This is a genomic window from Listeria fleischmannii subsp. fleischmannii LU2006-1, assembly GCF_000344175.1.
Lineage (GTDB): Bacteria > Bacillota > Bacilli > Lactobacillales > Listeriaceae > Listeria > Listeria fleischmannii.
On the sequence record NZ_ALWW01000007.1, the window covers coordinates 1 to 57,671 of the forward strand.

51 protein-coding genes are annotated in these 57,671 nt (G+C 37.0%); 8 read left to right on the top strand and 43 right to left on the bottom strand.

Annotated features, from left to right (window positions below):
* The first annotated feature begins 196 nt into the window (after positions 1–196).
* A complete protein-coding gene (locus LFLEISCH_RS14555) occupies positions 197–550 on the top strand; it encodes an STAS domain-containing protein (RefSeq protein ID WP_007473016.1) in 354 nt (117 codons plus the stop codon).
* A 190-nt stretch (positions 551–740) separates the two neighbouring features.
* Complete coding sequence (locus tag LFLEISCH_RS03445) at positions 741–2,051, top strand: right-handed parallel beta-helix repeat-containing protein (RefSeq protein WP_007473018.1); 1,311 nt, start codon at positions 741–743, stop codon at positions 2,049–2,051.
* Here the strand turns inward: LFLEISCH_RS03445 and yidA are convergent.
* The 5 genes from yidA to LFLEISCH_RS03470 form a co-directional block, all read right to left on the bottom strand.
* Positions 2,044–2,847 carry a sugar-phosphatase gene (gene yidA, locus LFLEISCH_RS03450; protein WP_007473020.1) on the bottom strand — a complete coding sequence of 268 codons (804 nt, stop codon included), beginning with the start codon at positions 2,845–2,847 and terminating at the stop codon, positions 2,044–2,046. The two genes, LFLEISCH_RS03445 and yidA, sit on opposite strands and share 8 nt — an antisense overlap.
* The gene (locus tag LFLEISCH_RS03455) at positions 2,840–5,179 is read right to left on the bottom strand and encodes a helicase C-terminal domain-containing protein (RefSeq protein WP_007473021.1); all 2,340 of its coding nucleotides are present in this window, start codon (positions 5,177–5,179) and stop codon (positions 2,840–2,842) included. The genes yidA and LFLEISCH_RS03455 overlap by 8 nt, the downstream gene beginning before the upstream one ends.
* Positions 5,180–5,262: 83 nt before the next feature.
* A complete protein-coding gene (locus LFLEISCH_RS03460) occupies positions 5,263–5,724 on the bottom strand; it encodes an MSCRAMM family protein (RefSeq protein ID WP_007473023.1) in 462 nt (153 codons plus the stop codon).
* A complete protein-coding gene (locus LFLEISCH_RS03465; protein ID WP_007473025.1) occupies positions 5,705–7,687 on the bottom strand; it encodes an MSCRAMM family protein in 1,983 nt (660 codons plus the stop codon). The genes LFLEISCH_RS03460 and LFLEISCH_RS03465 overlap by 20 nt, the downstream gene beginning before the upstream one ends.
* A 446-nt stretch (positions 7,688–8,133) precedes the next feature.
* A complete protein-coding gene (locus LFLEISCH_RS03470) occupies positions 8,134–8,781 on the bottom strand; it encodes a uracil-DNA glycosylase (protein WP_007473026.1) in 648 nt (215 codons plus the stop codon).
* Between the two features lie 128 nt (positions 8,782–8,909).
* Between LFLEISCH_RS03470 and LFLEISCH_RS03475 the strand changes: the two genes are divergently transcribed.
* Both LFLEISCH_RS03475 and LFLEISCH_RS03480 read left to right on the top strand, forming a co-directional pair.
* Positions 8,910–10,556: a peptide ABC transporter substrate-binding protein gene (locus LFLEISCH_RS03475; protein ID WP_007473028.1), complete on the top strand. Its 1,647-nt coding sequence runs from the start codon at positions 8,910–8,912 to the stop codon at positions 10,554–10,556.
* A gap of 119 nt (positions 10,557–10,675) precedes the next feature.
* A complete protein-coding gene (locus LFLEISCH_RS03480; RefSeq protein ID WP_007473030.1) occupies positions 10,676–12,184 on the top strand; it encodes an IMP dehydrogenase in 1,509 nt (502 codons plus the stop codon).
* A 239-nt stretch (positions 12,185–12,423) separates the two neighbouring features.
* Here LFLEISCH_RS03480 and LFLEISCH_RS03485 read toward each other — a convergent pair whose 3' ends face one another.
* Entirely contained in the window at positions 12,424–13,134 is a 711-nt protein-coding gene (locus LFLEISCH_RS03485) for an EAL domain-containing protein (RefSeq protein ID WP_007473032.1), read from the bottom strand.
* Positions 13,135–13,289: 155 nt separating this feature from the next.
* On the opposite strand from LFLEISCH_RS03485, the gene LFLEISCH_RS03490 reads away from it, so the two are divergent.
* The gene (locus tag LFLEISCH_RS03490) at positions 13,290–14,426 is read left to right on the top strand and encodes a helix-turn-helix domain-containing protein (protein WP_077907948.1); all 1,137 of its coding nucleotides are present in this window, start codon (positions 13,290–13,292) and stop codon (positions 14,424–14,426) included.
* Complete coding sequence (locus LFLEISCH_RS03495; protein WP_040504750.1) at positions 14,407–14,823, top strand: hypothetical protein; 417 nt, start codon at positions 14,407–14,409, stop codon at positions 14,821–14,823. The genes LFLEISCH_RS03490 and LFLEISCH_RS03495 overlap by 20 nt, the downstream gene beginning before the upstream one ends.
* Here LFLEISCH_RS03495 and LFLEISCH_RS03500 read toward each other — a convergent pair.
* On the bottom strand, positions 14,820–15,554 hold the full coding sequence (locus LFLEISCH_RS03500; RefSeq protein ID WP_007473034.1) for an EAL domain-containing protein: 735 nt from the start codon (positions 15,552–15,554) through the stop codon (positions 14,820–14,822). The genes LFLEISCH_RS03495 and LFLEISCH_RS03500 overlap by 4 nt on opposite strands.
* Positions 15,555–15,731: 177 nt before the next feature.
* On the opposite strand from LFLEISCH_RS03500, the gene LFLEISCH_RS03505 reads away from it, so the two are divergent.
* A complete protein-coding gene (locus tag LFLEISCH_RS03505; protein ID WP_040504753.1) occupies positions 15,732–18,044 on the top strand; it encodes a bifunctional metallophosphatase/5'-nucleotidase in 2,313 nt (770 codons plus the stop codon).
* 37 nt (positions 18,045–18,081) lie between these two features.
* Here the strand turns inward: LFLEISCH_RS03505 and LFLEISCH_RS14560 are convergent, their stop codons facing one another.
* The 9 genes from LFLEISCH_RS14560 to murQ form a co-directional block, all read right to left on the bottom strand.
* On the bottom strand, positions 18,082–18,300 hold the full coding sequence (locus tag LFLEISCH_RS14560; RefSeq protein ID WP_007473038.1) for a hypothetical protein: 219 nt from the start codon (positions 18,298–18,300) through the stop codon (positions 18,082–18,084).
* A gap of 258 nt (positions 18,301–18,558) precedes the next feature.
* Entirely contained in the window at positions 18,559–18,861 is a 303-nt protein-coding gene (locus tag LFLEISCH_RS14570) for a PAS domain S-box protein (RefSeq protein ID WP_007473043.1), read from the bottom strand.
* A gap of 334 nt (positions 18,862–19,195) precedes the next feature.
* Entirely contained in the window at positions 19,196–20,071 is an 876-nt protein-coding gene (locus LFLEISCH_RS03515; RefSeq protein WP_007473044.1) for an acyltransferase family protein, read from the bottom strand.
* A 225-nt stretch (positions 20,072–20,296) separates the two neighbouring features.
* A complete protein-coding gene (locus LFLEISCH_RS03520; protein WP_007473047.1) occupies positions 20,297–20,782 on the bottom strand; it encodes a tetratricopeptide repeat protein in 486 nt (161 codons plus the stop codon).
* A gap of 19 nt (positions 20,783–20,801) precedes the next feature.
* A complete protein-coding gene (locus LFLEISCH_RS03525) occupies positions 20,802–21,233 on the bottom strand; it encodes a universal stress protein (protein ID WP_007473049.1) in 432 nt (143 codons plus the stop codon).
* 119 nt (positions 21,234–21,352) lie between these two features.
* Positions 21,353–22,090: an SDR family oxidoreductase gene (locus LFLEISCH_RS03530; RefSeq protein WP_007473052.1), complete on the bottom strand. Its 738-nt coding sequence runs from the start codon at positions 22,088–22,090 to the stop codon at positions 21,353–21,355.
* A gap of 26 nt (positions 22,091–22,116) precedes the next feature.
* Entirely contained in the window at positions 22,117–22,902 is a 786-nt protein-coding gene (locus LFLEISCH_RS03535; RefSeq protein WP_007473054.1) for a glucose-1-dehydrogenase, read from the bottom strand.
* Positions 22,903–23,148: 246 nt separating this feature from the next.
* Positions 23,149–24,597 carry a PTS transporter subunit EIIC gene (locus LFLEISCH_RS03540; protein ID WP_007473056.1) on the bottom strand — a complete coding sequence of 483 codons (1,449 nt, stop codon included), beginning with the start codon at positions 24,595–24,597 and terminating at the stop codon, positions 23,149–23,151.
* A gap of 12 nt (positions 24,598–24,609) precedes the next feature.
* Positions 24,610–25,494 carry an N-acetylmuramic acid 6-phosphate etherase gene (gene murQ, locus LFLEISCH_RS03545; RefSeq protein WP_007473057.1) on the bottom strand — a complete coding sequence of 295 codons (885 nt, stop codon included), beginning with the start codon at positions 25,492–25,494 and terminating at the stop codon, positions 24,610–24,612.
* 135 nt (positions 25,495–25,629) lie between these two features.
* Between murQ and LFLEISCH_RS03550 the strand changes: the two genes are divergently transcribed.
* The gene (locus tag LFLEISCH_RS03550) at positions 25,630–26,688 is read left to right on the top strand and encodes a MupG family TIM beta-alpha barrel fold protein (protein WP_007473059.1); all 1,059 of its coding nucleotides are present in this window, start codon (positions 25,630–25,632) and stop codon (positions 26,686–26,688) included.
* A gap of 72 nt (positions 26,689–26,760) precedes the next feature.
* Here the strand turns inward: LFLEISCH_RS03550 and LFLEISCH_RS03555 are convergent, their stop codons facing one another.
* From LFLEISCH_RS03555 to LFLEISCH_RS03680, 27 genes are all read right to left on the bottom strand, one after another.
* Entirely contained in the window at positions 26,761–27,219 is a 459-nt protein-coding gene (locus LFLEISCH_RS03555) for a hypothetical protein (RefSeq protein ID WP_007473062.1), read from the bottom strand.
* A gap of 129 nt (positions 27,220–27,348) precedes the next feature.
* Positions 27,349–28,011 (bottom strand): Crp/Fnr family transcriptional regulator, encoded by a 663-nt coding sequence (locus LFLEISCH_RS03560; RefSeq protein WP_007473064.1) that lies wholly within the window; start codon positions 28,009–28,011, stop codon positions 27,349–27,351.
* 45 nt (positions 28,012–28,056) lie between these two features.
* Positions 28,057–29,244 (bottom strand): ABC transporter permease, encoded by a 1,188-nt coding sequence (locus LFLEISCH_RS03565; protein WP_007473066.1) that lies wholly within the window; start codon positions 29,242–29,244, stop codon positions 28,057–28,059.
* On the bottom strand, positions 29,238–29,879 hold the full coding sequence (locus tag LFLEISCH_RS03570) for an ABC transporter ATP-binding protein (RefSeq protein ID WP_174269988.1): 642 nt from the start codon (positions 29,877–29,879) through the stop codon (positions 29,238–29,240). The genes LFLEISCH_RS03565 and LFLEISCH_RS03570 overlap by 7 nt, the downstream gene beginning before the upstream one ends.
* Before the next feature lie 169 nt (positions 29,880–30,048).
* Positions 30,049–30,606 carry an efflux RND transporter periplasmic adaptor subunit gene (locus LFLEISCH_RS03575; RefSeq protein ID WP_007473073.1) on the bottom strand — a complete coding sequence of 186 codons (558 nt, stop codon included), beginning with the start codon at positions 30,604–30,606 and terminating at the stop codon, positions 30,049–30,051.
* Positions 30,603–32,363, bottom strand: coding sequence for an ABC transporter ATP-binding protein (locus LFLEISCH_RS03580; protein ID WP_007473075.1), 1,761 nt, complete (start codon positions 32,361–32,363; stop codon positions 30,603–30,605). The genes LFLEISCH_RS03575 and LFLEISCH_RS03580 overlap by 4 nt, the downstream gene beginning before the upstream one ends.
* Before the next feature lie 574 nt (positions 32,364–32,937).
* Entirely contained in the window at positions 32,938–33,168 is a 231-nt protein-coding gene (locus LFLEISCH_RS03585) for a hypothetical protein (protein ID WP_007473077.1), read from the bottom strand.
* A 186-nt stretch (positions 33,169–33,354) separates the two neighbouring features.
* Positions 33,355–34,311 carry an ABC transporter ATP-binding protein gene (locus tag LFLEISCH_RS03590; protein ID WP_007473079.1) on the bottom strand — a complete coding sequence of 319 codons (957 nt, stop codon included), beginning with the start codon at positions 34,309–34,311 and terminating at the stop codon, positions 33,355–33,357.
* 13 nt (positions 34,312–34,324) lie between these two features.
* Positions 34,325–35,134: an ABC transporter permease gene (locus LFLEISCH_RS03595; RefSeq protein WP_007473081.1), complete on the bottom strand. Its 810-nt coding sequence runs from the start codon at positions 35,132–35,134 to the stop codon at positions 34,325–34,327.
* Entirely contained in the window at positions 35,131–35,439 is a 309-nt protein-coding gene (locus LFLEISCH_RS03600; protein ID WP_007473082.1) for a hypothetical protein, read from the bottom strand. The genes LFLEISCH_RS03595 and LFLEISCH_RS03600 overlap by 4 nt, the downstream gene beginning before the upstream one ends.
* A gap of 81 nt (positions 35,440–35,520) precedes the next feature.
* On the bottom strand, positions 35,521–36,165 hold the full coding sequence (locus LFLEISCH_RS03605) for a hypothetical protein (protein WP_040504751.1): 645 nt from the start codon (positions 36,163–36,165) through the stop codon (positions 35,521–35,523).
* A gap of 29 nt (positions 36,166–36,194) precedes the next feature.
* Positions 36,195–36,992 carry a hypothetical protein gene (locus LFLEISCH_RS03610; protein ID WP_007473087.1) on the bottom strand — a complete coding sequence of 266 codons (798 nt, stop codon included), beginning with the start codon at positions 36,990–36,992 and terminating at the stop codon, positions 36,195–36,197.
* A gap of 14 nt (positions 36,993–37,006) precedes the next feature.
* A complete protein-coding gene (locus LFLEISCH_RS03615; RefSeq protein WP_007473089.1) occupies positions 37,007–37,336 on the bottom strand; it encodes a hypothetical protein in 330 nt (109 codons plus the stop codon).
* A gap of 10 nt (positions 37,337–37,346) precedes the next feature.
* Positions 37,347–39,428 (bottom strand): glycosyltransferase, encoded by a 2,082-nt coding sequence (locus LFLEISCH_RS03620; RefSeq protein WP_007473091.1) that lies wholly within the window; start codon positions 39,426–39,428, stop codon positions 37,347–37,349.
* Between the two features lie 74 nt (positions 39,429–39,502).
* Positions 39,503–41,674, bottom strand: coding sequence for a CgeB family protein (locus LFLEISCH_RS03625; protein ID WP_007473093.1), 2,172 nt, complete (start codon positions 41,672–41,674; stop codon positions 39,503–39,505).
* Positions 41,635–42,141, bottom strand: a complete 507-nt coding sequence (locus LFLEISCH_RS03630; RefSeq protein ID WP_007473095.1) for a hypothetical protein — start codon at positions 42,139–42,141, stop codon at positions 41,635–41,637. The genes LFLEISCH_RS03625 and LFLEISCH_RS03630 overlap by 40 nt, the downstream gene beginning before the upstream one ends.
* Positions 42,138–43,370, bottom strand: coding sequence for a glycosyltransferase (locus LFLEISCH_RS03635; RefSeq protein WP_007473097.1), 1,233 nt, complete (start codon positions 43,368–43,370; stop codon positions 42,138–42,140). Before LFLEISCH_RS03635 ends, LFLEISCH_RS03630 begins: the two co-directional genes overlap by 4 nt.
* Complete coding sequence (locus LFLEISCH_RS03640; protein ID WP_241432864.1) at positions 43,370–44,500, bottom strand: glycosyltransferase family 4 protein; 1,131 nt, start codon at positions 44,498–44,500, stop codon at positions 43,370–43,372. The genes LFLEISCH_RS03635 and LFLEISCH_RS03640 overlap by 1 nt, the downstream gene beginning before the upstream one ends.
* A gap of 92 nt (positions 44,501–44,592) precedes the next feature.
* Positions 44,593–45,867, bottom strand: coding sequence for a nucleotide sugar dehydrogenase (locus LFLEISCH_RS03645; protein ID WP_007473101.1), 1,275 nt, complete (start codon positions 45,865–45,867; stop codon positions 44,593–44,595).
* 15 nt (positions 45,868–45,882) lie between these two features.
* Positions 45,883–46,350 carry a DUF4352 domain-containing protein gene (locus LFLEISCH_RS03650; protein WP_007473103.1) on the bottom strand — a complete coding sequence of 156 codons (468 nt, stop codon included), beginning with the start codon at positions 46,348–46,350 and terminating at the stop codon, positions 45,883–45,885.
* 172 nt (positions 46,351–46,522) lie between these two features.
* Complete coding sequence (locus LFLEISCH_RS14575) at positions 46,523–50,926, bottom strand: immunoglobulin-like domain-containing protein (RefSeq protein WP_007473106.1); 4,404 nt, start codon at positions 50,924–50,926, stop codon at positions 46,523–46,525.
* A 419-nt stretch (positions 50,927–51,345) separates the two neighbouring features.
* The gene (locus LFLEISCH_RS03660) at positions 51,346–51,855 is read right to left on the bottom strand and encodes a dihydrofolate reductase family protein (RefSeq protein ID WP_007473108.1); all 510 of its coding nucleotides are present in this window, start codon (positions 51,853–51,855) and stop codon (positions 51,346–51,348) included.
* Positions 51,856–51,930: 75 nt separating this feature from the next.
* A complete protein-coding gene (locus LFLEISCH_RS03665; RefSeq protein ID WP_007473110.1) occupies positions 51,931–52,782 on the bottom strand; it encodes a MurR/RpiR family transcriptional regulator in 852 nt (283 codons plus the stop codon).
* A 308-nt stretch (positions 52,783–53,090) separates the two neighbouring features.
* Positions 53,091–54,329: an LPXTG cell wall anchor domain-containing protein gene (locus tag LFLEISCH_RS03670; RefSeq protein WP_007473112.1), complete on the bottom strand. Its 1,239-nt coding sequence runs from the start codon at positions 54,327–54,329 to the stop codon at positions 53,091–53,093.
* Between the two features lie 363 nt (positions 54,330–54,692).
* Entirely contained in the window at positions 54,693–56,306 is a 1,614-nt protein-coding gene (locus LFLEISCH_RS15785) for an HAD-IC family P-type ATPase (protein WP_007473113.1), read from the bottom strand.
* A 60-nt stretch (positions 56,307–56,366) separates the two neighbouring features.
* Positions 56,367–57,308 carry an HAD-IC family P-type ATPase gene (locus tag LFLEISCH_RS15790; protein WP_007473115.1) on the bottom strand — a complete coding sequence of 314 codons (942 nt, stop codon included), beginning with the start codon at positions 57,306–57,308 and terminating at the stop codon, positions 56,367–56,369.
* A 31-nt stretch (positions 57,309–57,339) separates the two neighbouring features.
* On the bottom strand, positions 57,340–57,669 hold the full coding sequence (locus LFLEISCH_RS03680; RefSeq protein ID WP_007473117.1) for a DUF3139 domain-containing protein: 330 nt from the start codon (positions 57,667–57,669) through the stop codon (positions 57,340–57,342).
* Positions 57,670–57,671: the final 2 nt, after the last annotated feature.

Consider the following 57,671-nt stretch of genomic DNA (forward strand, 5'->3'; position numbering starts at 1 on the left):
ATGACTTTAGATAAACTACGTTACCAATTTTTAAAATGGGCCGGTTAAATTTGCATATCAAAACAGAATTCTTTTAACTAAAAAAGATTATTATGAGATTGTACATTCCATTAATTTTGCATTTGATATTATCAATGAAAAATTTGCCGACCTTTACTTCACTCAAATTATGCGTCATTTAAGTGCGCAACAAAGTATGATTGAAGAAATTAGTACGCCGATTATTTCTATTACTGATCAAATTGCCATTTTACCACTTGTCGGCCATGTGGATGATGACCGGGCAAAGCATTTGATGGAAACTGCTACAGCTAGGTGTAGCCAGCTTAATATTGACTATTTATGTATCGATTTATCTGCCATTACTACTTTTGAAACGACACTCGTAGAGATGCTTTTTAGTTTAGCCGACGTTTTAAAATTGCTAGGTATTGAACTTGTATTGTCTGGAATTACACCGCAAATGGCTCAACAAATGGTTTTACTTGATACAGATATTGAAATTCCAGCCTATCATTCTTTGAAAGAAGTCTTGCATGAGAAAGTTTAATGAGACACGGAGCATTGGCTCTGTGTTTTTCCTTTTCTACAGGGGTGAATAAGCAGAATTATCTTTCTTTTTTATATAAATTTTCTAAAAATATGAGTAATAAAACAAAAATCGGGGTATAGTGCACAACACACAAAAAATGTTGTTTTTATCATAATTAAATAGCATTTCTCAAAAGGAGGGATTTTTAGTGAAAAAAAATGTCATTCACTACTTTACTTTCTGCCTTGTCAGTCTCCTTGTTGTGTTTATTTTATCCGTGTTTCCAAAGCCTGCCGCTGCTGCTCAAAAGGTCATTTCACTCGAGTCTGTTGTTACGGGGAAAACAGGAAATGTATTCTTAAAAAGTAAAAAAGAAGCTGTTTATACGGTTAGTCAACCCATCAAAAATGTGAAGGTTAATTTAATTGGTCACTCTTCCGGTTCCACTATTAAAGCAAGTTATAATGGTACAGGGAAAAACAATACACCTTACTTGGTTTCCTATACACCAGGCGTTAAGAATATTACAATTAGAAATATTACTTTTGACTTAGCAAAAAAAGGAAGAGGTAGCTTATATTTTTCAAAAGTTCAGAATTTAAAATTATATAATAATTCATTTACAGGTTATTCCAAAAAATATGGTTATTATAAAACAGATAGTTCTGTCTTACTCGAAAACTCAAAAAATATCACTATTGAAAAAAATTCATTTTTAAATAATGGATTTGAATATTCTAATCGTGATGGTGACCTAAACCGGTCCATCACAATACAAGGAAACGCAAGTAACCAAGTGAAACTTTTAAATAATCGTTTCTACAAAGTAAATCAAGCTGTTGTTGCCATGAGTACAGGTATGAATTCTTTCCAAATTAAAGGAAATCGGTTTGAACAAGTAGTCGATAACGCTTTATATCTGCTTAAAATCGGGCGTGCGGACATTACAAATAACACCTTCCTTAACTCCGCTGATGAAGGGATTGTGATTTCAGGCGGAACGTTTAATATTTATAGCAATAAAGCAACCAATATTCGAAATAAATTTTTAGCGATTGACGGCACTGCAAAATCAGTAGACTTTGCCTATAATAATGTTGTCACAAACCTTTCATCTAAACAAAGTCGCCCAAGCGCCATTACTTGGAGACCGGGACGAGAAAAATCACTTGTCACTAAAATGACGATTCGAAATAACACGTTTAACTTAGATACAGCCCCCAGCAATTACGATGTTTTCCCTCTTGGCAATGTCAAAACATTTACATTCACAAACAATAAAGTCATCTTACAGAAGCTAGCTACGTACCAAAAATTATTCGCCTTTAAGGGACGGGCCACCATTCAATCCGCAAACTTCACTAAAAACACCATCACCGCTAGGCAGAAAAATGGTATTTCCACAAAATCCATTTTTATTCGAGAAGATGCAGCCAATTTTACACCTATTAAAAAATTAACAATTAAATCTACTCCATTTAAAGGACAACTACCAAAAAAATATAAATATACTAAATAAATTGCTGTAGAGCAAAAGCAACACCATCTTCATTATTTGTTTTTGTAACAAATGTCGCCAATTTTTTCACCTTATCGGTCGCATTTCCCATCGCAACGGCAGTGCCTGCAAACTCCATCATCGAAAGATCATTTTCAGCATCGCCTAAACATAAAACCTCATCTGCTGTTAATTGAAGTTTTTCCGAAAGCATTGCTAGCGCTGTACCTTTACTCACATTTTTATGTAAAAATTCAAGATTATAAGGGACGCTACGCACAATATAGTATGCTTCTTTCAATTGATTTGGTAATTTCTCCATGACTTCCACGATTTTTTCCGGATAATCTAGTAACATTATTTTAGGAATACGCATCGAATTCGCTACTTCTTCGACAGGCTTGTAATAAAGCGGCGTTTGTAGAAGTAGCGAATCTTGACATGTTAAAATTGAAATTTCCTTATGTGGTACATACATATTACCCGCATCAAAATAAGTTACATGGGCACCGAGTGAGTCACTAAATGTAAAAACTTTTTGCAAATCATCCTTTGTAAGCGTCGTCTCCACAATCGTTTCTCGCGTTTTCGTACTTAACGTAATGGCCCCGTTCATCGTGATAGCCATATCCTCATCATGAAATAAATCTAGTTCCGTCAAACTTTTTTCAATGCCCGAAAGCGGCCGCCCAGTACATAAAACAACTTTTACATTTTTTTTGCGAAGACGAACTATAGCATCTCGCACGCCAGGCGTAATTTCATGGTCATCATTTAACAATGTTCCGTCAATATCAATTGCAACTAATTTAATCATTTATTTCCTCCTGTTTTTGCCAAAAAGTGAATAATTCTTCAGCTAATTGTTTTGAGTTTCGAACAAACATCAGATTGCGCCAATGCGCCGGGAGTTCATTTCGGTATCTCGTCTCCTGAAAGCGGCTATCCATTAAAAGTATGACGCCCTTGTCGGTGCTACTCCTTATGAGACGCCCTGCAGCTTGCAATACTTTATTCAAACCTGGAATTTGATACGCATAATAAAAACCATGCTTTGATTTTTGATCATAATAATCTCGCATTAAATTTTGCATCGTAGAAGGCTCTGCTAAACCAACGCCTACAATCCCAGCGCCAATTAAACGCGTCCCTTTTAAATCCACCCCTTCTGAAAAAATTCCACCTAGTATAGCAAACCCAATCATCTTTCGGTCAACTTGAAACTCCTTTAAAAAAGCTTCACGTGCCTCCTCATCCATGTCCCTAGATTGCTTTATAACGCTGATGTTAGGATATTGTTCTATAAACCGGTTATAAACTTCCTCCATATAACTATACGACGGAAAAAACAATAAATAGTTTCCCGATTTCGCCTCCATCATCATGTGGATACACTCGATTATTTTTTCATAGCTAGACGGCCTGACTTGATAACGGGTGTGGATGTAAGTAGGTGAAATGATTTTGACGTTTTTTTCAGGAAAAGGAGACCGAAATGACAATTTACTCGTATCTTTTTCCCCTCCAAGCAACTCGCTATAATAATTTAACGGACTTAAGGTTGCCGAAAACAAAACGCTCGCTCGCCCAAAATCCAATTTTTCTCGTAAAAGGCTAGATGGATCAATACAAACTTGCGTTATTTTAGTATCCTTCCCAGTTTCAATTAGCGTGCTATAATTTTCGCCATAAAATTCGGCTATTTTCGTATAATGAGAAGCTTCGAAAAACAATTCAAGAACTAATGATTGATTTTCTTTTTCCACATTTCGAGGTAACCATTCTTTTGCAATTTCAACCAATTCCACAACAATTGCATTCAAGCTTTCAGCTGCCTCTTTTTGAACAAAAACTTTTGTATCTTTATCGCAGAGCTTGCGAAGCTTAATAAGCTCTCGATTTAAACGGCTTACGACTTGATAGAGATTTGTATCATTTTTATTGATACTTTTTTTCACTTGTAAAACAAGCGCTTTTGAGAGCGTTGCTGAATACATCATTTTAGAACGATCTACTAAATTATGTGCTTCATCAATTAAAAAAGCAAAGTTTTCCTTGTTTTCAATAAAAAAACGTCTTAAATATACTTTAGGATCGAACAAATAGTTATAATCACATATAATCATATCACAAAAAAGTGCCACATCGAGTGATAATTCGAATGGACAAACCGTATATTTTTTCCCGTAAGCTTCCAGTATTTCCCGGGAAATAGTTTGCTCATGTCGCATTAAATCGAACAAACAATCATTAATTCGGTTATAGTAGCCTTTAGCATACTGGCAAAAATCAGGTTCACAGCGCCTTTCATCTAAAAAACATATTTTGTCCTTAGCCGTTATCGTAACCGCACGCAAATTTATTTTCTGCCGCCTTAGTTCTATAACTGCATCCTCTGCTACTTGGCGCGTAATGGTTTTTGCCGTTAGATAGAAAATTTTATCTATTTTATTTTCACTCATTGCTTTTAAAGTTGGGAATAACGTTGAGATTGTTTTACCTATTCCGGTTGGAGCCTCACAAAATAGCGTGTCATTATTATAAATAGTTCGATAAACCGCTATCGCTAATTCTCTCTGGCCTTTCCGATACGTTTCAAAAGGAAATTGTAGTTTTTTCAATGAATCTGTTCTTTTTTTTGAAAAAGCAAGTTGTAATGTTACCCAATTAGCGTATTCTTCAATTAGGCTATGAAAAAATGTTTCCATTTCCAAAAAGGTCATCATTCGAGTAAAGCGACTAGTTTCTTTTTCCGAAAGATGATAGTAGGTTAGTTGTAAAGTGACAGTCGCCAATTCCTCTTTTTTCGCATAAAAATAGCCGTAACAGATAACTTGAGCCCAGTGAATGGGATAACCATCATTTGGAATTTCCCCAAGTGGTGTATAAGTTGATTTTATTTCATCAATTACTCTCTGATTAATAATCCCATCAGCTCGCCCGTCAATTTTAAACAAAATATCTTCATATACGTATTCGATTTGAAGTGGAACTTCCTTTTCATAATTTTCACCCGCAGCGTTTTGCAGTTCTTGATGTACTTTTGTACCTATTTGCGCGCGGTCCGCTCCAGCTAATCGCGTGTCGATATCTCCTGTCTTCATCAAAAATTCGACGAGTTTTCGCACTGATAATTTCACTGTATCCATCTTTACACCTCCCTTTATATAGCATAGCACAGAATGTACGTTCGCACAAAAAAGCACTTCCCAAATTGGAAAGTGCTTTTTCATTATTTAGCTTGTTTTTTCTTTAATTCTTTACTTCCCAGATAGATAAGGAATCCACCTACTAAGATAGTTAGCAAAATGGTAACATCCCCAGTTGATGGGAGTTTAGAGTTTGAATTATTATCCCCATTGTTGTTTGTGTTATTCCCATTACCATTCCCGTAATCTTTATCATTATCCGTTTCGTTTGAGGAGTCTTTTTTATTCACTTTCATTACTTTTATCATTTCTACTTGTTCTTTTTCAATTGTAAACTCGACTGGCGTTTCGTCTAATTTGTAACCTTTTGGCGCTTTTGTTTCCACAAAAGCGTATTTTCCTGGCGCTAAATCTTTCACCATAATCTCGCCGTCCTCATTGGTTACAAGATTCGTTTCAATTTCTTTACCATTTGCATCAAGTAATTTGAATTCTGCACCGCTTAGTACTGTTTTTTGGTCATCTTTATCCACTTTTGTAAGCAAAACGGAACCAGTGTTCTTTTTTATTGGTTACAGATAAATTTAGGACTTCACCCTGGGCTTTGTCGATTGTGAAATGAATCGGCGTTTCGTCTAGTAAATAGCCTGCCGGTGCTTTTGTTTCTACAAAAGAGTATTCTCCGGGTTTTAGATTATTTATAAGGATTTTACCGTTAGCATCCGTTACGATATTTTCTTGAATCACGTTGCCGTCACTATCTAGTAGTTTAAATTCCGCACCTGCAAGTAAGATAGCTTCATCTTTTTCATCCGTTTTTGTTAATTCAACGCTACCTGTAATGAGAGTGTTGTCGACCTGAACAATAACTGGTTCTTTCTCATCGCCCGTAATGGTAATGGATTTTGTTTCGCCACTTATTTCATAGCCTTCTGGTGCTTTTGTTTCCACAATAGTATATTGACCTATTTCTAGCGGAATACTCATTAACTCTCCATTTTCATCTGTTGTACCTTCGAAAACTTTATTGCCATCGCTATCTAAAATTTCGAATGTTGCGCCTGGTAAACGTTCTTTTGTTTCTTTATCCACTTTAATGATTTGAACACGTCCATCATATACGACTGTTGTTGCGCTATTTGTATAGAGTTCTTCACCACTAATGTGTAAAATACCGACGTTTGTATATTCATCACCTACAGCTAATGAATCAATATCAACCGCAAATGTAACAGTTTGAGGTGTATCTGCTGTAATTTCTTTTTTGGTTGTTAATTCTAGAATTTTCCCATCCTCTGACACGGTGTAATCAAAGTACTCTGAATTAATACTTGTTACTTCCGTAATGGTCATTTTATCTGGCACAGGGTCAGTAATTTTCACACCTGCCGGAATGCTCACACCAGATTTTACGCCAAATTCCAATTTATACTCTAAATGATTTTCACCGATATTGATTTTAGATTTATTAACACTTTTCTTCAAAGAAAAACTAGTTGCTGATGCTAAAAGTGGTTTAACAGGAAATTCTCTTGTTAAATCATAGCCATCCGCTTTTAGATTGGCAGTATTAATTTGAGTACCCATATCTAAGTTAGTAGATTTAATCGCATATTCTACTAAATATGCTTCACTACTTGAAATATCACCAAAATTGACTACGATTTGTTTTTGCGCTTCATTATAGCTGATTTTATCCGCAAATTGATTCGTCACATAAGAGAATCCAGTTGGCTCATGATTTTCATTAAAACCATTTACCTTCAAAATACGTATATCGGAAACTGTGGTCCCGTCTCCCGTCGCACCCGGAAGACGCTCTGGCGTCGTTAATTCTGTATATTCAGGCAGTGTATCTGTCACAACTACATTGCTCACATTTTTTTGAGAATAGTTGACTGCAAGTAAAAAGCGATTTTTGCTAGGTTGATTGATATCTAACAAACCTACTTCTTTTGATTCATCAAGACTATACTGATACCATTTATAAAATAATTGGTCTGGTTTGTTTTGTTCACCAATAATGGTTACGTCTTTCGAGTCTTGTGTATTCGCATATTCAATTTTAAACGTGCCGCTACCATCTTCTTTAAATAAAGGGGCTACATAGTTAATGGTAACGCCTGCGTGGATGGCTTCGTTTTCGTCCACTTGATCCATATCAATTTTAAGGATGATTTGGTAGTCACCATTCTCATCTTGAATAGTATCAACATATTCAAAAGGAGCTGTTGGGATGACATTATCTGGCTTTAGTTCGTTCGGAGCTGCTACTGTGTTTTTAGGGATTGTTATCACAACATTTCCGTTTGATTCTTGAAAATCCCCCGCGCTACCATTGATTGAAGCCTTGACTTCTACATTTTGTTTCGATTCGATAGGGTCTGGATTTACAGAAATGCTAGTACTAATTGATCGTAAATCTGCATCTGTACCTGCATAGGCTTGAGTTAGTCCAGTTGACACGAGTAAGGTTAACATTAAAAAGATAATTCCAAGTTTTTTCATTTGTGATTCTCCATTCACCTATTATTTTGGTCTGTAAATTTCAATCTTATATATAAAATTAAAACCCTTTAAGCGATGTCCGCTCTTACGTCTCAATATAACATGTGTGGATTTAAGAAAGACGCCATTTTGAAGGATTCTTTATGTACTTTTTCGATTAATTAGCAAATGAAAAAATGTTATTATGACAGTTTCGGATTTTATACAAAAAGAGCACATCCGAGGATGTGCTCTTTTTTCTTAGCTTGTAGAAAAACTCAAAGTTTACGTAAAACAAAACGATTCTCACCAAAATCAGATTGTTCTCAAATGGTGAGATTCTAGACAGAGCCGAGTACCAGAGCGGAGCGTACTCGAGTACGTGAGCACTGGAACGGAGGCACGAACGACGAAGATTGCCGTTTGAGAGCAGTCTGAGAGCACATCCGAGGATGTGCTCTTTTCCATTACCATTTAATTGTATCTTCACCTAGTTCAACTAACGCCTCATTAATTTGACTAAATGGCTTGCTTCCAAAGAAACCTCCATTTGCCGAAAGCGGACTTGGATGTACACCTGTAATAATTTTATGTTTTGGATTTGTAATTAGGGGGATTTTCTTTTTCGCGTCATTTCCCCAAAGCACGAAAACAATTGGTTTGTCGCGCATATTAAGGGTATTAATCACATGGTCTGTAAATGTCTCCCACCCTTTTTTTCGATGAGAGCCTGCTTTCGCGTCTCCATCAACGGTTAAAACGGTGTTAAGTAAAAGTACACCTTGCTCCGCCCAATCTGTTAGGTCACGGTTTGTTCGTTCAATTCCAAGATCCGTTTTCAGTTCCTTGAATATGTTACGCAGCGACGGGGGAAATTTTGCATCACTTGAAGCGACCGAAAAACTAAGGCCGTGCGCTTGATTCTCGCCATGGTAAGGATCCTGGCCTAAAAGAACCACTTTCACTTTTTCAAATGGCGTCAGTTCAAAAGCTCGGTAAATTTCTTCTTTTTTGGGATAAACTTTTTTTTCCTCATAGGCTTTATTAATAAATGTTTCTAATTCTTGAAAATAACTATTTTGACGCTCTTCTTCTATTAATTCAGTCCAGTTCATCTTGTATGCCTCCCTTTTTTATGATTATATCGAAAAAAAGCGCTTTAATCTAGCGGAAAATTAATGTTGACTTATCTTATCGGAATAATTATAATTAATGAATTACGAGGAAAATAGGAGGGCTAGACATGCGTCATTTTAAAAAAGGGATTATCGTACTTTCTGTCATATCTTTCTTACTGCTTACCGCTTGCGGAAATAATGCCGCTGAAGGGGACACCACTAAAAAAGTGAATTTCCTTGAGACGAGCGAACTCTTGACTTTAAATACTACAAATGAAGAAGATTTTACTAGTTTTACCGCGCAAAACCAAGTTTTTGAAGGTTTATATACACTAGATACAAAAGATAATTTTGTTCCAGGCGTCGCAGCTGGAATGCCTGAAATCAGTGAAGATCAAACGGAATACACCATTAAGTTAAAAAAAGAGGCCAAATGGTCCGATGGTTCCCAAGTGACCGCAAACGATTTTGTTTACGCTTGGCAAAGAGCCGTTGACCCAAAAACAGCGCCTGGTTATGCAGCTCTGTTTAAAGATTCCATATTAAATGCTACGGAAATTAATGACGGCAAGCTTAAACCGACCGAACTTTCTGCGACAGCAACAGACGACCATACTCTCAAAATCAAACTTAAAAAACCCGTTCCATATTTTATTTCACTCCTCTCATTTGAGACCTTTTTCCCTCAAAAACAAGCCTTTGTAGAAAAAGCGGGTGATAAATACGGAACTGATGCGGCGCATACGCTGTATAATGGACCCTTTATCATGAAAAAATGGGATGGAAATACGAGTAAAAACTGGACTTACGCTAAAAATGATCATTATTGGGATAAGAAAAAGGTGGAAGTCGATGAAATTCGCGTAAAAGTCGCCAAAGATATTAATGCAGGCGTCAATTTATATGAAACAAAAGAAGCGGACCGCGCGCCGCTCTCCGGTGAGTATGCCAAACAATTTAAAGACCGTGATGACTTTGTTACAGAAAAAGATGCGCTCATTAGCTACTTAAAACTTAACCAAAAGCGAAATGGGCAATTAACGCCGCTCTCAAATAATAATTTGCGACACGCGCTTAATCTGGCAGTTAATAAGAAGCTACTTACAGCTGATGTTTTAGGTGATGGCTCATTTGCAGCAAACGGTTTGCTTCCAAAAGACTTTGTTCAAAATCCAGAAACAGGCGCCGACTTTAGAAGCGATAGTGGGGACCATTTAGTTTATGATGCAAAACGTGCGAAAAGTTTCTATAATAAAGCTCTCGCTGAACTTGGGACGAATAAAATTTCGTTAGAATTACTTGGCGACGACCAAGACACCACAAAAACCATTTTTGTCTTTTTAAAAGACCAACTTGAAAAAACATTGCCCGGCTTAACGATTCAGATTAAAACTATGCCTGCAAAAGCCGCATCTGAACTAACGCGTACGGGAGATTATGATTTATCACTCGCAGCTTGGATGCCAGATTTTAAAGATCCGTGGACTTATAGCAGCTTATTCTTATCCGATTACTACAATAATTCCATGAGCTACCATAGTGAAAAATACGATAAACTAGTGCGTTCAACAGATGCTGAACTTGCTAGTAAGCCACTCGAGCGTTGGAATGCTTTTATTGCTTCTGAAAAAGTTCTTTTAGATGATGATGCAGCTATTTTACCGCTTTATCAACATCAAACGGCGGTTCTGCAAAATAAAAATATATCTGGTGTTCAAAAACACGCTTTTGGGTCACCCTATAGTTATAAATTTATAAAATTGTCCAACTAAGCGAGACTCCTCTTTTAAAATCATTTTATTTTAAATAAATCTATTTTTGCCGTTGACTTTCGACGCACTTCTTGAAATAATTAAAGTATTTTATAATATGATTTGAAGGAGTGTTCGCATTGGCATTTTATTTTAACGAACCATCTCGTACGTTTAGTGAGTTTTTGCTTGTCCCTGGTTATTCCTCTAAAGAGTGCGTGCCAAAAGACGTGAGTTTAAAAACACCCATCGTAAAATTCAGACGCGGAGAAACTTCTGCAATTACCATGAATATTCCACTTGTCTCGGCCATTATGCAAGCTGTTTCGGACGACAATATGGGAATTGCGCTCGCTAAAGAAGGTGGCGTTTCGTTTATATACGGTTCGCAGTCGATTGAAAGTGAAGCACGCATGGTTAAGCGCGTCAAAAACCACAAGGCTGGCTTTGTCATTAGCGACTCAAATATTCGCCCTGATCAAACTTTACAAGATGTCTTAGACTTAAAAGAAGAAAGTGGCCACTCCACAATGGCGGTCACAGAAGACGGAACTCCTCACGGTAAACTTTTAGGTGTTGTGACAAGCCGCGATTACCGGGTGACTCGTATGGCTAAAACGGAGCTCGTACGTGACTTCATGACTCCGTTCGATAAATTAATTACGGCAAGCGATACTACAAGCTTGAAAGAAGCAAACAACATCATTTGGGAGCACAAACTGAACGCTCTTCCACTTGTAGACAAAAACGAACATCTCGCCTACTTCGTTTTCCGAAAAGACTATGACTCAAATAAAGAGAATACACTAGAACTTTTGGATGAAAACAAGCGATATGTGGTCGGTGCCGGAATTAATACGCGTGACTATGAGGAAAGAGTGCCCGCATTAGTAGAAGCTGGTGCTGACATTTTATGTATCGATTCCTCAGAGGGTTTCTCTGAATGGCAAAAAATAACGCTTGATTTTATCCGAGAAAAATACGGCGATTCCGTAAAAGTGGGCGCCGGAAATGTTGTTGACCGTGACGGCTTCCGATTTCTCGCAGAAGCTGGCGCCGATTTTATCAAAGTAGGTGTTGGCGGTGGCTCAATTTGTATTACGCGCGAACAAAAAGGAATCGGTCGCGGGCAAGCAACTGCAGTAATTGATGTGGCCCGCGCCCGCGATGAATATTTTGAGGAAACCGGCATTTATATCCCAATTTGTTCAGACGGCGGTATCGTTTACGACTATCATATGACGCTCGCGCTCGCGATGGGTGCAGACTTCATCATGCTAGGTCGCTACTTCTCACGCTTTGATGAAAGCCCAACTAACAAAGTCAATTTAAACGGCACCTATATGAAAGAATACTGGGGCGAGGGAGCTAACCGCGCTCGTAACTGGCAACGTTATGACATGGGTGGCGACAAGAAATTGTCCTTTGAAGAAGGCGTTGATTCCTACGTGCCTTATGCCGGCTCGTTAAAAGACAATGTGGCGATTAGCTTGAACAAAGTACGTTCAACCATGTGCAATTGCGGCGCACTAAACATCCCTGAACTTCAGCAAAAAGCTAAAATCACGCTTGTTTCAGCGACTTCCATCGTAGAAGGCGGCGCCCATGACGTCGTTGTAAAAGATGCAAGTAACAATTTAATGCAATAACAAAAAAAGAGTAGATGGCTATCTACTCTTTTTTGTTGAAAAACTCCAAGTTTATGCAAAACAAAACGATTCTCGCCAAAATCAGACTGCTGACAAATGGTGAGATTCTAGGCAAATCCGAGTACCGGAGCAGAGCGTACTCGAGTACGTGAGCACCGGAACGGAGGGTTTAACAACGAAGATTGCCGTTTGTCAGCAGTCTGAGAGTAGATGGCTATCTACTCTTTTTACTATATTGATTATGAAACGTACTGATTAATTAATGCCGGTTCATCTAGTAAGAAACCTTGTTGTAAATGTAAACCCATTTCTCTAAGTTGACGCGAGGAAGCCGCTTGGTCTACATTTTCTAAAATGATATGCATATTATTTTGTCTCGCATAGCTTGCCCATGCTTCAATAAAAAGTGCCATACTACTAAGTTCAAAATTTTTAAGTGAAACTTTAATCCCGTTAATCAGTGGTAAGTAATAATTAGTTCTCTCTAAACAATTAATCCCACAACCCACATCGTCTAAAATAATATTATAGCCCATTTTTTTCAAATGAGATAGCTTCCCGTATAAAAAAGCGTCCAATTCATTTGCTGTTAAATGCGATTTATAAAATGGAATTTTTAGCAGATCTTCTGTTATCTCTATTGTAATTAAATCTTTGTACACCCGTAGACTCTCAAACATTTTTATGGTTTCTAAATAAAACAGTTGATTGGAATTGATATTTAAGGAAACTTTTGCATAATCTAATTTCTTTAGTACTTTTGCAATTTCTAGTTTTAGCCAATCAATAAAAATCGGATATCGTTCCTCCAATTCTTCGCTTTGGAAAAAGTTACTTGGAAACACCCATTTTTCACCATCAAATTTTCTAAGAAGCAATTCATACATGACGATTTCATCTCTATTTGTATCATGGATGGCTTGTGCAAATAAACAATAGTTATTAAACATCGTATGCCCCTTCCTTTGTTTTTAACGATACCTTTATTTTATCTTGTTCTAGCGATTATAATAATCAGCATCCTTCATTTAAAAAGAGGAATTTTGCAAAAACCTATTTTATTTTCACCTAAAATGGGTAAAGTGAATAGACGAAAGGGGTTTAAATGATGAAAATAGGTCTTGATATATTTGATCAAACATTAGCAAAAGAATGGGAAATTTTTCTAATTCTAAGACACGAAGATCGTTTTTTTACAACAGAAGAATTAAGCGCCACAACAAATTTAACCATCTCACAAGTTCTTAAAATTGTGACTAAATTAATAAATGACTTGGAAGATTTCGGGACAGATACAATGGAAGTTGTTTTTTCTAAAGGAAAAGGCGCCCGTTTTGTCGCCAAAGAGCTTCAAACCAATCCACGTAAATTTTTAATTTTTTTAGTGGAAGAAACTTTAGGGTTTAAACTTCTTAAATCTATTCTGAATGAGGATTATGTTTCCACATCTAATTTTGCATATGAAAATTTTGTAAGTGACTCAACCGTTCGAAGACAATTAAATAAATTTCGTGATAACCTACATAAGTTTGATTTAGAAATCACACGAAGCGATGCCCTGCTTTCTGGTAACGAGAAACAAGCCCGCTTATTTTTAAATATGATTTTGTGGCGTATTTATGCAGGCGAAGGATGGCCATTTGAAGCGGTCAATGAACTTCATATCGACTATTTAGCGACCAATATTTTAAAAGAATCCGGCCTTTCCCTAACGCCTATTCAAAAACGACAACTCATGTTTTTCTTAGCCATCGGGATTATACGACGACGCAACCACCACTATGTCGAATTTGAGGCATCGTGGGGCGAGTTAACGGATAACAATGAGGCTTATACGTATTTTAAAGACCACATTCGGCCGTTCACATCTTTTATTGATGATTATCCAGGCGAAGTCGCGCTACTTTTTTTCCTTTTAATCATTCAAAGTGAAAATCTTGAAGTTATCCAAATTCTTTATTCCAATTTTGAGGAGAACAAGAAAAATAATTCTTTTCTTTACCAAGCAACACAAGCCTTCTACGATAATGTTTCACAAGATGTTAAAACGATTCCAGAAGACTTAAAAGATGTAATCTTACTTAGCACTTTTTCCTCCCATTTATTCACACATCTTTTTAAGAATTTTTCTACAGATATTAGCGGCTACGATTATTCCGTTATTTTAGATACTGTTTTATCAAAACCCGTTCTTCCAAATTTAAAAAAAGAACATTTTAAGCATGATTCGAAGCCTTTATAATGAAACGAAATTAGATTTATTTTTAGAAGAAGACTATCTTGTCACAAAATACGCACTCATTTTAACTTTAATAAAGGCGCAAACGTATTTTGAACCCGTTATTAAAATTAAAATCTCAACGGATCTCCCTTTATTAATCAACTTACGCCTTCAAGAGCGCATTAATAATTTATTTGGAAATAGTTATCGTTTAGAATTTTTGAATGCCACTAATCCTGACCATGGGGACGTTTTACTTACGAATATTTCCTTGCCACGAGAGACGAAAGATTATGAGAAAGTAAATATTGTTTATATCAACCGCAATTTAACTGTACGTAATATTATTATTTTAAGTAATGTTTTATTCGATATTTCAAAGCAAAAAACAACAAAAGAAATCTCTAGTTCCGACTAGAGATTTCTTTTGTTGATTGGTTTTGGCCTTCCAAAATAGTAGCCTTGAAAATAATCTACACTCATCGCGCGTAAAATGGCGATTTCTTTTTCATCTTCTACGCCCTCGACCACAACCAGACAACCGAGATCATGGCTTAGATTGATAATGGCACGCAGAATAATGCGCTGTCGCTCGTTCGTTTTAATTAAAGAAATGGAGCTTCGATCGGTTTTGACATAATCAACTGGGAGCGACTGTAAATACGAAAGCGAGCTGTATCCTTGTCCAAAATCGTCTAGGCTTACTTTCACGCCTAGGCTTTTTAGTTTCATTAAGTTGTGACAAGCAGCTTCAAGACGAGTAATTTCGAGCCGTTCGACAATTTCAAGGTTTAAGGCTTCCGGATAACGCATATCCTTTTTCACTTGTTCATATAAGGCATCCATGTAGGCGTCATTTGTCACGTCCCCTGAAGGAATATTGACAGAAATGGGATATTTCCCCTCCAGTTCATCAATTTGCTTCATCACTGTGCTTAAAACGAAGTGCTGCATGTCTCTTGCCGCGTAAAGATGGACTACTTCGCGAAAAAATTCTGCCGGAGCTAAAATCCCCTTTTTAGTTTGAAGTCGTACCAATGCTTCATAGCCTACTATTTCTTCCGTCTTGGCATCTACTTTTGGTTGGTAATAGACTAGATAGGCCACATCCCGTATCGCTTCCATAATTTCACTTGTCGAAATCACCACTTTATCGCTTCCTTTCGTGTCTATTTTACTCTAAAAACTTTGTTTATTGAAATAAATAACAAAAATTGACCAAATCTTTATAATTTTAGGTTGTTGGTTTGTTTTGGCTTTGTTAAAATGAGTGTAAGCGTGATTGCGTTAGCGCTTACAAATCGCCTTGTGCGGAAAAGGGAGAGTATGATTGTGAAAAAAATAAGAAAAAAAGTATCACACGTTTTACTCGCAGCAGGCTTAGTACTCAGTTTTAGTTTACCTGTAACATTAACACACGCGGAGGCAAAAGACCCAAATATTCCTGTTCAACTTTTAGGGATTAATGATTTTCATGGCGCACTAAATACTACGTCAAAAGATGTTAATGGTGCCGCGATTGGGGGAGCTGATTATCTTTCCGCTAACCTTGACCAAGCAGAAGCCGAGTTTATTACGGCTAATCAAAGTGCCACAAGCGCCAATTCACTTCGCGTACAAGCTGGTGATATGGTAGGCGCTAGTCCAGCTGTTTCAGGTCTTCTTCAAGATGAACCCACAATGAAAGTTTTAAATGAAATGAATTTTAAAATTGGAACGCTTGGGAACCACGAATTCGACGAGGGATTACCTGAATATAAGCGTATACTAGACGGCGTTTCAACTGACAAATTTGGTCCCATTGTTGAAAATTATCCTCGCGTAAAAAGCGATATGCAAATTGTTGCCGCGAACGTGGTGGATAAAGGAACATCTACTGTGGCAGAAGGATTTAAACCTTATGTGATTCAAGAAATCGGCGGTGTAAAAGTTGGTTTCATCGGTATCGTCACGACGGAAATCCCAAATCTTGTTTTAGCCAACTACATAAAAAATTATGACTTTTTAAATGAAGCTGATACAGTCGTTAAATATTCTAAGATTCTTCGTGACCAAGGTGTGAATGCTATTGTTGTCTTATCACACGTTCCAGCGATAACATCCGGCAATCCAACCAATCAAACGGACCAAACTGTCTCAGGTGATGCACAAGCGATGATGGAAGCGGTCAATCAAAAAGATAAAGACAATTCCGTCGACATCGTTTTAGCAGGCCATAACCACCAATATACAAACGGTGTAGTTGGAAAAACACGCATCGTCCAAAGTTACAATAACGGTAAGGCTTTTTCAAATATCACAGGCGAACTTGACCCGGAAACAGGCGATTTTGTAAGTACTCCAAGTGCTAAAATCGAATATAATTATCGTACAGGAACGCCTGATGCGAAAATTGCTGCTATCACACAAGATGCCTCAGACCGTATTGCTTCCACGATTACGGAGCCGATTGGAAAAACGGCAAATGGAACGATTTCACGAGAAACGAATTTGGAAGGCGCACCTGTTGATACGAAAGAATCTGCACTTGGCAATTTAATTACCGACGCCCAGCGCTATATGGCGAAAAAAGCTGGTGTAGATGCCGATTTTGCGATGACAAATAACGGCGGAATCCGCGCTGATCTTATCACCTCAACTAATAATGAAATCACATGGGGCGCGGCTCAGGCCGTACAACCATTTGGCAATATTTTACAAGTTGTCAAAATGAACGGTCAAACGATTCTCGAAGCGCTAAACCAACAATATGGCAATGATGAAAAGTACTTCTTACAAATTTCTGGCTTAAAGTATACGTATACGGACACAAATGACTTAGACCAAGCCTATCGTGTAGTAAGTGCCACAACAAACGACGGTACCCCTCTAGACCCAAACAAAGAGTACACCGTCATCATTAACGACTTCTTATACGGCGGGGGCGATGGTTTCCAAGCTTTCACAAAAGGACAGCTCGTCTCAGCCATCGATCCAGATACCGAAACATTTATCAACTACATTAAAGAGCAAACGGCGGCTGGTAAAGTGATTACAGCGGAAAAAGAAGGACGTAAAACATATAAAACAGCCGCACAGCTTGAGGAAGAAGCCATTTCGGCCATTAAAACAAGTACAAAATTCAATCCTTTAGCTGAAAAGGATAAAACTTTTTCTGGCGTGACAGTGCCAAATGCGAGCATCTCCGTCCAAAAAGGCACGGAAGAGCAAACAAAAGGCCTTCGCGTAGCGGCAAATTTAACTACAACCGCTGATGAAAATGGCGCCTTCCAAATTGACGTCTCATCCTTAAACTTAAAGGCTCATGATACGCTTTCCGTAACTGTGACCGACACAAACGGTTACAGCTCACCGTTTAGCGTGGCCGTTCTTGCAACAGAAACAGATCCAGGAAACGGCAACGAAACGCCTACGCCTGAACCCCCAACGACAGGTGGCGACGGCAATCAAACGGTAACGCCAAGCCCTGAAAAGCTTACTAAAACGCCCGTTAAAACTGGCACAAATACAGCAGCTGCAAAAAACAAAGAAACACCATCCGGCAAACTACCCGAAACAGGTGACCTAGTTAGCCTAGCATCCCTCATTGGGATAGTTTTAACAGGAACTTCCATTTACATTCTTCGTCGCAAATCTTAATACAAATAAGCCGCGGCCGATAAGGCCACGGCTTATTTTATTTAATTTCAATTTTCAAATCATGAAGTGCTTGGTGAACAGTTGCATAAAACTTAATATCTTTTTGCCAAAAATCATCCGCAGACCATTCCTGTACTAGTTTGGCGTTAAGACCCGTCACAATAACTTGAATGCCCAAAAGTTGCAATTGCTGGCAGAACGCATGTATAGCTTGAATAAAACCATCATAGCCTTTTTGTTGTGCCTGTAAAATCAAATAGTAATGTTTCTACTTCTTTATCGTATAGCCATTGACTACTTTTTTCACATAATAAATCAAAACTATCTCTTCCTACATACCCACTAACAGGCAAAATAGCAATTTCATGGTTCAAAAGAATAGTCGGGGGCTTTAACAATTCAATAATTTCCTCAGAACGACGAACTTCTTTTTGGAGTCGAACAACATCCGTCACATCTTTTTGAGTACCAAAATAATATAAATGATTATTTTCATCCCAAATCGGTTGAATAGTTAATTCATTATAAAAAGATTCCCCATTTTTTTATAATTTTTTAAAATTTGGGTTGTGCTTTTCTCGTTTCGAATAGCGTCTGAAATTTGTTTCAAACTTTCAACGTTTGTGTCCGGTCCTTGTAAAAAAGACCCATTTTTACCAATTATTTCGTCTTTTGAATACCCCGTTAGCTTTTCAAAAGAATGATTCACAAACACAAATGGCGCGCCTTTAATGGTTGGATCTGCAATGATGACGGACGAAGGCGATAAGCGTAACGCTTTGTACATAATACTGGCCGAAATCGGATAATCTTCCATTTCACAAGCCCCTTCATCCCTTACTTTAAACTATTTTATTCAAAAAGTGAATGTTTTTTTACATTTCAGACTCATTTTCATAAAAAATACCCCTTCGTTTGAAAGGGTATTTGAAATATAATCTAACTTAATCGAGCCACATACGCATTAAGCGTTCCACGTTCTCTTCTAAAAGCAATATATCTTCCAATAACTAAGTAGGTCCCAACAATAACAAGCGATTTAATTAGAATGTATACCCACGAGGCATCATAAAAGTTAAGCATTTTCGCTATTGTGTCAAAGCCTAGTAGTAAGAAATATTGAGAAGCTAATACAAATAAGGTGCTTTGTCCTAAATCAACAAATATATTTTTTGATTAAGATATGGAACCATTTTTATAAAATATAGCATGCTGAAACTACCAAAAAGAGCTATAACTACAAATACAATATAGTTTGGTGTAATCATATTATCATATAAGGTGCTGTACATAGGGTTAAAAATCATGTTCACAATAAGTAGCACGACCCCTATAATAGCTGTAATTAGCGCCGCTTTTGAATCCAAAAATTGACGATTAGCTTTTAATTGAACACCGCCATAATAAAAGATGACGCTGGAAAAGATAACATTTAGGCCCATAGGATAAACTTCTTGAGTTGAGGATAAAAACCCTCCGATTAAAAAGCAAATACTCACTAGAATCAACTGAATTTTAAATGGACAACGTAGAATGAAGTACATTAATAATTCAAGCCAGAATAAAACAACTAAGAACCATAGCGGCGAATTCCAACCTACTGTACCATTTAAATAAAATAGCTGTTGGATTGTTTCAATTAAACTGTAACGAAATTGATGGGTAGTTAAATACGTAAAGCCGTTTATAAAAAGAATAGAGATAATCTGATAAATAAAATACGGTAAAATAAGACGCTTTAGCTTTACTTTACTATAACTCGCAAAATTCTTTTGTAGATTTTTATTCGAAAACAAAAAGCCTGTTATAAGAAAGAAAAGTGGCATATGAAAAGAGTAAATAAATACAACAGCCGAAGATCCAAGTTCCTCAAAGAACGGCTGTAATTCATGACCGAGAATAACTAAAATCATTGCGATTCCTTTAGCACTGTCTAGCCAATTCATTCTCGAACCAAAACTCTGACTTATGTTTTTTTCAGAATTATTATTTCCTAAAAGTGAACGATTTGCAGTAATTGATTTCATGTCTCAACCTCAATCTTTATTTTTAGCATATAATGCAGTTTAGCATTTCAAAATAGCCCATTCAACAGAACAAAGTGACAAACTTTCTAAAATCTAAGCTTTTAAGTGAACGTTTTGTTACAATTTATTTTATTGCTTTTAAAGCGCGATAAATTGATGACCAGACACTTTTTTTGAGCACACAAAAACCCGCTTATATATAGCGGGTTTTTGCTTAAAATATGATTATTTCCACGTTTTATCCAATTTATCTGCATAAAATGTAATGGCTTTTTTATATGCGACAATGGAGTCGTCTTTTGAACTTTCAGCTAGTAAATGAAGAAGAATTTCCATACCTTCTGCGTAGCGCTCTAAGTTGTAGAGTACCATAGCATAAAAAACACTAAGAGCATGGTTATACGGAAATTGTTGCCTTCCTTTTTGAATAGTCCGCTCAGCTGCTTGGTACTTTCCTAAAGCGCGGTACGTACTCCCTAAACCTAGATACGCCTCGGCTAAGTCTGGCCCTTCTAAACCATTTTCGATAGCTTTTTCGTAAAAGCTAGTAGCTTCCCCTTCTTTTTCTAAAACATCAAAGCTCCAGGCAACTTGGTATAAAATATAAGGGTCATAGGGATTTTTTTCAAGTAGCTTAAGCAGTAATTGATTGGATTTTTCCAAGTCATTGTTTTCTCTATAAAACAGTGCTTCCTCTAGCAACTTCTTCATTATTCCACACCCTTTTTGGTTATTTGACTAGGACGTCACACGGCGCATGTTTCGTCACATAAGTTGCGGTTTGACCTAAAACAACGCGTTCAATAAGATTTTTTTCCGTTTTCCCTAAAATAATAAGGTCTATAACGTGTTCTGTGGCGTATTGGACGATGCATTTATTTGCATTTCCTTCCAAAACTACCTTTTCGATGTGATGTTTCGTATGTGCATTTTCGGCTAGTTGATTCAAGTAATTTTCAGCCAAAAGTTCAAATTCATCTACTTCTGGTAAAATTTGGTACTGCGGTGATAAGTAAAATTCCTGATCATTCGGTATCGCCTGATCAATCACAGATAATAGGGTAATTTTTGCGGTTTCCTTATATTTTAAGGCTTCTAAAAAAGCTTCATACGCTGCTTTCGAACCGTCTACTGCTACTAAAATATTATTTTTTTCTGTCATTAAATTTCTCTCCTGCCTCCAAATAGTATTGTTTTTTTGAGTATAACTGAATTTCGGATGAGACTCCACTCATTTGGCGGCATAACAAAAGCGGCCATTTGGTTAAATGGCCGCTTTTGTTATGCTTGTTTTGAAGGTAATATGGTAATTTCATTGACACCGACACTTTCATCTTGCGATAAGGCGTATAAAACGGACTCGGCTATCGTTTCTGGTAGTATCGCCACTTTATAAAATTCTTCCCAGTCATGCTTATTTTTTTCAGAAGTAATCGTGTTTAAAAGCCCTGTACTAATAGCTCCTGGGTATAAAATGGTTGTTTTAATATTGGTACCTTCTGCGATTGATTCTTGGCGTATCCCCTCCACAATCGCTTTTACGGCAAATTTAGTTCCGCAATAAACAGCATCGCCCGGGAAGATTTTTTTGCCTGCTATGGAGCTTGTGACAACAATATGACCGCTTTTTTGATTTGTAAATTCAGGAAAGACTGCGGCCACTCCATTTAGCACGCCTTTAATATTAATATCAATCATATCGTTCCATTCGTCTAATTTTAATTCACTTACATTTGAAGCGGGCATAATTCCCGCATTAGCGAATAATACATCTACGCGATTATATTTATTTAATGTCATACGTATGACATTTTCCATATCGAAAGTAGATCTCACGTCCCCTACTACATAGCCACAGTTATCATGGCCCAGTTCCGAAACAAGTTCCTCTAGTTGTTCTTTTCGCCTTGCAAATAACATCACTTTGGCACCTTTTGATACTAACAGCCTAGCTGTTTCCTTACCTATTCCAGATGATGCACCTGTTATGACAACCACTTTATCTTGAATATTTTTCATGTCCTCACTCCTTTAATATGTTAACTTTAACCTTGACCACCTTGGAATGAAGGATATAAAGTCATCCCACCGTCCACAAAAAGCGTCACACCCGTCACATAGCTTGATTCATCTGATGCAAGCCAAGCTGCCGCTGCGGCCACTTCTTTTGGATCACCAATTCTTTTCATCGGTACCATTTTCACCGTATTCGCTAATTTTTCGGGGTCAGCAAATTTAGCCGCATTAATTGGCGTATTAATAGCACCTGGTCCGATATTATTGATTCGAATATTTTTGTCGGCATACTCCATTGCCACGGTCTCTGTAAATTGTTTAACGCCACCTTTTGAAGCGGCATAATGCGCGAAGGTGGGCCACGGAATTTTTTCATGTACAGAGGAAATATTAATGATACTTCCCGCTTTATTTTTTTCTAAAAAATGGTTTAAGGCGGCTTTTGTTCCTAGAAAAACGCCTGTTAAGTTGACGTTAATCACGCGCTCCCAGTCTTCTAAGGATAATTCATGCGTGGAGTGTTGGTTCTCCATACCGGCATTATTTATCCATAAATCAATTCCGCCGAACTTTGAAATCGCAAAATCAATCATTTTTTGAACGCCTTCTTCGCTGCCAACATCTGCTTGGATAATCGCGCTACGTCCACCTGCTTCTTCTACCTTTTCAGCAGCTTCTAGTGCGCCTTTTTTATCAGAATTATAGTTAACGACAACATTCATACCTTCTTGCCCAAGTCGTTCTGAAATGGCGGTTCCAATTCCTTTCGAGCCGCCCGTTATAACAGCCACTTTTTGTATTAATTCTTTGTACATATGATTGCCTCCTTTAGAAGTTTATGACACTTTATTTTTAGTGTAACGTGTCACTTTTTTCTTTATCACATTTTGATTTCTTTAAAACGCCAATTCCCTAGAAAGTCTGGTTTTAGTCTTAAACAACATAAGTAACCGTTTTCGCAAGTGATTTTGAAGTATTAAATCTAAAATTTTGACGAAAAATACTCTGTAGGTTCATAAAAAAAGCGTCCGAATGAAATTCGAACGCTTTTGCTATTTTATTTAAGCTTCAACAGCTTCCATCGCATCTTTTGGTGTTCCAAAGAAGTATGTTAAGACGAAACCACCAACATAGGCTGAAAGAAGGCCGATACAATACGCTATCCACATATTATTTGCAATAAGCGGGATGAGCGCTACACCAGATGGGCCAATTGCAATTGCGCCGACGTTACCAAACGCACCAATTACGGCTCCGCCGATACCGCCACCTAAACATGCGGTAATAAACGGGCGTCCTAGTGGGACAGTGACACCATAAATCAGTGGTTCACCAATTCCTAAAATTCCTACTGGTAACCCCCCTTTAATCATATTAACAAGAGGTTTATTTTTACGGCAACGAATCCAAAGTGCGATTGAGGCACCAACTTGCCCGCCTCCTGCCATCGCAAGGATTGGAAGCAATAATGTAGCACCTGTTTGTGCAATCATTTCTACATGAATCGGTGTTAAAACTTGGTGAAGACCAAGCATAACCATTGGAAGGAATAATGTTCCAAGTACAAAACCGGCAAAGACTCCGCCCACTTCAATCGTCCAGTTAATTGCGGAAACAAGACCTTCTGAAATGAGCCCAGCAATTGGCATGATAACGAAAATCGTGATAAGTCCAATAACAAGTAACACAATAGTTGGCGTTACGATAATGTCAATCGCATTCGGAATGACTTTACGCAAACTTTTTTCAAGTACACACATTAACCAAACGGCAAACAAGACACCAATAATTCCACCCTGTCCTGCTAAAACGGGGTCGCCTGTGAAGATATTTGTAATAACGTGGCCTTCGGCAAGACCCGTTAGCATCGTCACACCAGCAATCCCCCCACCTAAAACGGGAGTACCACCAAACTCGTTCGCTGTGTTTATCCCAACATAAATGGATAGAAATGCGAAAATACCTTTATTGATAACGGTTAAAATATCAACATACTGTGTCCAAACGCCTGCATCTAGGTTTCCTGCTACAATATTATTTGTTAAAATCGCCGCAATACCAGCGATAAGACCTGCACCAACGAAACCGGGAATTAGCGGAACAAAAATGTTTGAAATCGATTTCAATAAACGTTTAAAACCAGACGTGTTATTTTGTTTCGCTTTCATATTTGCCTTTGTAGCTGCTGCTTTTTCTTCCACGAGTTCTTTACCTGTTTTCTTCACATCATCTAAATTTTCATTAATCGTTTCACCGATTTTAACACCTGCATCTTCTGCCATAGCAGCGGCTACTTTATTCACAACACCTGGGCCAACAATAATTTGTAGCGTTTCGTCTTCTACTACGCCTAAAACACCAGGGATTTTCTTTAATCCTTCAAGATTGACTTCATCTTGATCTCTAATCCCTAAGCGAACGCGCGTCATGCAATGCGCAATTCGCGATACATTTTCCATGCCACCAACATTTTCAAATATCTTTTTCCCAATTTCTGCCTCTTTAGACATTCGACTCACTCCTTAGATTGTTTTTCTTACAAAACCATTCGAAGCTACGAGCTTTTGTTCTGCATCTTCTTTGGTTGTATGTGTGAGAAGCATGACAATTGCTGTTTTCACATGTTTATCCGCTTCTAAATAGACTTTACTTGCCTCTTCATATGTGCATTCTGTTGCTTCCATGATAATACGTTTTGCACGCTCTTCCAACTTTTCGTTTGTCGGTTTTACATCAACCATTAAGTTGCCGTAAACTTTACCAACACCGACCATAGCAGCTGTTGAAATCATATTTAAAATTAACTTTTGCGCAGTCCCAGCTTTAAGACGCGTAGAACCTGTTAACACCTCTGCTCCCGGTACAACTTCCACTTGAATATCGGCATGTTTAGAAATAGCTGCGTCTTGATTACACGAAATCGCAGCAGTAACAGCTCCTACACTACGCGCATAATCGAGTCCCCCAATAACATAAGGTGTTCTTCCGCTTGCAGCAATCCCAACAACAATATCATTTTCCGTAAGCGTAATCGCTTTCAAATCATCCTCGCCAAGTTGAACGGAATCCTCAGCCCCTTCGACTGCTTCTACAAAGGCCTTATCTCCGCCAGCAATTAAGCCGACCACTTGCTCTTTTGGCACGCCAAATGTTGGAACGCACTCCACCGCATCTAGTACCCCTAATCGTCCACTAGTACCAGCACCCATATAAATGAGGCGCCCACCATTATTAAAACTATTTATGGTACCCCTTACAATTTTTGCAATTTCAGGCAAAGCGGGTTTTATACTTTCGGCCACCTTACTATCTTCTTCATTCATAATGGCTAAAACTTCATTTACATCAAGCTCATCTAAATGGAGCGTTTTTTCATTTCGTTTTTCCGTAGATAAATTTTCTAGCATTCCTATCACTCCTTACAAATTGATTATAGTCGTTCTGAAATAAAATTTCAATACTTTATTTCAAAATTTATTTATTTTGTTTGAAATTTTATTTCACAAGTTTTATAATAGCCTTATAAGAACGGAGGGTAACCAATGTTAGGAATTAGTATTTATTTGCAAGATACTGAGAGGGCAAGTGAAATCGTCTCTACGGCGCATGATAACGGCTTTCAAACCATTTTTAGTTCACTTCATATTCCAGAAGAAAGTAATGTGGATTACTTGGCACGCTTAACAGAACTGGGGGAGGCCGCTCGCGAGAAAAACATGCAGCTTATCTTGGACATTTCTGAAAACGCTTTACATCACATCGGGATGCAATTTGAACAAGCCGAACGAATTCGCGAGCTTGGTGTGACTGGGCTTCGAATTGATTATGGTATTGGGGCAGATGCGATTGCTTTGATGTCTAAAAAATGCGCGATTTATTTAAATGCAAGCACCATCAACCAAGATTTTCTTAATCAATTGACGTCCCTTGGCGCAGATATGAGTCAAATTGAGGCCTTCCATAATTATTACCCGAAACCGGGAACTGGTCTTAGCGAAGCTTTTTTTCATAAAAAAAATACATTTTTAAAGTCAAACGGCTTACGAATTTCTGCTTTTGTGCCTGGTGATGCCGAAAAACGCCAACCGCTATTTGCTGGTCTTCCTACGCTTGAAAAGCATCGCAATAAGTCCCCTTATGGTGCAGCGCTCGAACTAATTGATGCTTGTGTAGATGATTTATATCTTGGCGACCCCGCGTTTGACACCACCCATTTAGATTTTTGGCGCGAACTTGCTTTAAATCAAACAATCTCACTTCAAGCTCACCTGCATGCAGATACAGACCCTGAAATTCGTTTGCATCTAATTAACGGTGACCAAAATCGCATGGACGAGGCGCGTGATTTCATTCGCCTGGAGAATAGTCGCCTAAAACTAAGCCATTTGGCAAAAATGCCAAAAAATACAACTAATCGCCCAATTGGTGCCATTACAATCGATAACCAAAACTACGGACGGTATGCAGGGGAAATAAATATTGTCAAAACCCCTTTAGAAGCAAATGAAAATGTGAATGTAGTTGGCTTCATAAATGATGCATATATAGACTGCTTACCGTTTATTTCAGGTGGCCAAAAAGTCAAACTACGCTTTTGTTAAAATAAAAAATAAACTGAGCAAATGAACACTTAAAATTTGTGATTCAATTGCGCAGTTTATTTTTTAGGTAAATTATTGTGTTGCAAAATCATATGTTGTTTTTCCATCCATGATAGTTAGCATGGTTTGCTCTTTATTATCTGGTTCAACAAGTCTTATGGTATATCCTTTTGCTAGATTACTTTCAATTTGTTTCGAAAGATGTTGAAATGCTTTAATCAGCTTGGGCCATTTTTTATCTGACGGATCTTCCTTTATTTTATTCAATGAATCTTTTAATTTATCATTAGTCATGATAACGCTAAATTGCTTTTTGCCTTCATCATATTCAACATCTGCCCCATCTCGTAAACCTTCTTTTAGCATAGTTTCAATTTGTACAATTTTATCTTGTTCAGTTAGTTTCTCTTTTTTCATTGTTTGCTCCTCATCTTTAACCGGCTTTTCAGAAGTATTTTGTTCTCCACACCCACTAAGCAAACCAACACTTAGTAAAAGTATGGTAAAAAAAACAGGTACTATTTTCTTCATTTTATTCTCCTATACATTTTGATTTCTCTTGCTGAATTTAACTCCAGTATACTTTGTGAAAGATAACCATTTTAATGTTCTTGATACGCCTATCTCAAGTCCTCTATTACTTCACATAGCCTAATTCCATTAATGATTTGATGCAATAAGAGGCGTATCCTCAGAATATTTTTCTAATTTTTCTTTGTCCAAAACAAGCCATGGTTTGCTTGAAAAATCGATGGCCCCTTCCGCTGAAAGCTCATTTAAGGCTTTGGATACTACTTTTCGCGAACAACAGCAACAGGAAGCGATGAAATCCATTGAAAAAAATCTTGGTAATTCATCTGTCCCATCAATTTTATCACTAACCATTTTAATAAACCGAGCAACCCGCTCTTTTGGTCTAAATTGGAATTGTACTTCAAACATATCAACCTCTGCCCTAATTTGTTCGAGAAGAAGAAAAGTTAGATGAGATAATAAATTCTCTTTATCTAACATGTCGAATACTTCGTCCACATCAAATACAATTAATTTTGCTTCAGTCAGTGCTTCCACAATAAAGTTATTTTTGCCATTATAAAAATGTCCCACCCACACAGCATTTTTAAATGACAGCTTTTTCATTTCTTTATTTTCAACATAACTCATTTGAAAATAGCCGGATTTTTGAATATACAGTCTGTTATCTTTAAATGTTATACGCTGATTTTTTTTAATATATCTAATCGTATGCGGACACTTAAACAAAATGTAATCAATAATCACATTGTCTTGTTTTAATAAATCTTGTAACTCAAAAAACTTCATCTCGTGTCACTCCTTCTCTTTTTAAGACTGAAGTAATTGTCATTTTCACATAGAGGCTAAAGCTTCCACCGGTTTACATTTGGCAGCTTTATTGGCTGGAGAAATACCAAAAACAATACCTACGGTTAGAGCAAAAATAAATGCAAAACTAATGACACCTACACTAATACCTGATGGCACGTCTGCAATTGTACCAAATAACAGTGCTCCCATGCTTCCAATTAAGATTCCTATAATACCACCAGTCACACTAATGACAGCAGATTCAATCAAAAATTGCATTAAAATCGTACTGCGCTTCGCACCCAATGCTTTTCGAATACCGATTTCTTTTGTCCGCTCTTGAACCGAAACAAGCATAATATTCATAATCCCTATACCGCCAACAATTAGAGAAATAGCAGCAATAGCACCTAAGGTATTCGTAAGGAGCGTATTAATAGTATTAAATGTATCGAGAATTTCTTTTTGATTTACAATTTGAAAAACTGGATTATCACTATTTTGAGTTTCATCTTTAAATTTTAGTGAAAGACGGCTATTTAAAATACTAATGACGAGTTTTACGTCATCCGCAGAATCCGCTTGTATATAGATTGTATTAATTGTTTGTTTTTTTAGTAGACGTTCTGCAGAAGAAATGGGTAAAATGATTTTTTTATCGGTTGAACCTAGTAACGATTCACCGCTCTTTTCTAGAACACCTACTACACGGTAATTATAGCCATTTAGCTTTATTGTCTGATTAATTGGATCCCCAAAACCAAATATCTTTGTTGCAACTTCTTGACCAATAACAGCTACTTTTTGATTGGTATCTAAATCAATTGGCGAAAGAAATCTTCCGTTAGCCAGCTTAACATTATGGACTTGTTTAAATTGTTCATTTGTTCCAACGACACTATAGGCTCTCCCGCCCTGATCAGTAAGAACATTCGCAGTCCCATCAAGTTCTGGCGCAATATGAGAAACACCATCAATATTTTTATAAGATGCTACGTCTTTTAAATCAAGTTGATTCGTCTTACTCGTTGAATTATTATAAACGGTAATTAAATTCGAGCCTAAATCCCCTAATTGCTCATTAACGCCATAACTGACGCCTTTTCCAAGTGAAACTAGTAAAATAATCGATGCTACTCCGATGATAATGCCTAGCATTGTCAAAAAAGAACGCATTTTTCTTGCAAAAATTTGTTTTAAAGCCATTTGCAAGCTTTGAAAAATCAGCATGCGCTCCCCTCCTGTATCAGCTTACCATCTTGCATTTTTAATGTACGTGAACCTTCATCCGCAATTTCTTTATCATGCGTAATCATAATAATAGTACGGCCTTCTTGATTTATATTTTGAAGCATTTTTAATACTTCCCAACCATTTTTTGAATCGAGAGAACCTGTTGGCTCATCGGCAAGTAGTATCGAGGGTGAACCGACTAATGCTCTCGCAATCGCTACACGTTGCTGCTGACCACCTGATAACTGATTTGGCAAATGTTTCACTTTATCCCCTAATCCTACTCGTTCAATAAAGTGACGGGCTTTTTCGATTCGTTCTGATTTCTTTATGCCACGATAAATAAGTGGTAACTCCACATTCTCGAGCACAGTCAAATTCGTTAATAAGTTAAATTGTTGAAAAATAAAGCCGAGTTGTTGATTACGCACGGCCGCGAGCTTATTGTCACTTATTCCTAATAGCTTTTCCCCAGATAAATAATAATCTCCTTCATCAGGCAAATCTAAGCAGCCAATAATATTAAGAAGTGTGGACTTACCCGAACCTGACTGCCCAGTAATCGTTAAAAATTCTCCGCTTGCTACATTAAAGGTAATATCATCTAACACTTTCAACGTTTCACTGCCCATTTGATAAGACTTCGAAATATGTTTTAAATCGATTAACAAAACAGTACCTCCTCACCGCTTACTTAGAACTTGTAGACGTTGAAGGTAATAATATTTCTTTCGCCTTTTTTCAAGCCTTTTTTAACTTCAATAATATTATCGTTACGAATTCCTGTTTCAATAACTTGTTTCACTTTTTTCGTTTGCTTGTTTTTTTTCTTTTTTTAGGAATCAAAACGTAATATTCATCTTTGTCATTTTTTTGCACAGCTTCAATTGGAATATTGAGTACATGCGCTTTTTTACTAACAAGAATTGATCCTGAGACCGTCATTCCTGCTTTTAAATTTTTGGAATCATTTAAACTAACCATTACAGTGAAAACGGCCACGTTATTTTCAACATTTCCTTTTTCAGAAATAGATTCCACTTTTCCTTTATACGTTTGATCTGGAAATGCAGTGACATCAATTGATACTTCTTGTCCTTTTTTTACCTGTGGAATATCAATTTCGTCAATTTGTAGATTGAGTTCCAATTCATCATAATTAGGATACTGCATATTTTGCGGCACTATAGTTCCAGTTCCACTTGCTTTTACTTCAACCGTACTTTCCTTTACTTTCGTTGTAACATCTTTGTCCTGATTTAAATCTGATGCGCTATCTGTATTAAGCGCAGCGACAACGATAATACCAATTACAACGATTAAAATAATTCCTACAATCCAAAATATTCTTTTTTTCATGCTCTCTCCTCATTTACGTCATCATCAATAAATTGTGTTTGAATAAAAGAAGCATATAATTCATGCGTGCGAATTAATTCATCATGTGTACCTTGCCCTGTTATACGTCCCTTATCAACAAAAATAATTTTATTTGAATGTTTAATCGTATCAATTCGGTGCGCAATCACAAAAATCGTTTTATGTTTCATTAATTGTAATAATGATTTTTGTACATATTGCTCTGTCCTTACATCTAAACTGGCAGTGGCTTCATCTAAAAGTAAAATTTGTGCTTTACTTAAAAATGCCCTTGCAATTGTAATTCGCTGTTTTTGTCCACCGGAAAGTTTTACTCCGTGTTCCCCGACCTCAGCATCCAGCTGTTCTGGTAAATCAGCAACAAATGAATCCGCATAAGCCAGTTTCAAAGCTTGCCATAAGTCCTCATCTGTTACCTCATGTTTTAACCCGTAAATTAAGTTTTCTCGAATAGTTCCAGATAAGAGTAAATTATCTTGTAAAACATAACTAAACTGCGAGCGCCATGATTCTAACGAGATGTGCTTCATCGAGTGTTCCCCAACGAAAATGTTTCCATCCGTAGGGTGATAAAATCGCTCAAGAAGAGAAAAAATGGTCGATTTACCTGCACCACTTGGTCCGACAAAAGCAATCATTTCTCCCGGTTTTCCTTCAAAAGATATATCATCAATAACCGTATTTTCATCATCATATGAAAATGTTAGGTTTTTAGCATAAATATGTTTATCTGAGAAGGATACGCTATCCCCATGTGATAAGTTTTCAGATGATTCATTTAGTATTTCATAAATACGTTGTGTTGCCCCTTTTACTTTTTGAAGTTGTGAGAAAAACGTTACAAAAGATGTAATAGGAGGCAAGAGTTGAAAAACATATATTAAAAAGGCGATTAATGTTCCGATGGTTAGCGTTCCGGCATTGACACGAACACCGCCGTAGATGATAATCCCGATTAAAATCCCCATAACCACAAAAACAGTTAGCGGACTGATAATCGCATTAATTTTAGCTTCTCGATTACCAAATTGGAATAGTTTCATAAGATCATTACGGCCATTTTCTACCTCTACATTTTCTGAAGTAGTTGCCTTTACTAACCGAACATTACCTACAACCTGCGAAATTTTCGAACTGAATGCTGCCGTCTCTGCTTGTAAACCTTTTGAGATGACAAATAATTTTTTTCCTAGTGGAGCAACAATGAGAATTAAAACTGGAATGGCAATAAATAAAATAACGGTTAATTTTGCATCCATGAACAGTAAAATTGTTATGGTCCCCACTAATGAAATAATCCCATTAATAACTTGTGGAAATTGATCCGAAACAAGCGTTTTAATTAATCCCGTATCATTTATCATACGACTGACAAATTCTCCAGAGTTCGTATTATCGAAATAACGAATAGGTAAGTAAAGAATTTTTTTCCATAATCTATTTCGTATCGCAAATACTAATTTTAAGCCTATTAAATTTAGTAAATAAAGAGCAAAGCCACTTAAAACAACTTGAGCGGCAAATAAAAGAAGTAAATAGAAGACGAGATTAGTGTTAAAATTTTTACCCATAAAACCATCAATAAAGTTTTTGGCAAATAGGGGTACTACTAATGAAACAATGGTTGATATGACAGAAAGAAGAATTGCCACACTAAACAACGGTTTTGAGACCGTTTTTTGAGAAATTAAACTTCCGAATTTTTTCCAACTATAGCTATTTTCTTGACTCTTCATTTTTCCACCTTTTTTAAAAACCTATATGCAAAGATACCTTTGCATATAAGTTTTTGAGTTTTATATTTTAAAAATGCAAATTCTGATAAAAATTATAGTAAAATATTAATTAATGCGATTAAAAATTGTTTGAATCCTGCTACGCCAAGGCCTAGCCAACTAATAAAAAATGATAACATACTCGTCTCCCTTTGATTAATGAAAGAGATAAGCACACATTCTGTACTTATCTCTTCGCTAAAATTATACTAAAATATTCCAGATGCCTTCGATAGCATATTTAATACCCATTACGGCTAAGCCAACCCAAGCAACAAATCCTTGAATGAATCCCATTTTCTTTTCACCTCCTTAAAATATATAGTTGTTTTAATTAAGCATTCATATCAGCAAATTTTTTCAAATAAGCTAAAACTTCTTGCAACATTTGTAACCAAAGCATTCCTGCTCACCTCCTGTACAATCATAATTTTATACTGTAACAGAACATAAATCTGTAGAAGGAAATTGAACAATGATAGCTTTTTTAGTTATAAAAGCCAAAAAAAATGCTTGACTTTACTGCAGTTTTATATTACTTGAAAAGTTCAGTAATATAGTTTAAGAAATCCGCTTTGAATTGTTGAATAGCTTTAATAAGATCTAATAAGAAAGTCATCTTTATACACCTCCTTTTTTTATTTTTTATTTTTGATTTCCTTTTTTTTAAAAAAAGAAAATCAATCAGTTGCTTAAGAACACTTAAATTAATTTGACCATCGTCAAAAAGCTTCGTGCTGTTAAGCCAGTTCCATATTCCTGCCATTTTCACTCCCCCTTTCCCATTACTATCTATAATTTTAGAAAAAATCTTATTAAAATACTGTAAAGAATTTATGACTATTCTGACCTTTTTTGTTCTAATATCCCCATTTTTTTACTTGTTTTAGAAAAATATGTAAAAAAAACTATAGAATGCTTGCCGTAGCACCCTATAGTCGTCTTTTTCTATTTAGTTTTGAAACATTTGCCAGGCGCTTATGATTAAAATAAGCAATATGGTGCTAAAGCTAATTAATTGCTGCCATAAATTAGTTTTCCTATACATCTTTTGCCTGGAAGTTAGGTTCCTTTTTTGACTGTTCATCATTTCTTGCTGCTCTCGCAAGCGCTCAGGTTTTGATTTTTTATTAAAGTGATGAATAAATTTGCTGTATTCTAAACATACTTCCTCAGTATTTCCAAGCATTTTCATTTGCCCGTAGTGAATCCATGCCACCCGATCTGAAATTTCACGAATTTGGCTAATCGCATGACTAACAAAAAAAATGGTTTTTCCTTCTTGTTTGAAACGCTCAATTTCTTGCAAACACTTTTGATAAAACGTTTGGTCCCCAACTGAGAGCGCCTCATCAATAATTAATATATCAGGATCTGTCTGCACAGCAATAGCAAAACCTAGTTTCGCACGCATCCCACTCGAATAATGCTTAAGTGGTTGATAAATAAAGTCATGAAGTTCAGTGAATTCAACAATACTTCGGACCCTTCGTTTTATCTCCGCTGGTTTAAAATCCATAAGTAACAGTTTTAATCGAATATTTTCAATTCCCGTTAAATTAGGCTTCATTCCTGAATTAATAGCTAATAATGATGCTACCCCATTTCGTCTAATGTTCCCACTCGTCGGGGCAAGATGACCTGCGAGTAAGCTTGCCAGTGTCGATTTGCCTGAACCATTTAAACCTATTAAGCCAATGACTTCTCCGCGCCCCACTTCAAATGTAACTCCTTCTAGCGCCTGAAAGTACTTCGTAGGTTCATTCTTAAAAAGCGAGAAAATATAGCGATACCACTTTTTTCGCTCTAATATAAATCGTTTATCTACTTTTTCAACATGTAAGGCAACATCATTTGGCAGCTCGAATCGATTCTTATTCAGCGCTCTGCCACTCCTTCTATTCCTCATTCTAATCCGCCTCCTAGATATATTCTACAAAATCAGATTCATATTTTTCCGTTATATAAATCCCCGTGAGAAGCACAATCAGTAAAAAAGAAAAGAAATAAACCATTCGCCACGGATCATCAAAAAACCAACCTCGTGAAAGAAGCGCATCCCTAAAACCTTCGATAATATAAACAAGTGGATTTAAGCTAAGTACTTTTGTCAGAAGAGATTCAGGATGAGCTGAAACATTTACAACCGCTCCTGAAATAAAAAATAGTAAACGCATGGCCGCATTAATAATCAGCTGTAAATCACGAAAAACAACAGTGATTGCTGAAGTAAGTACAGCTAGCGCTAATAAAAACAAGACCATACAGGGAAAATAATAAAGTAACTGTAGCCATTCAAGTGTTGGTAAGAAGCCTTGACTCATAAAAAGAATTAAAAACAAGCCTAGCATGGCAAAAAAACTATTCAACCCTTTTACAATTGCGATTGTAGGTAAAATTTCGATTGGGAAGTGCGTTTTAGAAATTAGGCTTAGATTTCGACTAATCGAACCCGCACCTGAAACAATACTTGAACTAATATAAAACCATGGAATAATACCAATTAGCATCCAATAAATATATGGAATATCCGAATGGATAATCGTTTGTCCATTTAAGCGAATACCAAAAACCAAATAATAGATGATAATTTGAATGGCTGGGCTTAAAAATTCCCAAAACAGCCCAAACAAATGATTTTGATGATTGGCTTTTTGTTCAAATTGCGAAATAAGAATTACTTTATCGACATTCGAAACTTGAATTTTCCCCCATGCTAATAAAGATTTCACTGCTTTTCCTCTTTTCTCATTACCATATCTTGTACTTTTTGTAAGAGGAACGGCGTAAAGTAGATTCCCGTGTTCTTATGCTCATCGTATGGTCCAAGATCTAACGTATAATCCACTTTTTTCTCATCTAATACTTGAAGTAAAAATTTCAAATGCTTTTCGTAATGAAAATCCCCTTTTCCAACATGAAAATGCAGTTCAGGAAACGTTCGCGCCTGATAGGCCTGATTTAAAATCAAACCATCCCAAAACGCTTTTCCTTTTAAAAAGTTCTCTCCTAGTAAGTTGTGGAAACGTTGTCGCATTGATTCTGAACTCGCACGCTGCTCCAAATATTTGGCAATATAAATTTGCGGGGCCCAATAATCGCTTTACCAAATTGATATTTAAAACTGTAATAAAGCGCCGCCTTTACTTGACCCTGTAGCAATAATATTTTCAGGCGGCACTCGGTACTCATTCGCAATTTTTGTAATGAGTGCCAGCACACTACGTTCAAATTCTAATTTTCCACCAAAACCAACGTAGTAACAAAATTGATTATGGTAAGAATCTAAAATAAACAATTTATGTGCCTTCACAGAAGTTAGCGTTCGCATATGATTATATACTGGTGCCCCACCTTGAAACTCCGTCGCGTATAAACCAGAAAAGGAAAGGACTAAATAGCGCACATCGTCTTTTGCTTCTTCAAAAACATATTTTACTGGATGATCACTAAAAAAGATTTTTTCAGACGGAAATGTTGTTAAAATTTGCTTTTCATGTAGTGTATCAACCCATAAAACAGGTGTGACTTCGTTAAAAACAATTTTTTTATTCTCCCGTATAAACAATCGAATTTGATAACCACCGCTATACACTGGTGTGACTTGAAGCGTCTCGTGCTTATTAGTTGGTTGATACCAAACTCGGTCAATAATACGGCCATCTTGGTACACATAATAGGCAAAGTCATACTGTTTTTTCTTGTCACTCTCTATCTCAAATGACAATTTAAGCTCATTTTCTTCGTATAAAAAAGAACTCACCTTTACTCCCAATAGAAAAACCTACCTCTCTATTCTGCTTTTAAGATATAGCTGTCTATTCCAATTTCCACTGCATGCTGCATCATTTGCCTCTTTTCCTCCCGAATAAGGTCTTCAAGAACGCTGAAAATAAAAGGGGTGTACTGATTAACGAGTCTAGTGTGCCGTTCATTCCCTCTATTCACAAAAATTTTACTCTGGATGTCTTGTTCCCTTAAAAAAGTACGATATTCAAGCAAATCGGTGAATTGAATGTCATACAAGCCAGTATAAAAGCTAATCCTACTAGAGGGCTTTTGGGTATACATTTGCGGAGAGAAAAAAAGATTGTTCACTTGTTGTTCAAAATGCGCGTTATCTGCAAAAAACAGACTTTTTTCATTCGGACATAATGTATTAATATAGTCTGCTACGCGAATTTGTGGGACGAGCGAAAAAACATCGGTGATAAATGGATTAATTAAACCGTATAAAAGAGCCCCTGTACCACCCTTACTGGAACCAAAAGCAATCACTTTTTTATAGCGATTAGTTTGAATGAACTGGCTTAATTCCTCATTTAACTCTTCATATATTAACTTACCAGCATCAATAAAATACCAACCATACACGCTAGAAAAATAATCTTGAATAAAGAAATAATCCACATAATTGACGCGTTCAGCAAATTTTATCCATGTATAGCGATTATGCATAGCGGATACTTGCGTTTCTTTTATTTCATGGTTATATATGGCTGGAATCGCGTCATTTAAAGGCTTAGCTGCATTTTGAAAAACAATTACGAGTGTATCGCTGCCATTTTTAAAGTGCTTTCCATGTAACATTTCATTGTTCTCCTTCAGATATCTACAATTTGTGTCTTACGAATAGGTAAACTCGTTCTTGTTTTCACTTCCTGATTGTCATTTTGCATAACGAAAACCTTCACGCGATATTCGCCGCCCTCTGTAAGTTTCACCTTGTGTGTATCTTGATCGGTATAGGTAGATTTCGCAATAGCTTCCGTTTTACCGGTTTTATAGACATAGTAGGCAAAAGAATAATTTGATTTGGATTCTCTAATACTAAGCTGACATTTTGTTTGTAGAAAATCTCCTTTTAGAGATACTTCCACACTTTGAATGAGTTCGGTCAATTTTTCTACTTTTTTCTTTGTTCTTTTTTTCATTTATTTCTCCTTAAATCGGTTTTCGAATCAAATCGGTTACCAGTGTTTCTATTTGCTTTTCAATTTTTTCACGATCAAATTTTTTATACGCATAATCTTTTCTACTTTTTAAAGAAGCCTCGCCCCAATCACTTTCTAAAACAATCTGTTTGGCTTCTTCCAGTGTAGAAATGATGTAACGCGACGGATAAACTGTATCGGCACCCTTCCAATTTCTTATCACCGGTACCGCACCACTTGCCATCGCTTCCGAAACTGAAACATGAGAACCTTCAAAATCACTAGGTGAAAGCAAAAAGCCAATTTTCTGAAGCCACTCTGGTATATCATTCCCGTGCGGGTCGAAAATAACATTATCATGCCACGGCGCGCGTTCAATTCGCTCTGATACCTCTGTATAATACTCACGCTCTTTTTCTCTCGCCATAAGCCAAGGAAGCTCTTCCGGGCGTTTACTTTTAATAAACAGTTTATAACGCTTATCCTTCTGCCACAACTTCTCAAGTAAATCAAGCGCCAAGTCAACTCGTTTCCGTAAAGGCAAGATGCCACATATCCCAAGATGGAACTGATAATCCTGTTCTTTTTTTAAATCTAATTTCCCGGTATCAATAAGATTATCTATGTAGCACATTTTATATCTTGGAATTTGAAAAATTCGATGAAATTCTTCTAACATATAAGGCGTAATCACAATAAATTGATCCACTTTCGCGCTATCAACCTTTTCGAGAAACTTTAAATCTTTTTCTTGGAAATGCAGTCGCGCAATGAGTGTTTGATGCTCTTTTTTATGTTTGGCGTACCAAACGAGGTTTCCTAGTCCCCATTCACAAAAAATAACATCCGCCCATTCTAAACATGCTTCACTATGCGTTTGATCATGCTTTTCATGAGAAGAAAATACGTCCAGTCTCACTTCATACGCAGGGCTACTCTCAAAATGCTCAATTAACATTTTCGCAAATTTTAAGTCGTGTCCCGCAAAAACAATTTTCGTCGGCGTCTTTTTAAAGGACCAAATAAAAGGACTTAGCCGTTCATACGCTTTTTTAAAAGTAAATGACTGGCTCGCCTTGTACATTTTTTTAGCTGCCACTTCATAAAGCTTTTCATCCTCTAAAACGTGCTCTGTCTTTTCAATAAAGTCCGCTTCTGTATCAACAAAAAGAGGATAATCTTCACCAAGTAACGCCTCGTGCATCTTCGTACGCCTAACTAATGCTGGTTTCCCTAGCCGCCCGTATTCAAGCAACTTACTTGATAGTTCCACACTTTCGTCATTGTCGAGTGAAGCACTTCTCCAGCTAATCCCAATATCCGCTTCAGCAATTAAGTCTTGGCACGCCTCCCTTGAAACAGCGCCAACCCAATCAATCGAAGGCGTTTCATTTAACGCTTTTTTGATGCGCAGTTGATTTTCTCGCTCGCGCAACCTGTCCTGAAATTTATCGCCCACAATTTGTGTGTGAATCCGATTATTTCGTGCTGCTAATTTCTTAGTTACAGCAATAATTTCCTCCGTATGCCAATCCTCATGAAATTTCCCACTATAAATTAACCTAGAATGTTTATTGCGAAAACTCGGAACATCTTCAAAATCAGGAATCATTGGGTAAAGAAGTTGAATTTTCGCACCATCAACCTGAATGAGCTTTTGAAAGGCTTCTTTCGTTTCTTTTGTTTGGAGAAAAAGGTGGTCAAAATGGTCATAAACGCGTTTTAAATCCGTTCGCTCTTCTCTAGTTGACCGCTCGTCGTGTTTAAAATCCGTCAAATATGGAACCGTAATCGCTCTAAATGCTTCATGCTTCATAACTTCGCGGACCAAATTAAAACCCCGCACAATCACCAAATCATATTTATTTTCATTATGAAGCTGCCTCATGATTTGAACAGCCTCCGTTACAGATAGGCGAGAATTCTTTTGAGAAAGCTGATGAATAAATTTATCAAATGGTTGAACCAGGCGAATATTATTTACTTTTTTTAAGGCTTCTGTTAAATTTGTGCTTTGCTCCTTTGCTTTAAGAAGTAAATCCACTTGCACATTTGGGCTTAAAGCAAGCATGGGGCCATAGAAGTGAGCCACACTGCCGATCCGTCCATAAAATTTAAATCAATGTCTCCATACAATAAAATACGCAACTTGCTCATTTTTCCCTCCTAGATTTCTACTTGTGTAAGTTGTTGTGCTCCTGCTTTTGCCCCTTTTTCGATAAAATTGAAGCGATTAACGCTAAACATTTTAGCACCAAATCGTGCGTAACCTTCTAAATTCTCATCTTGTTCAAAACTCTCTAGTAACACCTTCATTGTTTTACGAAACGGATAACTCGTTCTCATAACAGAACGCGAAGGGTATAAATGGTCAACAAAAATATATTCCAAGCCCTCATCTAAAACGTCCATTTGATTTTCCTTGCTCTCGTAATACGTAGCTTTCCCAATAAAGTCCGCATCCGTATAAAGTGTCGCTAACATTAAATCTTTTAAGTAATGACTCCCGTAGAAGTGATTAAAGTTTAATAATGTCATATAATCCGCCTCTAACACCTTTTCACAGTCCGTATAATTATCCATATAGGAAAGTAAATAACAAGATACCGTCTTCGTTTGATAATGATTGAGAATAAAATTAAAATCCGCGAAATCTTCCACACTACGTATAAATAAAGCGAGTTTTTTATTTTGATAGCTCTGCTTTTCAAATATTTCAAGAGCCATCTCAATTTCCTCTACAGATTCGACAATCGCCATCATACAAACTTTCGCTGTTAAAACGGGTAAATTAATGTCCATATTTTTTAAAATATAGTTTAGGCGATGTTTATACGTGTGTTTTTCATAGATTTCCCGAATTCCCTCTAAAGATTTTTTATAATAGGCTGTATCATTTTTTACGACTGTACGCATTTGCGCCCGTAAATCATTCGGTTCTTCTGAAATCATGACAATATTTCCAAAAAGAGCTTCAATACCTTTTGAATAGCTACTTAAAATGGGAGTTCCTGAAGCAAGACCTTCAAATACACGTCTTGAAAACATGGTCGGGGAATGAATGACGCTATTCACGTTTAGCATAAAACGATAGCCTTTATAGGCCTTATCAATTTCGTCATAACGTAAACTCCCAATCACGTTCTCTTTAAACTTTTCTGGAAATCTAAATTCCGGCTCAGGACGTTCAAAATTACGATCATAAATGGCTAATCCAAATTCTTGGCTGAACCCTAGCATTGTATCCATAATTTGGCGTCTTTCTAAATGTCTATTGGCATAATAAGAACCTGCAAAGCAGATTTTATTTTCCCTTGGTGTTGCTAATTGAATAGGATTATGGCGTGTTGGTTCTGCAGCAAACGGAAGTGCAAAAACGCGCTCATGCTTCGCTCGCTTTTTATATTCTGGGATAATATTCGCATCTGTTGTATAAATATAATCAAAACGTTTAGCTGTATCAATAAATTTATCAAAGTGAATTGGGTCCTCTTTATTCCAAAAAAGGGTTGGGATGTCTCTCTTTTTGCACCATTTTAATAACTCGAAAAGAGTATCGCGACTTACATTGGAATACTTTCCGATTTGGTACTCCCAGGCTCCACCGTTACCGTGCCAAGCGGACTCTACAAAAAGAAGATGTGGCTTTTCTTTTGTTAGTACGGTTTTCCAATTTTCAGGCGTAAACGTGATTAATTCTACCTCATTTTGGAAATTAGACATTGTAAATTCATCGAAAATGCAGGCTACCTTTAAGTCCCGAAATGATTTCACTTCCTGAACTGGGTTTCCGATTATCGTTTCTACTTTTCTTTTTTCAAAAATTCGTTCTACGCATGCTTTTTTGATTCGAACGATTCCTTTTCCCGTGATTTTAAGCGCCAGGCGAAGATATTTAGTATTTTTCCCCACTGTCACATGCTGCTCCTTTTGCAATGAACTTAGTGTTGTCACTTCTTTTTCATGCTCATTATATTCGGCAATCGCTAGTTTTACTGTCACGCCTTGCGAACATTCTGCTTCTATTTGAATGGATAAGGTTTCGCCGGGCATTACTTGAATCAAATGCTTCGGAAACCTCGAAAAAGCCACATTTTTTTCCATAAAAGAAGCATAATTGGAACGACTATCACCGTTTGCAAAACAAAGTTCATCATCCAGCATATACGCATGAAGTCCTTCTTTTTTCACGTACCACCAATTTTTAGCATCACAAAAACGGGAATTTGAAATTAATTTAGGATGAATATCCGCAATAATTTCCGTTTGAAAATTATTTATTACGTGATAGAAATCAGTTATTTGTTTTTTAATTGTATTTTCTTTCGTAAGCTCCAATATTTTCCATTCCATTTCATTAATTTAGTATTCATCATTTTCTGGTGTTTTTCTAGCAACATTTCTAAAGCTTCTTCTTTTTGAAAAAGTAAGTTTTTCATGTCATCTCGTTCACTGGCGATGGTCGTAAATTCCTCTGCTAGACCACCTAGCCATTTTTTTTGCTCTTCTAGCAGTTCGAATGTTCTTTTTTTATATTCGCTTAACTCGGCTTGTACTTCTTTCCATTGTTCATAAAATTTCAGTTCTGTTTGATTTTCGCTTTTAAGCCCATTTAATTGTTCCTGCAGCATCTCATTTTGTTGCATCAACTTTTGGTTTTCTTGTTTTGAACTGTTTAATTGTTGATTCATCATTTGAATCTGGTTCACCAAACGTTGATTTTCTGACTTAAGCGAAATCGCCTCATTCTTGTTTGTCTCTATATCAATAAATGCCTTGTCTATTTCGCTTTGTTTGCGCATCATTTTTTCTCATCCTCACTTAATTTCTGATAAATATTTAAGAACTTGATTTTCTCTTTTTCCCAATTATAAATTTCCCGAGCCTCTAAAGAGCGCTCACTCATTTTGCTTCGTAAATCAGGACTTTTAAGCAACTGATTGACAGCATTTGCGATGGAGACGGGATCTGATGAATCAACGAGTATTCCTGTTTTAGAATCATTTATGACTTTCTTCATTTCAGGAAACGAGCAGCTAATTACTGGTACACCTGCCATCATATACTCAAATAGTTTATTGGATGCTGCTGTAAAATGATTAAAGCAAGTATTATTCAGCAATTGAAACCCTAGATAAGCATTTCTTGTATATAGCGGCAACTCCTCCACTGGAACTTTTTCAATAAATTTCACGCGGTGCATCAAATTAGCTTGTTGCGTCGCTTTCTTTAAAGTCTGTTTCAGTTTTCCGTCCCCAATAAATACGACTGTACCTTTTTCGAATAAAGGAACGGCTGCTAATAAATTTTCTAACCCTCGTCCAATTTGCAATCCACCTTGATAAAGTAAAATCGGCTCTGTTTCAGCTAATTGCAATTGGTTGTGAAGGTCTATTTTATCCGTGTTTTTTTGCAGAAAAGGATAATTATAAATCACTTCTGGGTTAAAACCATACACTCTTCGAAAATATTTTGCTCTGGTGTCATTTTCATGAATAACATAGTCAGGAAAACGAATTAAAAGTCTTTCAAAAACCCGATAAATAGGTAAGTCATAACCGGAACGACTTGTATTTATCTCATGTGAATCAAAAATCAATTTTTTCCTTTTTACTTTGGAACATAAAACGGCTTGTAACAAAGTATTTAAATCATTGGCATGGTAAATATCCGTCCGCATTATCATTCCTTGCGCAGTCATTTTCCCAATCAAGATTAAATTTCGTACAAGATAATGCAGTTTTGTCATTAAAAGGATTAACAAGAATACGAAAAATAACGCGCCCAGTAAAGGGGCAAACATGGTTATAATAATTCCTATTAAGAATAATCCCGTTTTTTGAAAAGGTATCAGTTGACGACTTATTCGGTGTAAACGGAAATTTTCTGATTCTATTTGAATAGCGGGTTGCGTATTTTTTAAAGCGATTAATTGGACGAAATACCCCGCGTCTAAAAGTGCCGTACACTCTCTTAGAACCCTGGCATCATTTGTAAAACCGTTCCAAAGAAACATTGTCACTCTTTTTTTCATTAATCTTCCTCAAAAATAATTTTATAAAGCAGCTTTTTGTTTGTTTGCCAATTAAAATGACGCCGCGCAAAATTATTCCCATTTTCTCCGTAGTATCTTCGTAATTCTTGATTATTGATAAGCTTTGAAAGTTCTTTATTGATTTCTTGTTGCTCATTTTTATTAAAAACGAGTCCTGCCTCTGCCTTTTCAATGATTTGTTTCGAATAGCCAGATGTCACACCAATAATTGGTAAGGAAGCCCCCATGTAATCAATTAATTTTCCCGGCACTACCGTTTTAAAAATAGCGTGCTCTTTTAGCCCAATATAAGCAATGTCTGCACTACGCAGTCTTTTCCATACTTTCTGCCTCGATTCAGGCGGTTTAATGATGACATTTTTTAAACCTAAGTTTTTAATTTCTTGTTGAATTTCCGCATAATATTTTCCGTAACCAATCAATAGAAACTGAACGTTCTTAGCAGATTGAAAATTTTTAGCTAAATGAAATAAGCTTTCAATATCCTGCGCAATCCCCATATTCCCAGTGTAGACGATAGTGATTTTGTCTGATACTCGTGACACCGGTACTTGCACAAGCTCCGAATCTGTTAGTCCATTGGGTAAAAAGTGGATTTTTTTGGAATCCCCAACAATTCCTTGAATATAGCTAATAAATCCTTCACTATTCACAATTAACTTGTCTGCTTGATGGTATATCCGCTTTTCAATCAAGTATCCCAAAGCTCTAAGAATTTTTGGAAATATACCTTTGATGGCGCTTAATGTTTCAGGCCATAAATCACGAATATCTACTACAAACTCGGCTTTGAATTTTCGTTTTGCTAAAAGACCAATAAACGGAACAGAAAGTGGTGGAGACGTTACAAATACAACATCATAAGTTTCAGATTCGGTGAGAATTAATTTGATAAAACGAAATAAAACTTCTACATATAGCAAAAAACGCCGAAGAATATTTTTTTCAAAACGAATGCTTTTTGTTTTAATTCGCTTTATTGTAATACCTTCCGGAGCACATTCAAGGAAATCAGTCTGCTGATAAAGTTGCTTATACGGATAATGTGGTTCTGTCGTCCATACGGTTACATCAGCGACCTCATCTAAGCATTGGCAAATTCCCTTCATGCGGTTTGCTGCACTCCCAATTTCTGGAGGGAAATTTTGGGAAATAATCAATATTCTTTTTTCATGGAAACTATATATCCCCTATAGTTATTTTAGAACCTCACCAAATGATGTTTTAATTCAAAAATACTCCCCAAATTAAAATAATTTTTATCATTTTTGCAAAGATCTAATATATTTTTGGTATCAATGACAATAGCGTTATTTGTTTCTGAAAAATCATTGGCTGATAAGGTTTTAAATTCGCTATGATCAGCCAAAACTAATACTAAATCTGCTTTATCTAGTGCCTTGTTTAAATCTTTTTCTATAAAATCTGCCTGAATATGCGGTTCATAAACCACAACATCATACGCATCGTTTTGTTCTAGCATTTGATAAATTAAAACTGCCGGACTTTCACGAGCATCATCAATATCCCCTTTGTATGTTAGCCCCATCACGACAATTTTCGGATGTATTTTATCCGCCATTAAATCATTTACTTTCCCTATAATAAACTCTGGCATAGATGTATTAATTTCGCGGGCAGTTTGAATCAGTGGTGATTCTTCCTCCGCTTTTGAGGCAATAAAATAAGGATCCACAGCTAGACAGTGCCCCCCAACACCTGGCCCTGGATGATGTAAGTTAACACGAGGATGTTTATTTGCCATTTCAATGACTTCTAGTGCATTAATTTCGATTTTATCGCATACTTTTACAAGTTCATTGGCTAAAGCGATATTAACATCACGATAAGTGTTTTCCATAAGCTTGGCCATTTCTGCAACAGACGCTTTCGCTTCGATTAATTCGCCTTTTACAAAGACACCATAAACCTGTTTTCCTGCTGCGGTACAAGCTGGCGTAACACCACCAATAATGCGATTATTATAAACTAATTCATGGATAACTTGACCCGGAAGTACACGTTCAGGACAGTGCACAAGAAAAACATCTTTCCCAATAGTAAAACCCGCTTTTTCAACTAGCGGTTTAATAAAGTCTTCCATAGAACGCGGTGCAATCGTGGATTCTACGATAATTGTGTTGCCCGAGCTTAAACAAGGCAAAATCATTTCTACGGCCGATAAAACATAGTCTAAGTTGCAAGATTTGAGTGCATCATCGTTATTAGGCGTAGGAACGGCCACAATAAACACATCTGCCGGTTTAGGTGTTAAACCTACGCGGAAATTTTCTTTTTCTACTGCTTGATTTAGTGCTTCTTGTAAGCCTGGTTCTTCAATATGAACTTGTCCGTTTTGTAACATTTCTACAACTTGGGGATTTACATCAACGCCTAGGACATCCTGATTATGGTTAGCAAACATAATGGCTGTTGGTAAGCCAATATATCCCATCCCTAAAACTGTGATTTTCACAAGATTACCTCCCAATTACTCAGCTTTAGGAATACTAATATCCCAAGTTGCTGCATCTTTTTTATTTTGTATATATATAAGTTTGCCTTCTTTAACTGACTTTGGTAGTTCAAAATAGGCACTACCAGTTAACTTTTTGCCTTTTTCAATAACATCACCGAAATTATTACCTTGCGGGAATACATCATATGTTTTTTTATCTGCTTTAATTTTAAAATCGCCAGCGCCTATGCTAGCTTCGCCAGAGTCTTTATTGTCAATAGTCATTTTAATTTCTACCATATTTTTGTCACCTTTGGCATTATCCGTTGTATGAATCGAATTAATTTTCATATTCATGTTATTAACGGTTTTCGAAACATATTCTTTGTCATTTGTCGTTTCTTTTTTCTTACTTGCATTTGTATCATTACTACATGCCGCTGTGATGGATAAAGCCGCAATAACAAGTAGTATGGACATACCTTTCAAACTTTTCTTCATTTTCAAATCGCTCCTTGCTAATAGACAACAAAATTATCTCTTATAGCTTAATTTTTATTTTATTTAACAATTTATGTCTTATAAATAAATTGGACGGAAGCGTTTGTAATTAGACACTTTGCTGCCTAGTTACAAACGCATACCGCCGAATTATTTTTGCTTAGAGATAAATTTAATTGGTTAGTACAAGATCTACCTCAGAAATTTTATTACCTAAATCATCTTTCCCGTAAACTTTTACAACATCGGTTACAGCTGTTACTTTATCTCTTAAAAAGTATCGATAGATGTTATTTCCCGTAACAGGAATTGTTTGATATTCAGTACCATTTACCTCTACCGAAATACGTGTAACATCTCCTGTATAGGTTCCTGTTAGATAGCTCGCACCAACTTTATAACTATCTGCTGTTATTGTGCCTGTCACTTTGGTTAAAGTGACATCTACTTCTGTCACTTTAGTTCCATCTGCAGCATAGCCAATCATAGAAACTTTGTCATTTGCACTCGTGATTAAATTAGCTGCATAATAAGCAAATGCATTATTCGTCACTGGTATTTTAGATTGTTCTACTCCGTTCACTACAAGCGCAATACGGGTAATATCTCCTGTTGTTGTTCCTTTTACTTGCTTATCTTTCCCTACTTTATAGCTTTCCATAGTAATTGTACCTGTAGGGGGCGTTTTATCTAAAATAGTCACTGGAACACGATTTAACTCACGACCCGTAGCATCATAAGCGATTGCATACACTACATCAGTAGGACTTGTAATAAGTGTTTTTGCATAGTACTCATATTTGTTACCAGAAACTGGAATAGCACTCTGCACTGTTCCATTCACTTCAATGCTGACACGTTTTACGTCTCCAGTGTAGGTTCCGGTTACTTGATCAGTACCAATTCGATATGAATCAGCTGTTATTGTGCCATCTCCTGTATAAATATTCAGTTGCTTAGTACTTACAACTTTACCTTCTGAATTTAGACCTTCCATCATCACAACATCCGTTACAGAAGTAACGATATTTTTGGCATAATATTCAATAACATTATTTGACACAGGAATTGTGGAATACGTTTGTCCACCTTTTGTAACACGAACTTTCACGATATCTCCAGTATATGTGCCCTTAATTTTACTATCCGTCCCATATTTATAAGAGCTAAGTTGGATTTCTCCTGTTGTCGATGCTTTCGTTGTCACTTTCACGATTTGGCTGTCTAATGGATTTCCAGCCGCATCATAACCCGTTATAACTACTACATCTGTTGTTGCCAAAATTTTATCGTTCGCATAATATTCAAATGAGCCATTTGAAACCGGGATTCTTGTATATTCTGTACCATTGACTGAAAGTCCCACTTTCACAATATCTCCAGTATAGGTCCCTATTACTTTATTGTCGGTACCTTTTTGGAAATCATTGGCTGTTATCGTACCTGATGTTGTTTTTTGAACAACTTTTACAAGTGCGCGGTCAAGCTCTTTTCCGTTATTATCAAGCGCTACTACATATACAATATCAGTAACACTAGTGATTAGGCTTTTAGCGTAGTATTGATATGGGCTAGCACTTACTGAAATCGCCTGCTTTTCAGTACCATTCACAATAAGTTTAATTTTAGCCACATCACCTGTATACGTTCCTCTAACGTATCCGTCCCCACCAAGTTGATAGTCGTTTCCAGTTATGGTCCCTACAGTTGGTGTTTTCACATTTACTTTAGCACGATCGAGCTCTTTTCCATTATTATCAAGCCCTACGACATAGACATCATCAGTTGCATTCAATATTTTGTCTTTCGCAAAATATTTATATGGGCTGCCTGATACTGTAATCGTTTGTTGTTCAGTACCATTTATAATTAACTTGATTTTAGTAACATCACCTGTATACGTTCCTGTTACATATGGATCTGAACCAATTGTAAAATCGTTAGCTGTTATTGTTCCAGCAGTTGGTTTGTTCACGTTCACTTTAGCACGATCAAGTTCCTTACCATTTTCGTCAAGTGCTACGATATAAACTTGATCTGTTGCATTCAATATTTTATCTTTCGCATAATATTGATAAGGTGTCTTTGTTACTCCAATAGTTTGCTTTTCTACACCATTGACAATCAACTTGATTTTAGCCACATCGCCTGTATAAGTTCCTTCGACGTATCCTCTTCCACCAATTGTATAGTCATCTGCAGTTATCGTTCCTTGAGTAACTTTTTCAACTGTCACCGTGATAGTTTTCGTTGCTTCATTGCCATCGCTATCTGTTACTTTATAGCTCACTTGATAAGTGCCTGCTTTTGTTGTGTCCACATTATTCGATGTCACTACGATTGCACTTGTTAAGTCGCCATCTTCTGTATCACTTGCGGTTACGTCTGCTTTTGGATCAAATGTGTCGCCCACTTTAATAGTCTTGTCACTTGCTGTGATGACTGGTTTATCATTTGTTCCTACGGTAACTGTGATGGTTTTCGTTGCTTCATTGCCGGCACTATCTGTTACTTTATAGCTGACATGGTAAGTACCTGCTTTTGTTGTATCTACATCATTTGCCGTTACCACAATCGCACTTGTTAAGTCGCCATCTTCTGTATCACTTGCGGTTACGCCTGCTTTCGGATCAAATGTATCGCCCACTTTGATAGTCTTGTCACTTGCTGTGATGACTGGTTTATCGTTTGTTCCTACGGTAACTGTGATGGTTTTGGTTGCTTCATTGCCATCGCTATCTGTTACTTTATAGCTCACTTGATAAGTGCCTGCTTTTGTTGTGTCCACATTATTCGATGTCACTACGATTGCACTTGTTAAATCGCCATCTTCTGTATCACTTGCGGTTACGCCTGCTTTTGGATCAAACGTATCGCCCACTTTGATAGTCTTGTCACTTGCTGTGATGACTGGTTTATCGTCTGTTCCTACGGTAACCGTAATCGTTTTGGTTGTTTCATTGCCATCGCTATCTGTTACTTTATAGCTGACATGGTAAGTACCTGCTTTCGTTGTATCTACATCATTTGCCGTTACCACAATCGCACTTGTTAAGTCACCATCTTCTGTATCACTTGCGGTTACGCCTGCTTTTGGATCAAATGTGTCCCCTACTTTGATAGTCTTATCACTTGCTGTGATGACTGGTTTATCATTTGTTCCTACAGTAACCGTAATCGTTTTGGTTGTTTCATTGCCATCGCTATCTGTTACTTTATAGCTGACATGGTATGTGCCTGCTTTTGTTGTATCTACATCATTTGCCGTTACAACAATCGCACTTGTTAAATCGCCGTCTTCTGTATCACTTGCGGTTACACCATCCATTGGATCAAATGCATCACCAATTTTAAGTGTTTTATCTGCTGCATTAATGACTGGCTTGTCATTTGTAATGGTGTCATTCGATAGTCTTTCGAATTTTTGATTTTCAAATTGTGTTTTAAAAGCTGGAACATTTGTAGTTGAAACATTACTTACATTTCCATAAAGGTCTGTCAAAGAGGTTAAATTTTTCCATACATATTTTGGTGTTCCTAAAATGTTTGTCCCTTTTTCCCATGCGGCCATATTCTGATTCGTCGTTGAGAGTACTCCGCCATTACCTTCCATGTAAAGTGCTAAACCAGTTGGGTTTTCATTTCGGAAATCGAAATAAGCCACATTATCCATTGTTAATTTACCAACTGGTGAAATTTGAACTGCATATAAACTGATTGGTGATGAAATCGCTTCTACAGATGCGCTTTTTGTCATCGTAACTTGTTTTGCATAGATTCGTGAATCAGATGACATAACGGCTTTTTGATAATTTAATTTGACTTTTGTTCCTGTGCCAAAGCTAACACTCGCCTCAACGCCCTTAATGCTTCCGTATCGGCTTACAATATTAAGGTCAGCCGCATCTCCAACAATAAGTGACTGTTGTGGACCATTTAAATACATCCCAATTCCCATTGAATCGATGGATAATTTTGCCCCTGCACTTACTTGTAAATTACCAAAAGAATAAACTTGGATAGCATTTGCATTCCCAGTATTTTTAATGGTTGTTGTGGAAGCCCCGTCAAAATTTAGGTTCTTCACATTGAATACATCATTCGTACCTGCTGTTGTAAAGCTATTATTACCCTTTATAAAAGTATTACCATTCGTATTAGAAACGGCTTCCCCGCCATTTAATGTGATGTTATCAAGTGTTACCGAATAGTTCACAACACTTGTTTTAAAAATGGCTCTTGCATTTGATGTAAAATTAATATTGGAGAAAACTACACTCGCCGCTCCTGAAAGGTCACTTACAAAGCTACTATTATTAAGTGTAACTTTATGATTTGCCCCATCCACTGTGACATCATGCTTAATCACATAGTTTGTATATTCATTGAGTGCTAAATCATTTTTTAAAACTACTTTTGTTACTAGCTCATTGTTTAAGGCATCTCTAAGTTCTTTTTCTGTTCCTACTTCGAGTGTTACACCCGTTTCTGCGTTAGCTGTTAATGGTAAAAGTGCATTTGATAATGTTAGTAACACTAGCATAGCTGCAACTAATGATGTTAAAAATTTTTTCATACCCTGGCTCCTTTTTATGCGTATTAAAAGTAATTTAGTTTTTTTCGGAAATAGATCAAAGTTTTTTAATCCCCCATGATACTCACTCCCTTAAAATAACTTCCTATTCCAGCAGAAGTTAAGATTTATAAAACAGTATAGCAATGAAATTTCTATAAATCTGTATACTATTTATGAGGCTTTTCACTTTTTGCGGACCTTTCATTCAAAAAAAAAGATTGACAAATCATTCATTATGGATTATGGGGCTTTTAAATAATGTGTCAAAATGTCATATTTCAAAACGTATTTCCCAAAATCCATACCGAAACTATCACTTTGAAATGTGATAACTTTAACATTCTAACGCAACAAAAAACACTACTCGTTAAGTCACTAAACCTAACAAGTAGTGTAAATCAAAATGTCATAAAATTTTCTTATTTTTCAAATACCATTTCCGCAAATGGACCGAACTGATTCACTTCCACAAGACGATAACGCTTTTCGTCTTGTTTTTGTGTAAATAACGGGATACCTTCTCCAAGCAGAACAGGAGCCACCTGAATAAATAGCTTATCGACCATATTTTCATCTAATAATGGAGCTAAAACGCTATTTCCTCCGACAATCCAAATATTTTTATCCGGCGCAAAGTCACGCACAAAACGAACCACGTCCCCTTTTACCGGCTTAAAACTTTTTAAAGAAAGTTCTTTTTCATGGGTGAAAACGTAATTTTCTGTTGGCGCATAAAGCGATTCAATATTTTCTAGATGTTCAATTTCAGCATATGTTTTTTTCCCCATAATCATAACATCCATTTGTTTATAAAAAGCATCATAATTTGTTTCTTCCGCTGCCCCAGTCTGGTATAGCCAATCTAGGCGGCCGTTTTGGTCTGCCAAATAGCCATCCATGGATGTGCATCCGTAAAAATAAACACTCATTTTGTGTACCTCCTTCATTGATTACGCGAATTGGACGGCCTTTTTGAAGACGAATAGGCTGTGCGCACACTCGTTTTATTCCCGAAAACGGTTGGTCGCTTCTCGTGATTTTTGTATATGGGTAATCATGTCTTCATAGCGTTTTGACGCAAAGTAGTAAAAAAGAATGTCAATAACGAGCAACTGCGCTTGTCTAGAACTCGTTGCCGTGCTACGAAGTTCTGCTTCCGGTGCGCGTGATGTTTCCAAAACAAAGTCTGCAATGGTTTTTAATTTGTTACTACCAATACGCGTTAAACTCACCACTTTTAGCCCATTGCGTTTTGCTTCTTTCGCCAGTTGCAAAACTTCTGATGTTTCGCCACTATTAGAAATCGCGATTAAAACACTGTTTGATTTCCCAGCCGAGAAAGCCATCGCTAAAACATGCGGATCTTGTGATAAAAACACATTTTTACCTGCCCGAAGCCACTTTTGCGCAATATCTTCAGCAATCAGCCACGATGCCCCAACGCCGTAAGCATAAATCGTCTCCGCCTTCTCCATCTCCATACAAACAGCAACGATCGCGTCCTCTTTTAGCTGACTAGCCGTATCTTGAGTGGTTTGAATCATATTCGACACTAACTTTTCTCGGATAGAATCAAAAGACTCATCAGGCTCAATGTCATAATAACCTGCCTTTTTAGGCATGGCAAGTTCCATTGATAATTGACGCTTTAATTCCGGAAAACTATCCAAATTAAGGGATTTTGAAAAGCGGATAACCGCTGCCGCACTCGCATTGGATTTTTTTGCTAAACTTTGCACCGAAGCTTTCACAGCAAAATTCGGATCAGCCAATATCGTTTTGCCGACTTTTTGTTCAGAGTTCGGCAATGACCCCAATATGCCATTAATAAGGTTGATAATACTACCGTTTGCCATAAATCAATCTTCCCTACGTTTTTCTTTGATTATAACATAGCATTTTCATTTGGAGAAATACGATACAGCCCATAAAAAAGACGCGGGAAAATCCCGCGTCTCAGCTTGTAGAAAAACTCAAAGTTTAAGCAAAACAAAACGCTTCTCACCAAAATCAGACTGCTGACAAATGGTGAGATTCTAGGCAGTGCCTCTGTACCGGAGCGGAGCGTACTCGAGTACGTAAGCACCGGAACGGAAGGCAGGAACGACGAAGATTGCCGTTTGTCAGCAGTCTGAGACGCGGGGAGGTCCCGCGTCTTCATTTTTTAACTACGTTTTCTTAAATAAACTGTTGCAAGTAAAGTAGCAAGTGCTCCGATTGCGACTAGGCCTTCTGCTCCAGGTGAATCACCTGTTTTTGGAAGCGCGGATACTTCTGGGTCTTTTTTCGTTGTAGACGCTACTTTTGTTGCTGTTTTAACTGGTGTTTGGTTATTTTTACTTACTTGATTAACCATCATTTTTTCACCGGAATATGTGTATTCCACAATATCACTGGATTCACCAGTAAATAAATCCATGCTCATGATATATACGGTTTCGCCATTTTTCAATGCATTCTTTAGAAGTAATTCAAACTTGCCATTATCATCAGCAAATACATATCCAACTGGCATATCACTAGTTTCAGAAATAGCAGCTACAAGAGTATTTGGGCGTGTTTTCCCATAAACAACAGAAGCATTTGATTTTGCTTTATCAATACTTGGTGCCTCGTAATCATAGTAATCATCAAACTCACTATCAAAGTCTACAACTTCATAGGTGAGTGTAACACTGGCTTCATTTCCAGCTGCATCACGTGCAACAATAACGGTATTAAAAGTTCCCACTTTAGATGTATCTAAAGTTTCTCTTCCATCTGCAAAAAACACTTCGTAATCATCTGAATTATCATCAACTAAAACAAAGTCTTCTGCATACCAATCTGGCTCATTTAATCCAACAATATTTTCTGTATCCCAAACTTCAATAGTTGGTTTTTGCGTATCGGCTACTACATATGAAACGGTAATTTCTTCTGTAGTAACACCGTCAGTGGCCACAACGACAACCGATTTATTTCCAATTGAGGAAACATCAGGTTTAGATTTAAAAGTAACGGATGTTCCGTTTTCTGCAGTAACAAAATAGCCTGGTGTTGTAGCTGCATTAATTTCAACTTTCACATTTGGCTTAGCTGTTGCAAGAGGAGTAGCATTTGCAGTAACAGTAGGCGCTTGTTCAGCCTTAAGTACCTCTTTTTCTTCAGCAGGTGGAACAACTTCTTCCGTTTTTTCTTCAACCTTCGCTTCTTCTTTAGGTGCTTCCACTACCGGCTCGCTAACCGTTGCTTCTGCTTCAGTTGCTTGTGATTCGACTACTTCATTTTTGACTTCTGTAGCCGCTTTCAAAACTTCTTCGGCTTTTGAATCATCTAAGCTGTTTGCCCACACTGTTGTTGGTAAAACTAGCCCCACTGATAGCGCTAAAACGCCATAGCTAAATTTCAAACCCTTTTTCATATCCATTCTCCCTTTTCAGTATATTTTGTACTTTGAAATAAAAATGCTTCCCTTTGTTTCATTTTTATTTCAAATTACATGAATTTAGTATACCATGTAATCAATATGAAACATATAGATCTTTTGTGAATTTTTCCTTTTATTTTTCTATAAATAATCTATAGAATTAAATTTCTGATATAAAAGTTTTTAAATATATAACTTTGCCCCATTCATTCGGGATTTCAACAGATTGACACATCATAGCTTAAACACTTAATCGCATTTGGCAAAAAAAGCTTACGCCATTTCATTCGTAACACTTTTGAAATAAAAAACCACAAGCAAATTCGCTCGTGGTTTTCTTTAGTTTAAAAAGACACTTTATTTTTTCACCAATCGATAAATCAATTTTTCGATTTCGACAACAACAAACACACCGAGTCCTGCGAGTAGTGAAATCCCGAGTTGCGTTACGTTTAGGGCTGTCGTTTCCATAATTGTATGGAAAACAGGTACATAAATGACAATGGCTTGGAGCACTAATAAAATCGCAAGTGAGCCCCAAAGGACATTATTTTTTAAAATACCTTTATCAATCGGGAATTTAATAAGCTCGCGGCAATTAATCATATAGAATGCCTGACCAAACACAATCGTTTGCAATAAGGTCGTCTGAATAACGGCTGTATCCACGCCTTTTCCACGTAAGTAGGCCTCCACTGCAAAGCCCAGAACAGCAATTAAAACGGAGACATAGGCGACACGGATAATCGCATAGCTATCTAAAATATTCTCTTTTGGATCACGTGGTTTTCTTTTCATCAAATCGTTTGCGTATGGTTCAAATCCAAGCGCAAATGAAAGCGTGATGGTCGTTACCATATTAAGCCATAAAATTTGAACGGATGTGAGTGGTAGTGGCATATTCGCAAGTAGGGAGACGACAACGAGCAAGCCTTGCGCAAAAGCGGTTGGCAGCGCAAAATAAATCGTCTTTTTAAGGTTGTCGTAGACGCGCCGTCCTTCTTTAACAGCTTTCACGATGGTCGCGAAATTATCGTCGGCAAGCACCATATCGGACGCATCTTTTGTAACTTGCGTGCCTTTAATCCCCATAGCAATCCCGATATCTGCTTTTTTCAGTGCAGGGGCATCGTTTACCCCGTCACCTGTCATCCCTACGACATGGCCATTTTCTTGAATTGCCGTCACAAGGCGCAATTTGTGCTCCGGCGTCGTCCGGGCGAATACATCATGATCCGCTACAACATCGCGCAGTTCCTTGTCAGAGAGACCTTCAATCTCACTTCCGACTAAAGCATTATTATAATTCTCGATACCAATTTCCTCTGCAATCGCAATCGCCGTGTCTTTATGGTCACCAGTAATCATTTTCACACTAATTCCCGCTTCACGGCATACGCCAACTGCCTCGATGGCTTCCTTCTTCGGCGGGTCAATAATCCCGTATAAGCCTGCGAAAATCATCTCGTCATGTAAGTCTTCATGCGTCAAATGTTCCTTCTCGCTTGAAACTTTTTTGTAGGCAGCCGCTAAAACACGTTGACCTTTGCTTGCAAATTCGCTAATGCGGCTCTCCCAGTATTCTAAATCAAGCGGCGTACTTGTATCCTTTTCCACTTGTTGTTTGGCAAGACCTAAAATCACGTCTGGCGCGCCCTTTAAATAAATATAATTTTCCCCATCAATTATAACAAGAACCGCCATATATTTATAAAGTGAGTCAAATGGGATTTTATAAATAAGATGGTTATCCTGACTTAAATTGGCGCGATTAGCGAGCTCTAACAAAGCGCCTTCTGTCGGATTACCAATCACTTCCCGTTTCCCATCATGATAATCGATTTTCGTATCATTACAATAAAGTGCGATTTCAACGAGTCGTCTAAACGCTAAACTTTCATCGCGTAACTCAATTGGCTTTTCCGTATGGTCGCTCACTTCATCTTTTGTAATAACAGAAACAACACTCATTTCATTTTTGTGAGTGTCCCCGTCTTATCGGAACAAATGACACTCATGCTGCCAAGCGTTTCAACTGCGGGCATTTTTTTTAATAATGGCCTTCTCTTTCGCCATGCGCGTCACACCAAGCGATAAAATAATCGAAAGAACAGCTGGCAAGCCCTCTGGCACAGCAGATACTGCAAGGGCAATAAGTGCGGATACCAGTTCATTCATTGAAAAATCATGATAGAAAATACTATAGAAAAGTAAAAATACAATGAGTGCTGATAAAATATAGAAAACTTGCTTATTTAGCTGTTTCATTTTTTTAATAAGCGGTGTTTCAGTATTTTTCATTTCTTTTAAATTGCGACTGATTTTCCCGAGTTCCGTATCATCACCCGTCTCGGTTACAATCCCTTTCCCAGAGCCGCTTCCAACGAGCGTTCCAGAAAACACCATGTTCAGACGGTCCCCTAAATCGGCTTTCTCTGTGATGACATCGCTATTTTTTGTGACCGGGGTCGATTCTCCGGTTAAAATGGCTTCCTCAACTACTAAATTATACGCCTCAATAATTCGCAAGTCGGCCGGGATAATGTCTCCTGGACCAAGCAAAACGACATCACCTACAACTAAAGAGTCAGCGGGAACGATTTCTTTTTTATTTTCTGAAAGAATAGTCGCCTCTTCACTTAACATACTCGTTAAACTATTTAGCGAGTTCGTCGCCTTACGCTCCTGCGAGTAGCCAATAATTGCGTTTATAATTACGACAATGAAAATAATCACCATTTCAATGTATGAGCCCACGATGCCTTTCAAAATCCCAGCAACAATCAGCACATAAATTAACAAATCATTGAAATGCTTAAAAAACTTTTTTAGTTCACTGTCCTCTTTTCCTTTTGTTAAAACATTGGACCCATTTTCAGCTAGGCGCTTGCCGCGCTCCGAATTCCCGAGTCCCGCTTCGTTCGTCTCTACTTTCTTAAAAATATCACTAAGTGGCAATTTATACCAATCCATAGGTTTTCCTCCTCATACTAGCAGGCCACATCTATTCTGTCATTTTCACTTGCTTCATATAACTGATTGCCGTAACCTCGTCGCCTTTTACCGTGAAAAAATATTCCCGATTAGGCTCTTCCTTAAAAGTAACTACAGCAAAGTAGCCGTTTTTTTGCCCCTCATTATTATCAAATTCCCGCTTCACCGATTCAATCGTCATTTCCTTATAAGGGTCGTTCTCACGAATAAACGTCTGCGCCACACTTTGCGCATTAGATAGGCGCGTCGGATACCCATGAATAAAATAAAAATAAGCCCAAATGCATAACGGTACAACGATAATGACATTAATGCCAATTAAAATCCACGGATTTTTCATGA

Bases quoted from the DNA above. Each gene is read 5' to 3' on its own strand.
- LFLEISCH_RS03530 (WP_007473052.1), bottom strand. From the start codon at position 22,090: ATGAAAAATATTCAAGATAAAGTGGTTGTCATAACAGGTGCATCATCT.
- LFLEISCH_RS03660 (WP_007473108.1), bottom strand. From the start codon at position 51,855: ATGAGTGTTTATTTTTACGGATGCACATCCATGGATGGCTATTTGGCA.
- LFLEISCH_RS15785 (WP_007473113.1), bottom strand. From the start codon at position 56,306: ATGAGTGTTGTTTCTGTTATTACAAAAGATGAAGTGAGCGACCATACG.
- LFLEISCH_RS03665 (WP_007473110.1), bottom strand. From the start codon at position 52,782: ATGGCAAACGGTAGTATTATCAACCTTATTAATGGCATATTGGGGTCA.
- LFLEISCH_RS03635 (WP_007473097.1), bottom strand. From the start codon at position 43,370: ATGAAAAAAAGAGTGACAATGTTTCTTTGGAACGGTTTTACAAATGAT.
- LFLEISCH_RS03560 (WP_007473064.1), bottom strand. From the start codon at position 28,011: ATGAAGTTTTTTGAGTTACAAGATTTATTAAAACAAGACAATGTGATT.
- LFLEISCH_RS03465 (WP_007473025.1), bottom strand. From the start codon at position 7,687: ATGAAAAAACTTGGAATTATCTTTTTAATGTTAACCTTACTCGTGTCA.
- LFLEISCH_RS14575 (WP_007473106.1), bottom strand. From the start codon at position 50,926: ATGAAAAAATTTTTAACATCATTAGTTGCAGCTATGCTAGTGTTACTA.
- LFLEISCH_RS03640 (WP_241432864.1), bottom strand. From the start codon at position 44,500: ATGAAGGGAATTTGCCAATGCTTAGATGAGGTCGCTGATGTAACCGTA.
- LFLEISCH_RS03470 (WP_007473026.1), bottom strand. From the start codon at position 8,781: ATGAACTGGACTGAATTAATAGAAGAAGAGCGTCAAAATAGTTATTTT.
- LFLEISCH_RS03575 (WP_007473073.1), bottom strand. From the start codon at position 30,606: ATGAAAAAAAGAATATTTTGGATTGTAGGAATTATTTTAATCGTTGTA.
- LFLEISCH_RS03580 (WP_007473075.1), bottom strand. From the start codon at position 32,363: ATGAAGAGTCAAGAAAATAGCTATAGTTGGAAAAAATTCGGAAGTTTA.
- murQ (WP_007473057.1), bottom strand. From the start codon at position 25,494: ATGCTAGAAAATTTATCTACGGAAAAACGAAATGAAAAAACGCTCCAT.
- LFLEISCH_RS03680 (WP_007473117.1), bottom strand. From the start codon at position 57,669: ATGAAAAATCCGTGGATTTTAATTGGCATTAATGTCATTATCGTTGTA.
- LFLEISCH_RS03520 (WP_007473047.1), bottom strand. From the start codon at position 20,782: ATGAAGAAGTTGCTAGAGGAAGCACTGTTTTATAGAGAAAACAATGAC.
- LFLEISCH_RS14570 (WP_007473043.1), bottom strand. From the start codon at position 18,861: ATGGAAGATTATCCGATTTCGGCCAGTATTATGTACAAAGCGTTACGC.
- LFLEISCH_RS03490 (WP_077907948.1), top strand. From the start codon at position 13,290: ATGATGAAAATAGGTCTTGATATATTTGATCAAACATTAGCAAAAGAA.
- yidA (WP_007473020.1), bottom strand. From the start codon at position 2,847: ATGATTAAATTAGTTGCAATTGATATTGACGGAACATTGTTAAATGAT.
- LFLEISCH_RS03505 (WP_040504753.1), top strand. From the start codon at position 15,732: ATGATTGTGAAAAAAATAAGAAAAAAAGTATCACACGTTTTACTCGCA.
- LFLEISCH_RS03610 (WP_007473087.1), bottom strand. From the start codon at position 36,992: ATGTTACATGGAAAGCACTTTAAAAATGGCAGCGATACACTCGTAATT.
- LFLEISCH_RS03670 (WP_007473112.1), bottom strand. From the start codon at position 54,329: ATGAAAAAGGGTTTGAAATTTAGCTATGGCGTTTTAGCGCTATCAGTG.
- LFLEISCH_RS14555 (WP_007473016.1), top strand. From the start codon at position 197: ATGATTGAAGAAATTAGTACGCCGATTATTTCTATTACTGATCAAATT.
- LFLEISCH_RS03455 (WP_007473021.1), bottom strand. From the start codon at position 5,179: ATGGATACAGTGAAATTATCAGTGCGAAAACTCGTCGAATTTTTGATG.
- LFLEISCH_RS03555 (WP_007473062.1), bottom strand. From the start codon at position 27,219: ATGAAGAAAATAGTACCTGTTTTTTTTACCATACTTTTACTAAGTGTT.
- LFLEISCH_RS03585 (WP_007473077.1), bottom strand. From the start codon at position 33,168: ATGGCAGGAATATGGAACTGGCTTAACAGCACGAAGCTTTTTGACGAT.
- LFLEISCH_RS03565 (WP_007473066.1), bottom strand. From the start codon at position 29,244: ATGCTGATTTTTCAAAGCTTGCAAATGGCTTTAAAACAAATTTTTGCA.
- LFLEISCH_RS03525 (WP_007473049.1), bottom strand. From the start codon at position 21,233: ATGACAGAAAAAAATAATATTTTAGTAGCAGTAGACGGTTCGAAAGCA.
- LFLEISCH_RS03590 (WP_007473079.1), bottom strand. From the start codon at position 34,311: ATGAGGAATAGAAGGAGTGGCAGAGCGCTGAATAAGAATCGATTCGAG.
- LFLEISCH_RS15790 (WP_007473115.1), bottom strand. From the start codon at position 57,308: ATGGATTGGTATAAATTGCCACTTAGTGATATTTTTAAGAAAGTAGAG.
- LFLEISCH_RS03535 (WP_007473054.1), bottom strand. From the start codon at position 22,902: ATGTACAAAGAATTAATACAAAAAGTGGCTGTTATAACGGGCGGCTCG.
- LFLEISCH_RS03615 (WP_007473089.1), bottom strand. From the start codon at position 37,336: ATGAAAAAAAGAACAAAGAAAAAAGTAGAAAAATTGACCGAACTCATT.
- LFLEISCH_RS03495 (WP_040504750.1), top strand. From the start codon at position 14,407: ATGATTCGAAGCCTTTATAATGAAACGAAATTAGATTTATTTTTAGAA.
- LFLEISCH_RS03550 (WP_007473059.1), top strand. From the start codon at position 25,630: ATGTTAGGAATTAGTATTTATTTGCAAGATACTGAGAGGGCAAGTGAA.
- LFLEISCH_RS03475 (WP_007473028.1), top strand. From the start codon at position 8,910: ATGCGTCATTTTAAAAAAGGGATTATCGTACTTTCTGTCATATCTTTC.
- LFLEISCH_RS03570 (WP_174269988.1), bottom strand. From the start codon at position 29,879: ATGGGCAGTGAAACGTTGAAAGTGTTAGATGATATTACCTTTAATGTA.
- LFLEISCH_RS03515 (WP_007473044.1), bottom strand. From the start codon at position 20,071: ATGAAATCAATTACTGCAAATCGTTCACTTTTAGGAAATAATAATTCT.
- LFLEISCH_RS03650 (WP_007473103.1), bottom strand. From the start codon at position 46,350: ATGAAGAAAAGTTTGAAAGGTATGTCCATACTACTTGTTATTGCGGCT.
- LFLEISCH_RS03540 (WP_007473056.1), bottom strand. From the start codon at position 24,597: ATGTCTAAAGAGGCAGAAATTGGGAAAAAGATATTTGAAAATGTTGGT.
- LFLEISCH_RS03600 (WP_007473082.1), bottom strand. From the start codon at position 35,439: ATGCGACAACGTTTCCACAACTTACTAGGAGAGAACTTTTTAAAAGGA.
- LFLEISCH_RS03485 (WP_007473032.1), bottom strand. From the start codon at position 13,134: ATGTTTAATAACTATTGTTTATTTGCACAAGCCATCCATGATACAAAT.
- LFLEISCH_RS03630 (WP_007473095.1), bottom strand. From the start codon at position 42,141: ATGATGCGCAAACAAAGCGAAATAGACAAGGCATTTATTGATATAGAG.